We start from the raw sequence: 57,671 nt of genomic DNA, 5'->3' as shown, positions 1-57,671 counted from the left end.
ATCTTTTCCCAGAGCCGCAAGACTTGATTGATGAGCTGACGCAGAGCAATTACCACATTAATTTGTGGGAGCATGCATTTGTTTACCCGGCAGCAAAAATTTATGACAAACTAGTTCCATACAGCGGCGATTATGAGGTGTGGAACGGTCTTGTGCCAGATTTTTCAATGGAAGAGACTTGTGAGATCTTTGGTGACTGGCATGAAAAAGAGCTGATTGACAAGGAAATTACCGGATTTAAGCTCGATGAGTGTGATAATTCAGATTATAATCCGTCCTGTTGGTCCTTCCCAGACAGCACCGAGTTTCCAGGAGGAATGGATGGTGAGCAGATGCACAATGCAATAGGACTTCTTTATCAGCATATGCTTGAAAAAGTATTTCATAAGAAAAATATTCGTACATTCTCGCAGGTTCGTTCCTCTGGTGCACTTGCGGCACCAATGCCATTTGTGCTGTATTCTGATCTATATAGTCACAAGGAATTTATTCGTGGTATGGTAACGTCATCGTTCTCAGGACTTTTGTGGGCGCCGGAAGTGCGTGACTGTGCAAATGGTCATGATCTGCTTCGCCGTGTGCAGACCGTTTGCTTCTCAGATCATGCATTGTTAAATTGTTGGCGAATCCCAAATGCACCGTGGAAGCAGGTAGACATTCAGAAGAATTTAAACAACGAGCTAATGGAGGAAGCCCAATATTATACAGACGAATGTCGAAAGCTGTTTGAGCTTCGTATGTCGCTTGTGCCATATCTGTACAGCGCATTTGAGGAGTATCAAAAAACAGGACTTCCGCCAGTGAGTGCCGTAGTAATGGAATATCCGCAGGATGAGGCAGCGAGAAATCTGGATGATGAATATTTCTTCGGAAAGGATCTTCTTGTATGCCCGCTGACACTTGAGGATGGAACTAGCCGTGAGGTTTATCTTCCAGAAGGTAATTGGTACAATTTCTTCACAGGAGAAAAGATCGAAGGTGGAAGACGTCTTGTGTTGGAAGCTGACTGGAATGAGATGCTTGTTTTTGCGCGTGACGGTGCACTGGTTCCGGTAGCAGAGCCTGTGATATGTGTCACAGAGGATACTGTATTTAATATCACAGTAAAGAGCTTTGGAACAAATAAAACAGGAAGCTGTGTGCTGTATGAGGATGATTTTGTATCATTTAATTATGAATCTTTGGTTGCAAAGAAGCAGATTAACGTCACTGTCGGTGACAATGGTAAATTTATCGTATCTGGTGCGAAAACAAGTACAAAATATCACTTTTTGAACTGTATCGTAAAAGATTGAACTGTAAAGTAAGATATTTATAAACATCTGCGCCTTGTAAAACAGGCGCAGAATTTGTTATGAAATCTAACGGATTGTAAAAGGCGGTAGCTTTTGGGATTTTTTTTCAGCAAAGAGTGCGCTACAATGCAGACAAGAAAACAAAAAGAGAGGTGGAGCTTTATGAAAGCAAAAACAAAAACAAACCCTCGCAGTAAAAAGGGGGATGGTATCATCAAAAATCTTCTGTATGATATCCGCTACAATCCATATCTGTGTCTGTTGGCACTACCGGCAGTCATCTGGTTCTGCGTATTTTCTTACGCACCATTAGTGTATTTGATAGCTTCCTTTAAGAAGTACTCAGCCGTTAAGGGACTGTGGGGAAGTGATTGGGTTGGCTTTAAGAACTTTAAGGCATTCTTTGGTTCCAAGAACTTCTATACGGTAACGTTTAATACCTTATATTTAAATGCACTTTTTATTATCAGTTCCATGCTGGTATCAATTTTGATTGCAATTGCACTTTCTGAGGTATCAAGAAAGTGGTTTAAGAAGATTACACAGTCAGTTGTCATTCTGCCGCACTTTATTTCATGGACAGTCGTTGCACTTCTCTGTGAGGCACTTTTAAAGACAAACAATGGTTTTATTAATAACATCTTAGCAACACTTGGATTTGAGAGAATCAACTTCTATCAGAATGCAGATGTATGGCCGGCACTTCTTACATTCTTAAAAGTATGGCAGGGTGCAGGTTATGGCTCTATTGTGTATCTGGCAACTATCACAGGTCTTGATCAGGAGATGTATGAGGCTGCCAGAGTGGATGGTGCAACAAGAGGTAAATGTATCCGTTACTTGACACTTCCTTTGTTAAAGTCAACTGCAGTCATGCTGTTTATCATGAGCATCGGAAAAATCTTCAATGGTGATTTCGGTATGATATACAACTTGGTATTAAATAATACCATGCTGTACCGTACAACAGATGTAATTGATACATATGTATACCGTATGTTAGTTGAGTCAAGTAACATCGGACAGTCTTCTGCGGTATCCTTGTATCAGTCTATTATGGGTCTTGTGATCGTTCTTGGAACAAATGCATTAACGAAGAAGTTAGACCCAGATTCTGCATTATTCTGATGAGGGAGGGAAAGTAAAATGGCAAAGAAAGAAAAACAAAAGAAGCAATATGATGCGAAAAAGCATATTCAAATGACAGGAAGCGACCGTGTGATGAATGGAGGCTTTTATCTGTTTATCACAGTGTTCTCGATCATTTGTCTGATTCCGTTTTTGTTAGTTTTAGGTTCCTCATTTACTGCAGAGCGTGCATTGACACAGAATGGTTACAATATCTGGCCGTCTGAGTTTTCGCTGGATGCGTACAAGCTTGTATTCGTCAGTGGCGATATCCCGCAGGCATACCTTATAACTGTTGGAACAACGATTGTCGGAACTTTTTTCTCAATGGTATTTACATGTGGTGCGGCATATGCGATGTCTGTAAAGAATTTTAAATCAAGAGGCGTGCTGGCACTGTTTATCTACTTTACTATGCTGTTTAACGGCGGTTTAGTAGCAAATTACCTTCTGACAACAAAGTTTTTACATTTGCAGAATAACATTCTTGTTTTGCTGCTTCCTAGCTTTTGTAATGCATGGAACATTCTTCTGATGAGAAATTTCTTCAGCGGAATTCCAGCTTCTCTTGCAGAGTCTGCAAAGATTGATGGTGCAAACGATATCACAATTTTGATTAAGATTATAATTCCGATTTCCCTTCCGGGAATCGCTACGATTGGTTTATTCTACGCACTGACATACTGGAATGAGTGGTATAAGTGTCTTCTGTATATCGACTCCAGCCACAGCCAGTACTACACCTTACAGTATTTGATTCAGCAGATCTTACGTCAGGTAAACTATGCAGCAAACCAACCGGCAGAGGCAGTAGGTCTTAATTCGCTTACACTTCCGACTTATGCATATCGTATGGCAACCATAATCGTTGCAATTGGACCAATTATCCTGCTGTATCCATTCTTACAGAAGTATTTTGTACAGGGTCTGACAGTTGGTTCCGTAAAGGGCTAAGAGAGAATAATAAGCAGAAATGCAATGTAATTGTAATAAAAAGGATAAGAATTGAAAGCATAAAAAAGAGCATCCGTCAGGGTGCTCTTTTTGCGTGATGGAAAAGCTTCAAGTAATTTAAAATAGTTGAATTACTGCTCATTCTGCTTCTTTTCTTTTCGGTACTCATTTGGCGTGGTGCCCATATGCTTTTTAAAGAATGTGAAGAAATAGTTCTTTGTTGAAAATCCAAGTTGATCGCTGATATCTTGAAGACTTGTGTTTGTGTCTGCAAGAAGATGGCAGATCAGTTCAAGTTTTTTTTGAATGATGTAGTTTGAAAGTGAATCGCCAGTGTTTTCCTTGAAAATGCTTCTAAGATAGTTGACGGATAGATGAACCTCGCCTGCTAAGAAGACAACGGAAAGATTTGGGTTAGACAAATTGGAATCAACTAGCTCTAAAATTGTATGAATAAGCTCTGGCTTTTCGCTGCTGTGACTCTTAATCTCCGCCAACTCTTCAATGTCTTGTTTTCCACGATTTAGAAGATAATTTTGAATCGTGTTGATGTCAAGCTGAGTTAAAATGGCGATCTCCCAGGGGAGCGTCTGAACCATCAGATCATTTGCATTTTCAAAACGTTGCATTGCAACCTCAAACTGAAGAATAGAGCGAATCGTCTGATCAAGATGAAATTGCCTAATTACATTGAACAAGTCAGTCAGTGCATTTGAGAATGCGTCAAAATCTGTATTTTTTAGAGCTGCGATTGCGGCAGAATCCAGTTCATATGGATAATGCTCGGCTGCTGGCGATGGCAGAGAGAGTTCATCAGCAAAGTGGATGGAGCCATCTCCAGTAAGGAAACGTCGATTCAATGCATCCTGCGCGCTGCGATGGGAGAATGACAATTCATCTAGGTCTCTTACACGCTCACTGACACCGATTGACAATGTAATTTGGAAGGTACTCTGCATAAATTCCTGTCCTTCAAGTAAAATGCTTCGCAGTGTCTCATTTGTTGCATCATCGTGATTGACAAAATAGATAACGCTTGGGAAGAACATATCCATATTTATAAAGAGAACCTTAGATTCCATTAGCTCATTAAAAACATTGCTTATGGAGTAGCGAAGAAGACCAATTCCGCCTGAATCCTCCTTTTGGCTGGAGGAAAAGTCGATGCTTATGACAACGATCTGGCTGTATGCGTGGCAGAAATACTGGTTTAGTGCTTCGTATTCCTGCGGATAAATCTGGTTTGCATTGATTCCGTTTGTCATAAGGCGCTTTAAGGTAATGCGATCCTTTTCCTTTAGCCAGTTGTTGCTCATCGCCTGAAGGTGTGCATTTGCTGTAGTAATATTTTGGTAAATGCCTGACAAATACGTAAAGTCATCCATGCCTGCAGTTTGTACAGTTGTTTCAGTAAGTGCAGAGCTGTTTGTGATCGTTTCCTTGAACAGGCGAAAGGGTTTGTAGACGATCACGCTAACACCGAAAGTAACTAGCATGCCGAGTACGATGAAACATACACCATAAAGTAGCACAACCCAGATCAGATGATTTGATGTGTAGAGTGCATTTTGATTGAATACAGAGTAATATGTCAAATCCATGCCGCTGTTATGTAAATAGACAACTCGACTTTTTAGTAGTCCAGAGCCTTCCAAGAAATGATCCGTTTTTGAAACACGCTCGGTGATTTTTTTGTAGGTATCATCATCATTTACATTTGTACCCCACAGCTCTGGGTCAGATGAAATAAGCACATCGCCATCACCACAGACCTCAAGGATGTTGATATAATCGCTTGACTCAAGCTGAATCATTTCCTCATAAGCATCACAGTCAATGTTTACAACAATTGCACCTAGCTTTGAAGTATGGATAATCAGTGAAAATACGCGCTGAGAGGCAAATTTAGGACCGCGGGACACCCATCTAGGCAGACCATAATAGAAGGCGATGTTCGGAGTATGTTCCTGCAAAAAGGTGAAAAGCTCCTGATCGTAGTGCGTTTCAATTGGGCTACGGTTATAGGCATCAAGTACAGTTCCAGTTCGAAAGTTAATGAAGTAAAGTGAATGAATCAGTGAACTTGTCTGCTTCATCTGATCATAAATTTTTCGCCCCTGTAATCCTGTTGTTTGCGTATAATCAGTGGAATACAAAAGCGCTGACATATCGGCATCTTCCATAATTTTAAAGCAGCTGCTGGCGATATCCTGCAGTACAGATTGATTTAGCTGGTAGGCACGGTTGATGCTTCGCTCCTGCATATCAGATAGTGTATGTCTGTAGTCATCATTTACATAGTATGTGATTAACGCAGAAAAGAGCAAAAACAAAGCGGCCGATACTAGTGCGTATGTGTGAAAAAGCTGTTTAAAATAAGAGTGCTTTTTTAGCTCTTGCCGGTATAGCGTGAGAGGGGAGTGATGTTGTTTCATAAAAAACCATACCTTTCCGTTCTATGTGTAGTTTTTTGCCGAACTTAATTATTGTAATTGTATCATTGGTACAAAAGTTTGACAAGCATTTGCATCTTAAAAAATGAACTTCAATTTTCAACACTGGGAAAAATAGTTAAAAAATCAACTCATAGTGCATTTTTATACTTTTTATACGATTTAGCATTCATTCTATATGATAAATGAGGGAGAGCAACAGTAAATAGTATAAATGCTACTGAAAAGCACAGTCTGTTAGTTTGTAGTGTTGAAAATCCAAAATTTTTAGCTAAAATGGAGCCATACCCAAACAGGGAGCCCCAAGAGGGAACAAACCAGAAAGGCGGATTATAAGAATGAAGAAGATGACAGGAAAAATGGCAATGGCGATGGCAGGTCTGATGGCGTTTGGTACAATGGGCACAGGCGTAACTGCAATGGCAGCAGAAGATGGAGACGTGGTAACAATCAAGTTTATGCATAAGGGACCAAAGCCAGACAACTGGGATGCTGTATATGCAAAGTACGAAGAAGAGTACATGGATGAGGTTGGCGTAGCACTGGACATCACATGGGTTGAGCATGCTGATTATAAGGATAAGTTAAACCTTGAGATTACAAGTGGAAATGACTGGGATCTTGTTTTTGACGCATCATGGGTTCAGTTAAAGAATCTGGCACCAGAAGGCTATTATGCAGACCTTTCTTCCTATTTTAACAATCCAGATGAGTATCCAGGACTGGCAAAGGCATTCTCAGAAGAAGTAATGGAAGCAAATATTTGGTTCGATAAGATGTGTTACATTCCACTGTTTGAGACCTATGGAAATGGTATTCCAGTCGTATGGTACAGAAAAGACTGGGCAAAGGATTGGGGTGTAGGAACAGACGGTCAGATCAACAGCTATGATGAGATGGAGCAGTACTGGCAGGCAGCAAAAGATGCAGGTGTTATTCCTTACGGTGCAACTCAGGCAAGAGGTTTCTTCCAGCAGCTTTCTGTTCGAGGTGAAGCACAGGAAGGATCTGCACAGGCTGGACTTCAGTCATTCTCATCTGCAGGCTTGACCATTTGGACTTATGTAAAAGATGGCGAGCTGGTAAGCTATGCAGTAGAAGGCTCCGGCGATGAGAACTTTAAGGATTTCCCAGAGGGATGGAATCATGATTTTGGTGCTGACCGTTATGAAAAGTTTGCCAATTGGCAGGATGCAGGTTATATTGATCCGGATTCCCTGAGTGTAACTGATTGTGGTACACCGTTTGAGGCTGGTCTGAATGCATCTATCGTTGGTACACTGGATGATTACGTAGCAGATATGAAATACGTAGACTCCTGGAAGGCAGCAGGAGATGATGATGCAGAACTGGGTTACTTTGTATACGTAGATTCGATCCGTGATAAGGAAGAGGGAGCGATTCCAACTGACCGTTCAGGTAATAATGGTCTGGCTATTCCAACAACCTCCACAAAGATTGATGCAACGATGAAGTTCCTTGACTGGATGTTTGGCTCTCAGGAAGCACACGATCTGATTCAGTATGGTATTGAAGGAACAGATTTTGCGTATGGCGAGGAAGAAGGAACAGTAGATGTTCTGAGTGATTACAATTCTCAGTTTGGTGGATATGGCATGACTTGGAATCCGACCTATGCGCTTCTTGGAACATACTATGATGATGAGACACTTGCTTACAGACGTTATGAACTGGAAGATTCCACATTTGTAACCATGCCTGTAACTGGTTTCCACTTTGATACCTCTGATGTTGATTTAGCTACCTCTGTTGCACAGTGTAAGGCTGTTACCGATATGGTTGCAACTGTTAAGCTGCATGGTATCCGCGTAGATGGCTATGGTAACTCCTACGATACAATTAAAGAGATGTTGAAGGCAAATGTTGACGAGGCTATGGAGAATGGCGGACAGGAAGTTGTTGATGCACTTGTTGAGCAGCTGACTGCGTATCTGGCAAGCAAGTAAAACAAAATTTAAAATCGAAATAAGTAACGCGAAGGCGGGCGGTGTGTGAAAGAAATACCGCCCGCTTTTTACATAGGGAGGACAGGCAGAATGATCTTGGATGATAATGGCTTTTTTTACCGAGGGCTTTTTCAGTATAATAAAAATACAAAAGATTACTTTCACAATCCAGTACTGGCAGTGTGCCTGACATATGAGACAGAGAAACTGCCGTTATTTGTCACCGTTGAAATGACGCTGGAAAAGCTAATCGGCAATGCAAGTGTACATCGCACTCTTGTTACGGCACAGGTGTGCATGACAAAGAGCAGACAGTGGTTTTATTTAAGAAAAGAAGATTTTTCCTTGCCGCTTTCGCGGTCGCGTGAGTATCGTTTTGTAAGGCAGATTCGAATCTATGCAAAGCAGGATGGGCAGCAAACTATAGCAGAGGAATGCGCAAGTATCTTGTTTGATGAGTCTAAAGCAGCTATAAATATTTCCGACGAGAAGAAATGTAACAATGTGCTTTTTGTCGAGGCGCTTTCCTTCCAGAAATCTGATGGCGTCAGTATCAGCACTCCAGTGTGTTCAAAGTGGACAAAGCCAGGCGAAACAATTGAGTATTCGGTTACGATAGAAAATGAGTGCAGGACACCTGTTATGGTTCATCTGTCAGCAGAGGATGATGGCTGGAAAGAGTTAAAGCCACAGATTTCAGATTCAGACTGTGGTTGGCTGCATCTGGAAGCATCAGAAAGCAAAAATGTGACAGTAACTATTTCTATGACTGATACGTTGGCACCAGGCGGCTGCGAAAAATTTCCGATTCATGCGAAGTGGAAAGTAATTGAAAACACAGACGAAAAAAATGAGGGAGACAGCACAATTACACTTTATGCAATGCGAAAATTGCCGCATCCATGCGTTATTTTCGATGATGATCTATTAAATGAAATTCGGCAGAAAATCAGTCGTGCAGATTGGGCAAAGGCAGCATATGAAAAGGCATATAAGGCATCAGAGGAATGGTCGTATCCATCAATTGATTTTAACAAAGACTATTTGTTTGACACTTCTCATGCGCATCATGCAAGAGACTGTGCAATTATATATCAGATCAGCGGCGAGATTCGTTTTGCACAAAAAACAGCAGCATTTTTAAGAGAGTGGAGTGCACCAGATGGATATCGCAGACTTCCACGTGCCGGTAATCAGGAGCTTGTGCATGATGGAGAGTTTTTTAAAAGTGCAGCTTGTGCATATGATTTGATCTATGACTGGGATGGTTGGACAGAAAAAGATCGAGAGAATATCGAGCAGACAATGCGTTTTTATATGGAATATATTGATGCAGAGATTTGCAGCGGTGAGGCATCAAACTGGCTGCTTGCTGAGATTGCAGGAGCTGTTTACAGTGCAGCTGCATTAGGTGATAAGGAGCGTATGGAGCGTTTCTTATATGGACCGGGAGGTGCTGCCGACGAACTAGCAAAGGGTGTGCTTGATGATGGTTGGTGGTATGAGGCTTCCATCGGCTATAATTTGATGTGTGCAGGACTTATGTCAGAAATATCGGTGGTAGCATTACACTTTGGCATGAATTTTAAGGATATTAAGGTTACACCAGCTTACCGCAGAACAAACTGCGTGGCAGAGGCACGCTTTGATGGTCTGTCCAATGATATCTGGGGTGAAAATACAAAAAACTACAGAAGCATTGAGATGCTGTGGGACAGTCTGATTACTTTCTATGATTATCGAGGAGTTGTTATGGGAATCAATGACTCTGCCGAACAAAAAAGCAATGCGCAGACAAAGGCATTTTATAAGCTTGATTATGAATTGGCTTATCGCTTGTACAAGAAGCCAGAGTATGCTTATATGATTTCAAGACTTGGCGATGATGAGCGAAATGTATTGTTTGGAGAAGAGGTGCGTCCTACATATGAGTTAGACGAGCTTCCATATGAAAAGAGCTGCTATGCGCAGAATGCAGGATCTGTTGTGCTTCGTTCCCATAAAAAGGATCGTCCAATCCGCGAGCAGATTCAAGTCGGACTCAAATATGGCTCTCATGGCGGTGCACATGGTCACTATGACAGAGCAAGCATGAATGGACTTATGCGTTATGGCCGTTCTCTTACAAATCCAGAAAATATCTGGTACAGCTATCATACCTTCATGTATAAATTTTATTGTCAGACGTCAATCACTCACAATATGGTCACGGTCGATCTCAAGCAGCAGGAAGCCGCACAGCCAAAGCAGCTTTTGTTTTATACAGGTGATGCAATGCAGGCATTTGGTGTCGAGAATAACAGCAGATGGAGCTATCCGCCGTATGGCGGCTGGCCGGTAGGCAAGCAAAAGACAATTGAAGAGCGCCAGTGGATGGAGGGTAGGAGCTTTCCAATTCCAGAAAAGCATCCAGAGTATGCAGTGCGAAGCGGCTTCACAGAGCCCGTTATTACAAGACGAGTAACTGTCCTTACAGATGATTATGTTGTTAACTTTGATTATGCAAAGAGTAGTCAGCCAGAGATCAATCATGATTTCCAATGCATTTACCATCTGCAGGGTCTTAAAAAAGTGGATGATGCGCTGTCGATTGAGCGTCATACTGCGCAGTTGTCCGATGATCCGCTTGGAAGTGCACAATTTATCACAGACTGTGATTGGTATGAGACAAAGAATGGGGTAAAAGAAGGCAGTCAAGCAGTCGACGGAATAAAAGATAAAGCTGCTATAAAATTCCAGTTTCATACTGAGTATGCAGAAAAGAAAAATAATTTCTGGCGATACGACTGGAAGTGGCAGAATCGCACAGCATATAACGAGTACGGAACACTTGATACCGATCTGTATTTTGTTTCGATGAAGCAAGATGACAGTATGCAGTTTGCCATTGCCTGCCCACCAGAATTTGCTCTTGTAAATAAGCGTTTGTACTGGAAGGTATGCGCAGTAATGGAGAAAGATAAGGCATCTGGTGAACAGGAAGTTGTTCTCGAAGAGGGAAAATTTGGTGCATGGATTCTTGGAAAAGAGACTGTCGATGTTGCACTTGACGGTGTGAAAAAGCTGTATTTAAAGGTATTTACCGAGGATGGACGCCAGGGCGATTTGTACGAGTATGAATCACTTAAAACCATTTTCTGGGGGAATCCAGTGATTGAGACAACAGACCATCAGAAGCTTGCGATGGCAGACTTAGCTTACCTTTGTGAAAATACCGATGAGGGATGCGGTGTTGGAAAGGATTATGAGGGAGGCCGCGTGACCATACAGGCAGAGGAGTTTGATAAAGCTATTCCAGCAGAGCCGAAAGACAAGAAGAAGTGGGGAGTTATCACACTTGATCTGGAAGGACTGAATGCGGCACGCTTCCATGCAGTAATCGGTGGTGATTATCCAGTTGGTGACGAAAGTGGAAAGAGACGAACTATTTTCCAACAGCAGACAGGAAACAGTGCATGCTTTGCAAGTGTCATTGAGCCGCATGAAGGCGATGCAATGGTACAGTCTGTGCAGTATGCAGGAGCGTGGAGCATCAAAGTAATACTTGCCGATGGCAGAGAGCAGATTATTTCTGTAAAGGGAATTGAAAATACGCAGGAAAGTGACACAACGAAGAATAGTGTCCGAATCTTGTTAGAAGAATATCAGAAAGGAACACTCATAAGAAGTGAGGAGACAGCCAGATGAAAGTAAAGAATCCGATCTTAAGAGGTTTTTATCCAGATCCGTCCATCATTCGGGTGGGGGATGATTATTACATAGCAAATTCAACTTTTGAGTGGTGGCCGGGCGTAAGCCTCCACCATTCAAGAGATCTTGTGCACTGGGAGAAATTGCCGTCACCATTAAATCGCCAGTCACAGCTAGACCTGCGCGGTGTTGGTGCCTCACAGGGCATATGGGCACCATGTCTTACCTATGACAATGGAACATTTTATTTGGTTTATACCGTGGTAAAATCTTTTTATTGCAACATGTACGATACTGCCAATTTTCTTGTGACTGCCACTGACATTCTTGGTCCATGGTCAGAGCCAATTGCACTCAACAATTTTGGATTTGATCCATCGCTGTTTCACGATGACGATGGAAGAAAATATATGGTCAGCATGGTGACTGATCATCGCGTGCCGAAAAAATATGTAGGGCGTCTTGTATTGCAGGAGTATGATGACGAGCAAAAGAAGATGGTAGGACCTGTCAGGGAAATTTTCTGCGCAGATAAAGTCTATCTGGAAGGTCCGCATATTTTCAAGCGAAAGGATTGGTATTATCTGTTTGCAGCAGATACTGGAACCGGAGAATTGCACGGACAGTCGATTCTTCGCTCCAAAAATGTCTGGGGATCATATGAGTGGTATGAGGGAAATTCTATTTTGACAGCAAGAGAGCATCCAGATTTCCTGCTTCAAAAATCTGGACACTGCGATCTTGTTGAGACACAAAACGGTGAGTGGTATGCAGTTCATCTGTGTGGTCGTGCACTTGAGAATAGAAATCCAATGGATGCACCGCGCTTTGCAGGGGCAAGACGTTACACACTAGGAAGAGAAACGTGTATACAGAAAATGAAATGGACAAAGGACGACTGGCTGGTGTTGGCAAATGGAACAACGCTTCCTGATTTGGAGACAGAGGTGCCGGATGAACTAGCTGACAAGGCTCAGGCAGAGCAGAAAAATCAGCAGAAGCAGCACGATCAGCAAGAATTTGGTGATGGCATGTTTGATGATTTTGATGATCCGTCAGGTCTGTCGGTGGTCTATCAGACACTTCGCCAACCGCTAACACCGGGCTATTGGTCACTCACCGAGCGTTCTGGCTATTTACGTCTTCGTGGACAGGAAGGTCTTTCCTCAAAATTTAATCAGAGTCTGATCGCAAGAAGATGGGAAGAGTTTTGCTTCGAGACTGCGACATGCGTGGAGTTTGAGCCAGAGGTGTTTAAGCAGATGGCAGGACTGATTTTGATGTACGATCAGGACAACTATTTTTATCTGCATGTCACATTTGATGAGGATGAGGGAAAATGTATCACACTGTTAACTGCAGAGAATAAAAAATATGAATATCCTGCTGGTTTTGTGCCGATTGAATCAGGAAAACCAGTCTATTTAAAGGCAGCCGTTGACTACGACAAGGCGCAGTTTTTCTATGCGGTAGGTAATCAAAATTATCAGGCGATTGGTCCAGTGCTCGATGCAAGCATTTTGTCAGACGAGGCATGCAACGAAGGATGGTTTACAGGAGCAATGGCAGGAATTTGTTGTCAGGATCTAACTGGATTTGGAAAAGCCGCAGATTTTGATTGGTTCTCATATAAAAATGTGTAATTGATCAGAACTTTACAAAAATGATTTTGCAAATGAAATTCTGAAATCTTACAATACTATTGAACTTGAGGAAAAATAAAATGGCAGTTTATAGAGCAAAGGAATTTGGCGCAAAAGCAGATGGCGTCACAAAAGATACCGCAGCGATTCAGCGTGCGATTGATATCTGTGCGCAAAATGGCGGCGGACGTGTGCTGCTTGAGGATGGCACATTTTTAAGCGGAACCTTATATTTAAAGAGCTATGTCTATCTGGAAATTGCAGAGTCGGCACTGTTAAAGGCAAGCCCAGAGATTTTTGATTATGGGACAGACACGCATCACAATCGCTACCGCAATGAGACCGAATTGGATCGTTGCTTTTTGTTCGCACAAGATGCAGAGGATTTTGGTCTGATTGGATATGGAATGATTGATGGTAACGCGGAAAGCTTTCCAAATGCAGGGGATAAATATCGTCCGATGATGTTACGCCTTCTGAACTGTAAGCAGTTTCATCTGGAGCATCTGCGTTTGATGAATGCCGCAGCGTGGACAACGTGTTTTCTTGACAGCGAGTATATCTGGGTACATGGTGTGGATATCCGAAATGAAAAACGCTACAATGGTGACGGACTTGATTTTGACGGCTGCCGTCATGTGTGGATATCTGATTGTCACATAAAAGGAACTGATGATAATTTATGCCTGCAGTCAAGTGGCCAGACAACAGAGGATATTCATATCACAAACTGCGCATTTACATCCGTGTGCGCAGGCATTCGCATCGGTTTAAAGTCTATTGGTGATATTCAAAATGTCGTGATCAGCAATTGCACGATGCATGGAATTTATCGCGAGGGAATTAAGATTGAGTGTACCGAGGGCGGTGTGATTTGTGATATTTTGATCGAAAATGTTACGATGCGAAATGTGCGAAGACCACTATATTTCTTGCTGAATCAGCGCTTCGAGCCAGATGATCTGGGAAGTTCTGTGGAGCTTACTGCGATGCCCAAGGTGGGAAAGATCGAACGCATTCGCGTCAGTGGAATTACCGCAGTGGACGAGGCATGCATGAGCGAAAAGCAGTATCGCTTTACCGATGACATCATGGGTGAGCCAAAGTTTAATGGCATTCGCGTTGACGCAGCAAAGGATCATGCAATTCGCGATCTGATACTTCGAGATGTGTTTTATCACAGCATTGGCGGCGTGAAGGCATCGGAGATTCCAACTGAGTATCCAGAACAGACTGAGAATTATTGGCCAGACTGGAGCCGGTGTGCATTTGTGTATATCCGAAGAGTGGATGGACTGACGTTGGATCACGTGGTATGCGATTGTGAAAATGAGGATGAGCGTGTGCCATTTCTTATTGAGGAGTGCAGTCATGTGAGCGGAACAATCGAGGTCAGAGACAAGTGAGGAGGCAGATCGAAAGATGATAGAAAATGAGTTGAGGCAGCTGATCAGCAAGGCGAAAGCGTGTCTTACGGACTTGTGTCCTTATACAACGCACGTTGCGCAGCTTGCATTGGAGGATATGATACAGCAGGCAGAGGCAGCAGTAGCTCAAGATGAAAATGACAAAAATGACGAAAGTGGAGTATTACCGTTCACAACGAAACGCGAGTTTGGCAATTGGCATTGGAACAAAGAGGATGCTTGCCAGTTTGCAAAGAAGCGTTATACGATGGCATCCGTCTGGTTTGAGCCGGGAAAGGTTTACAGTACATATGGATTAGAGGATGCGTTGGCATGGTTTCAAACGCAGGATTTGCGAAAGTCGCTTGTTGTTTCTGAGATTGATGAAAACAGTTATGTGAATCAGTCTGGAAAGTTTGAGCTGTCTATGGCAGAGACTTGCGAATATTATGAAAAAATATGCCGTGAATTTCTGTCTAATGTCACCTATGGAGATTCAATCGGCCAGTATAGCAAATCAGCGGGAGAGGCGCTTTTACAGGCATTAAATCAACTGACAAAAATCAGAGAAGAAAACGAGAAAAATATTGCTGATAACAGTGTCAATATGGATGATATAACCGCAAATCCAAATGATACAACCGCAATTGCGAAGGCTCTGGCAGCTTGCCTGAATGCATTGTGGGATCTTCGCACCTCACGCGTGCTTCGCAGCGAAATTGGTTTAGAATCTGGCGGAAACCTTCTTCTTAGTGCAGCTCAGATGGAGGAAATTCGCCATAAAATCGAGTCCGATCCTCTCACGAAGGGTCAGTACGAGCAGATAAAAGCGCTTGCTGACAGCGCGTCTCTTGAACAAAGAAAATCAGCGTACAGCGCACTCTTTGCCACAAGTGATAATTATGAGCAGTTAAACCGCGAATTTGTCATTGAGACAAGCGCAGGCAATCGCCCAAGTTTTGCAGTTCCAAAGGGAACCGTGTCAGCATCGTTTGCACTTCGACTGCCTCGCGAGGACAATGAGCGCGATGGCCTTGGTAACATTCAGGTTTGGAATATTGGCTTAAAGGCTTCAGAGGGAGAGAATATCTATCTTGATATTGAGACAGCAAATAGTTTGGAAGTGAATGAACGTGAGACAGCAGTTTGCAAAGTAACACTGTGCAATAAAACATCCGATCACGAGGCCGTGTGGACATATGACAAAGAGATTTTGCTGCGAGACGACGCGATTTACACGGTAATGTTTGATGCAAAGCAGGATGGAAAGTTAAAAAAGGGTATGCAGATTGAGCTGACATTCTTTGACAAAGAGGGAAATAAGCTTGGCACACGCGAGGAAAACTTTAATCGCAAGTCATGGCTTTATGTGAAAAAATACAATCTGTACACTCAGTGTGATGCAATTTGTTACTGGTATACAAAAGATACGTCATATGCAGAAAAGTCAAAGATTGAGATGCTTCATTTCTTAGATGATTTTTGTCAGGGTGCGCATCACTGGCTGCGTTACAACGAGCGTCCGGAGGGAAGCGATGCTTACGGCGGAGTGCAGGGAGGAAGAATCCTATTTACAATAGCTGTAGCATATTCGATGATTCGTGACAGCGGAGTATGGAATAAGGAAGAAAGGGAGCGCTTTTACGGTCTTGTTTCTTATATGCTGCGTTATCTGGCAGATCTTCGTGACCGTACACTTCTGACAAAGGATCGGGCACAGCGTGGAAGCAGCAACTGGCAAACCGATATGCACATCGGAAGCTCAGCTATTATGATGGCAATTCCTGATTTTCCAAATCGAAAGCTTTGGATGTATAATTCCGAGGCAGTGCTTCGGGCTCAGTTAGACTATAAATTAAATGCAGATGGCTCATGGCCGGAATCACCTCGTTACCATTTTGCTTCGCTGGAGCATTTTTCATTGTATGCAAGACTGTGGGAGCGTGAGTCTGGAGAAAATTGGTTTATCTCAAAGAATGCTAATATGCCGGGACTTATTGATATGTTTCGTTATCCACTGTACACGCAGACACCGCCATATGCATATTTTAATGACTGCATTGCCACACCGCCGTTTGGCGATCATAAGCTTGGAAATGGAACCGAGTTTGCGTTATATGGTTTGTACTGTGATCAGGTGGCACAGTATGATAGTGACACCGCTCAGAAAATGTACGCGACATGGTGTCGTGCAAATAAGCCAGTGAAGGGTTTTTGGGGTGAATCGGTAACATTAGAGAATTTGATGTATTCGTCTACACTGCAGGGTGGGGCAAATGCACAAGCTAGTATTGATCTTAAATCCTGTGCATCATTCCCAAATTCAGGAATCTATGTATTTCGTGATCAATTTGGCACACCGCAGGAGAATTATTTGGCTGTAATGTCCAGCCCGAAAAATATTGGACATGGTCATAAAGATCAAGGTGCTTTCATTTATTATTATCATTGTATTCCTGTTATAATGGACTCTGGAATTGAAGGCTATTTTGAGGCAAGCACGCCATGGCATATCTGCTCGTACTCACATGCTGTCATGCAGTTTGAGGCACCACCGCACGGACCGATACAAAAGACAGCAGGCTTTATAAATCTGAGCGCAGGTACATACAGCCTTGAGCGTGGTTGGAATGACGGCCCGGATTGCAGCAAAGTTACACAGCTTTGCCTTAATGATAAGAATGACAACAGCGAAAGCATCTCTGTGGAAATTAAAAATCCAAAGGGATGCGGTTTGCAGCATCGCACGATCACGATTGACCATCGTGCTGAGACGGTTACAGTACAAGATGTTGTTACTGATTTTTCAGGCAATGTTTTGTTTAATCTTCCGATTCTGGCAAAATCAGCAGTACAAAATGAAAATGAAATTTTGGCAGACGGATATTATGGTGTGAAAATTAAGATTACAATTCACTCAAATGCAGAGTCTGCTGTGATCGAGTCGGGACGCGCAACACCGATGGCACCGGGAGCGAATGATCACACCGATCTTTTGTATCTTCGCATAAAGGCAAAGGCAGAGGATGGAGTTGCCATCACGATTGCGCCATACAAGGAGCGATAAAAGAAAAAACAAGATAGATAAAATCAGAAAGCGAGGAAATTTGAAAAGTGGAACACACAAAGAAATTTGACACATTTACAAAATTTGCTGAGGCTGATGCCGTACAGCTAGAATCACCAGAAAAGGAATGGCTGGATCAGGTTTATGAAAAGATCGAAACAAAAATGCAGTGGGTCAGCGAAAAGTCAAAGGATAAGATTCCATATTTGACCATAAATGGAACACACGATGATCGTGGTGATTTGTCAAAGGAATGGCGAATTGATGATGGTCTAAACTGGTGGACCAATGGTTTCTGGGGCGGCATTTTGTGGATGCTGTATCAGGCATCAGGCAAGGAGCGTTACGCTGAAATTGCACGAATCTCTGAGGAAAAGATGGATGCCTGCTTTGATGGTTATTACGGCTTACATCATGATGTTGGTTTTATGTGGAGACCGACTGCGGCAGCAGATTATGATCTGACACACAACAAAGAGTCCAGAAAGCGTGCACTTCATGCAGCCAATCTTTTAGCGGGACGTTTTAATCCAGTTGGACAGTATATTCGCGCTTGGAATGACATTTCAGGATCCAATGACGATACAAGAGGCTGGGCAATTATTGACTGTATGCTGAATCTGTCTCTTCTTTATTGGGCATCCGAGGAGACTGGAGATCCTCGTTTTCGTCATATTGCAATGCTTCATGCCGATACTGCACAGAAATATTTTGTACGTCCGGATGGATCTGTAAATCACATCATAGAGTTTAATCCAGAGACTGGTGAATTTGTTCGTGCTTACGGCGGTCAGGGCTACACAGAGGGCTCCTCATGGACACGCGGTCAGGGATGGGGTGTATACGGCTTTATGATCAGCTACATTCATACTGGAAAACAGGAATATTTTGACACAGCAAAACGCATTGCGCATTATATCATGGCAAATATTCCGGACAGTGGCATTATTCCAGTTGATTTCAGACAGCCGAAGGAGCCGGCATGGGAGGATTCCTGCGCAGCATGCGTTATTGCAAATGGATTAATTGAGATTGCAAAGCATGTGCCAGAATTAGAAAAAGATATGTATATAAGAGCTGCTGTTAAAATCTTAAAAGCGATTGATAAGACAAGAGCAAACTGGGGAACAGATTGTGATTCCATCGTATTAAATTGTACGGGTGCGTACCATAGTCCAGATCATCATTTCACGATGGTGTATGCAGATTTTTATTTCATCGAGGCTGTATTAAAGCTTAGAGGAAATGATTACTTCATGTGGTAATAAAATAGATATGTAATATATTACAAAAGATCTCTGAGTTCCCCAAAATCAAGATTGAGATAGGAATCCAGAGATCTTTTTTTGTTTGATGACATTTTTTCTAGTGGTGTTTTAAGTTAATTGTCATTTCTCATTTTGTATCATTCATTACAGCTACGCTGCCCGGCGTAAACTCATGGTCAGGAAGATATTGGCGGAAAATTCTGTTAAAAATATAAGACTGTAAAAATGCAATTAACGGAAATCCGAATATAACAAGTGGATAAAACTTTAATACCATCAAAGCGCTGCCGCCAAATAAAAGAATAACAAGGCAGATGCTCCAGTGAATATTTTTGAGTGATATAAAAAGGCTGCAGCGAAGCAGTTCCATGATTCGCATATCGAACTGTGACAATAGCGGAAAGAAATAAATAGAGATCAGCGCAAAGATCACAAACAGGCTTAAAAACAGGTGTGAAGCAATGCGAAGCAGATCATTTGGACTGCCAGAAAGGTTCCACCAGTTAAAACAGATCATGCCAAAGAAGACAAGCACGATCAGCCATACACCAGTCGCCTGTAAGAAGTTTTCTTTAAATGAGTGAAAGAAATCTCTTGCAATATAACCTTCATCATCTCGAGCCATGCGCATAGCAGTGTAGTAGACTGCAGTTGTGGAAGCTCCTATTGTTACGATTGGTAAGCTGCAGAGAAGCCATAAGAAATTGAGCCATGCCAGATACATGATTTTCGTCAGAAAATTTGCAATCTTATTATCTGGATTAAAAATGTTAAACAGGTTTTTCATAGTAAATAATTCCTTTCTATTTGGTATTTGGACTTTGCTTTATTTCTAGTTTTGTTTGGGATTGCCTTCGTTTCTTGTTTTTGGTTCGCATTCCCATTTATAGTTCACTTACTTTGTTTTCTAGTATAAAGAAAGTAGAGAGAAAAACAAGACAAAAAGTTGATGAAAGTATGAATCTGTAAAAAACAAACTGTAAAACTTTCAATATCTGTGATAAAACAAATAAAAACTATAGAAACAGAAAGGCGGCAGACTATGAAACTCGCATTGATTCAAACAAAGCAAAATGAACTTTACAATTTTCCAGGAACACGGACTTTTGATACAGAAGAGGTATTGCGGCTGCGACATGAATACATGGAAGAAGTATTTCGCATGACAGAAGAAGCAGCAAAAGAGGGTGCTGATCTGATTGTGACAACAGAAGTAGTAAATTACAGCGGTCATTTCTCAAAAATAAAAGTGCCATATGCTGATTTGTATCAGGAGATGGGTCAGGCGCAGGAAGAGACATCAACTGAGAAAAATAATAAATTCGATTATGACGTGACAACAAATGAGGAGACTCGATTTGCAGCAATTGCATCCCGGTATGGTGTAATGATTCTTGCCGGACTGGCGCGAAAGGAAAACGGAAAACTCTATAATAGTACTGTTTTCTGGGGCAGAGATGGACGCATAAAAGACGTGTATCATAAGATTCATCTGGCAGGAGATGAATCTGAAATTTTTACACCGGGGCAGACGCTTCACACCATTGATACAGAATTTGGTCATGTTGGAAATGCTGTCTGCTGGGATATGCAGTTTCCTGAGACGGCAAGAAATCTTGCAAAGATGGGCACTGATCTAATTGTGTGTCCGACATGGGGATGGGAGTGGATTTATGGTCCGGCAAGAGCCTATGAAAATGGTATTTTTGTAGCGGCAGCAATGGCAGTTCCGTATTGGATGCCAATTGAAGATCTCAGACGCCCAAGTATGGTGATTTCCCCGGATGGAAAGATTTTGGTAGAAGGTCCGACTGACAAGGCAGCAATTGTGTATTGTGAGATTGATGATATTCACTGCAAACAAAGCAGGGAGTTTCGCCTTAATACACCACTAAATTGATAAAAATAAGGCGGCCATTGGCCGCCTATTTTACTTCGCCCACGGAAAAATAATCGAGAGGCTGTCATCAGAGGAACTGCTTGCAGGGGGAGTAGTGTCTGAGTTTTCCAAAGCAGCAGATTCTGATGTAATATCTGGTATGGATTCAGAAGACTGAGTGCTTTGAGAGTCCTGTGGCTGTGTCTGAGCCAAAGTTTCAGTCTCATCCTGCTGCACTTGTGTTTCAGCTGACGTATTTGTCTCTGGCTGAATCTCAGCAGCCTCTTGTGTCTGCCCAAGCGCTGGATCAAAATAGTTGTAAACCTGACCTGGTACCATGCCGCCTCTTGCAGCCGCCATTTCACTGACTGTAACGAGCTCATAGCCGGCAGCAATCAGTTCTGGGATGATAATTTGGGATGCCTGCGCAGAGGATGCTTCCATATCGTGCATAAGCACAATGGCGCCGTCTTTTACCTTGCTTCTTATCGTATCGCATGTGGTTGCCACATCATGATGCTGCCAGTCAATTGTGTCCACGCACCACATGATAAGCGGATAACCGTCATCAACAGCTGCTACATTGGCACATGAAACATCATCAGTTGCGCCTGTCGGCGGTCTCATGATGCATGGGCGGTTTCCTGTAATCATCTGCACATAGGAGCTTGTACTGCTGATTTCCTGATCTGTTACCTGTGCATCCATATTTGTAATTTTATAATGATTGTAGGTATGATTTCCAATTTCAGAACCTGAATTTTCAATATTTTGGATAATATCCGCGCAGCGTTCTACATTCCGGCCAAGAACAAAGAATGTAGCATAGGCACCATTTGCTGTCAGAGTATCAAGAATGATCTGTGTATTTTGCGTGGAAGGACCATCATCATACGTAAGCGCAACCATCGGCTTTGTGGCGTCAACAGTGTGTCTAAGCTTTCCTTGCGAGGTAAAATCATAGACGAGATCACCAATACGGTGGCAGCCTGTATATACATGTCCATTTTCATCCGTCATACCAGTGGCACCGTCAGGAAAAGTAAAATTCCCTGTCACAGCTTTTCCATCTTCACCGAAATAGTAATAATAGCCATCATCGCATTTTACAGTAGAGCAAAAATATTGACGGCCATCATCAGTAAAACAATATGTATCACCATTTTCATCTATATAGCGGCCTGTCTGCATTATTCCGTCATCAGAAAAAAGATAGCGTGAATCATCAATCATTTGATATCCAGTCAAAAGATAGCCATTCTGGCAGTAGCCCATCGTGCCGTCAGCATTTGTAATCCAGCCCTCAGCAGGCTTGTTGTCATCATCAGTTCGGTAAAGTGCTTCTCTGTCAAAAGTTTCAGATTCTGTTTCATAAAAGCTCTCGGATTCATTGGCAGCCAAGTTCGCTTCATAGTCATCTGTAGATGTAACGATAGTTTGATTAGAAGGTGCGTTTGAAGTACATGCGTTTAAAAAGAACGTGCCAGACAGTCCAAGAGCAAGTACCAGCTTTTTTAGCTTACCTCTTTTTGTAGTATTATGCATTGGATGAAATCCCCCATCAATCGAAATTTAGATTTCCACTAGTATAGCACGCAGTTAAAAAAAAGGGAACATGAGAAAAATCACTTTCAGCAAAAAATGTTATTTTCAATAAAAAAAATCATGGTATAATGAAAAAAAGGAAACTTTTAGACTTGTGCAAGTGCTCTTAGAAGTAAGGATACATGAGAGGAGGCAAGAAGATGATGAGAAAGAAGTGGAAGTATTTTTTGATATCAGCTGCATTGCTTGCAATTATATTTGTTAGTATTGAACGTTACGATAATTATATTGGTCAGAAATTTTATCAGGAAAGTACGCAGGGACTGCTTGCTACATATGAACAGCTTGATAAGACCTTTATGATGTTTGCGCAGCGCAATTGGAACGCACTTGAGGACTGGGGCAATTATCTGAATTATTGTGTAGAAGAACAGGATAAAAAAGAACAAAATGCAGAAGATGGATGGGGTAATTTTGTAAATGACCGTAAAAATTGGCAGTACAGCGATTTTTATGTTTTTAATGAAGACTGCGAGTATTGGACTATTGATGGACGAAGAGGAACGGCAGAGCACGTGAAGGATGCTTTTAAAGCGCTTTATGAAAAAAAGGGTCCTATTGTGTCAAGCTATGTCGCAAGTGATGGAGAAACTAAAATCTTGTTTGCAGTTCCTTCAGATCCCATTGAGTTAAATAACGTGACATATACAGCGTTTGCAGTTTCATATGATAACAGTATTGTGAAAAAGTTGATCGGAGACGGCGTATATAATAATAAAAGTGATTGTTACATAGTCGATTCTGATGGAACAGTGCTTATGTCGCTTGAACCAGAGACGCAGATCACAGATGACTTTGATAATATTTTTGATTTTGTTCAGGATAAAACACAGTCTTATAATGAAGATTATCTGGAGCGCATGAAGAAAACTGTGCCAACAAAGGGCAAAGGAAGTGTTTCATTTAAATATCAAAAATCAGAGTATTATCTTGTCTATCAGCCAGTAGGAATTGACGACTGGTCAATTGTAGGTATTGTGGAAAAGAGTGTTGTTGACTCTGGTATGAGAATGGTTCAGGGAACGACTATCGTTTTGTTGTGTATGATGGCAACATGTATAATGATTGGAGTTGTCATTTTAATGAAGCAGCGTGCAAAGGCTCAGCTCCAAAAAGAAGCAGACGAGCGCATCAAAGTGGAAAAGAAAAAGGAATTTTCCGATCAGCTGTTTTGGGGAATTTCGCAGATTGTTGACTGTTTTGCAATTTGCGATTTAAAAAATAACAGATACGAATGTGAAGACAAGCGAGGCAAATATCTTTATCCGAAAAAAGGATCCTATGACCAACTTATTAAGGAAATTTCTGATCAATATACGATATTGACAGATGGAGAAAATGCAAAGTTTACGAATATGCTTTCTGACGAGCATGTGCGGCAGCTGATAAAGGAACATAAGGATTCTTATTGTCTGGAATACTGTGCCAGAGATAAAAGCAGATTCTTTATTATGAGTGTGATTCCGGTTGAGTGGGAAGGGGATACGCTTACAAAAATCATGATTGTTTCACAGGATATGGGACAGCAGCATGAGCTTGAAAACCTTGCTAATACAGATGCACTGACGGGACTTTTTAATAAACGTTATTTTGAAAAAATGATGGAAATAAGAGATGAAAAGAAAAAACCGTATGCTCTGTTTTATATGGATCTTGATCTTTTTAAGCCTGTGAATGATACATATGGCCATGAGATGGGCGATAAGGTTTTAAAAGAAGTGGCAAAAAGACTGCTTAAATGTATCAGAAGCAATGATTATGCCTTTCGCATTGGCGGTGACGAATTTATGCTTATCTTAAACGGAAATCTGGATGCACAGATTTGTGAAAAGAGAATTGAGCGTATAAAAAATCTGATTGGAGAACCGTATGAGTTTGATGGTCATACGATCAAGATAGGAATTAGCTGTGGAAGTGCTGTCTATCCTGATGATGCCGACTGTGCAGCAGATATTCAAAAGCTTGCAGATAAACGCATGTATGAAGATAAGAAAATTAACCATGCACAGAGGTGAAAAACATCAAGGCAGGTCAGGGGGGTTGACTTCTCTTTGAAAACTGCTATAATAAACGATGACTGAGAAAATGTGTAAGTAGTCTGTACCATTCGGTTTTCCAGAGAGGCCGCATAACCTGCTGAGAGTGCTGCCATCCGCCTACAGATGAATTTCAGCATTGGAGTCTTCCACGAAAATTTTGTTTATGACAAAAGCTAAGTGGATGTAGCTGCTGCATTATGGCAGATCAAGTGCGGATTGTAATAATTTTTTATAATCCGAACATGGGTGGTACCGCGGATTTATTCGTCCCATAAAGGTTTTGAAAAAAGCCTCTATGGGACTTTTTTATTTGGTGATTTTTCAGAGCCTCGCAGAGACATTTTGCGAATAGGGTTTCTGAATAGTTACGATATTTGTTCGTCCCATAGAAAAAGCAACATTTAAGAAAGCAGAGGAAAGGTTATATGCAGGAAACACACAAGCTGTCCGACAATCTTGCTGCTCTGAAGGAGAAGATTGAGACCGGACTGGAAGGATTGTCCAATTCTAAGGAACTGTATGAGTTCAGAAGCTCTTACCTGGAAGGAAAAAAGAGTAAGATCAGCGAGCTGATGAAGGAAATGAGAAATCTTGCACCAGAAGAGCGTGCAGGATACGGAAAGTCAGTAAACGAGTTAAAGGAGTGGGCGATTGATCGTTTCTCCAAGATGGAAGAAAAAATGAAGCAGTTAGAGCTGCAGCGCCGCTATGAGTCTGAAAAAATCGACCTGACACTTCCGGCAGATGAGACTGGCGTTGGAAATCTTCATCCGATTACACTTGTTCGCAACCAGTTAATCGATATCTTTGCAGGCATGGGCTTTGAGATCTATGAGGGCGCAGAGATCGAAAATGATTACTATAACTTTACGGCACTGAACACACCGAAGGATCATCCGGCAAGAGATATGCAGGATACTTTCTATCTGTCACCAGAGTTCTTGCTTCGTACACAGACCTCCGCAGGTCAGATTCATGTTATGGAGAACAAGAAGCCGCCGATCAAGATTTTATCACCAGGAAGAGTATTCCGTTCTGATGATGATGCGACTCATTCTCCAATGTTCCATCAGATGGAAGGTCTTGTTGTTGACAAGGGAATTACTCTGTCTGATTTAAAGGGTATGCTTGATCTGTTTGTAAAGAAAATTTACGGAGAGGGAACTGTAACCCGTCTTCGTCCGTCCTACTTCCCATTTACAGAGCCGTCTGTAGAAGTTGACTGCAGCTGCTTTGAGTGCGGCGGCAAGGGCTGTAATTTGTGTAAGGGAACTGGCTGGATCGAAATTCTTGGTGCCGGCGTAGTAAATAAGAAAGTCCTTGAAAACTGTGGCATCGATTCCGAAGAATACAGCGGTTTTGCATTTGGTATCGGTCTTGAGCGTACTGCAATGCTTAAGTACGGTATCAACAACATCAAGATGCTGTTTGGATCGGATCTGCGTGTCCTGAAACAGATTAACGAGAAATAAGAAAGGACGGAAACGAATATGTTAGTACCATTAAGTTGGCTTAAAGAATATGTAGATATTGATGTAACACCGCAGGAGCTTGAAAAAAAGCTGTTTGACGGCGGATTTGAGGTAGAGGAGCTGTATCAGGTTGGTCATGACATCGATAAGATTGTAGTTGGTCTTGTTGAGACTTGTGAGCCGATTCCGGAGACACATCTTCATGTGTGTCAGGTTAATGCAGGTGAGTATGGCACTATGCAGATTTGCTGCGGCGCTGACAATGTACAGGCAGGCGGCAAGTATCCGGTAGCACTTGTTGGTGCAACTGTTTATGCAACAGCGAAGGATCATAAGACAATCGAAGGCGTGATGACAATTAAAAAGGGTAAGCTTCGCGGTTTTGAGTCATATGGTATGCTTTGCTCTGGAACAGAGCTTGGCCTAACAGAGGATCTGTATCCGGGTGCAGGCTACAATGGTTTGTTAGAGATGCCGGCTGATGCACAGCCTGGTGCAGATGTAAAGGCTATCACAGGTCTTGATGACTGGATGTTTGACATCTCATTAACTGCAAACAGACCGGACTGCCAGAGCATCTTAGGAATTGCAAGAGAGGTTTCTGCAATGCTTGAGAAGCCATTAAAGATGCCGTCAACCGATTATACAGAGACTGATGTAAAGAAGGATGGCTTTAAGGTAAGTGTTGAGGCACCAGATCTTTGCCCGCGCTACAGTGCACACTATGTATATGATGTAAAGATGGGTGAGTCTCCATCATGGATGAAGCGCCGTCTTGCACTTGTTGGTATTGGATCAATCAGTAATATCGTAGATATCACAAACTATGTATTAAAAGAGATCGGACAGCCAATGCATGCATTTGACTGTTCTTACCTTGAGGGCAACGAGATTTGCGTAAGAAGAGCACATGAGGGTGAGAAGATTGTTACACTTGATGAGCAGGAGTACACAATGTCACCAGCTAATCTTGTTATCTGTGACGGCGTAAAGCCAGTTGCTTTAGCAGGTGTTATGGGCGGTTTAAATTCCGAGATTCGTGACACAACAGAAAGTGTTATGTTTGAGGCTGCTAAGTTTGCAAGAGATAATGTCAGAAAGACTGCAAGAGCACTTGGAAAGTCCTCTGATTCAAGTTCAAGATTTGAGAAGGGCGTGGATGAATACTCAACTGTTCTTGGTATGAAGCGTGCACTTCATTTAATCGAGGAGCTTGGCTGCGGAAAGGTTTCTTCTACTCATGTAGATGTTAATGTTGGAAACAGCATTGAACCTCAGCCGATGCAGGTAAGCATCCATAAGGTAAACAGCGTTCTTGGAATTGAGGTTCCGGCAGAGGAGATTGTACGTCTGATGAAGAATTTAAACTTCAATCCGACAGTTGACGGTGATGTACTGACTCTTCAGGTACCAGCTTACCGTGAGGATATGCTGCCAGAGGGTGAGAATGATGTAGAGCGTTATCCAGATGTGGCAGAGGAAGTAATCCGTATGTATGGTTATGACCATATTAATTCAACATTTATGCCATCTGCACAGGTAACAGCAGGCGGATATAACAAAGAGCAGAAGGGCGAGCTTGCATTAAAGCGTACTCTTTGTACTATGGGTGCATATGAGTGTATGCATTACTCATTCTTCTCACCGTCTGATTTGGATCTTTTGAAGTTCCCGGCTGATGCGAAGGAGCGTTTCGCAATTCAGATCATGAATCCAATCAATATCGATCTGTCATTAATGCGTACTACACTTGCTGCATCAATGCTCAATGCTATTTCAAGAAATGAAAAGCAGGGTATTCTCGACGGAAGACTTTTTGAGGTTGCAAATATCTTTATTCCGAAAAATCTGCCGCTTACCGAGTATCCGGATGAGAGAAAAACACTTTGTGTTGGTACCTTCGGTGCAAAGGAATCCTTCTACACAATGAAGGGCATTGCAAACGGAATCGCAGACAGCTTAGATGTTGCATTTACTTATGAGCCAATTCAGAAATCCTTCCTGCATCCGTATCAGGCAGTAAAGGTATTATGTGAGGGTGAAGAAATTGGTTACTTCGGTAAGGTTGCATACGATATTCAGGACAAGTTAAGCATGCGTGCAAGCGCATATGTTATGGAGCTTGATCTGGAGATTTTGTCTAAGTGGTATGATAAGAAGAGAACATTCATTCCGCTGCCAAAGTTTGCAGAAGAGAAGCGTGATCTTGCATTCGTAATGGATAAGGCAATCACATGTGGAGAGATCGAGGACTGCATCCGTAAGGAAAATAAGTATGTAAAGGAAATCAAGCTGTTCGATATCTACGAGGGCGGCCAGATTCCGGAAGGAAAGAAGAGTATGGCATTCTCCATCACATTCGTTCCAAAGGATGAGGCATTTGACGATGCACGCGTTCAGAAGTTTGTTGACAAGATCTGTGCAAAGTTAAATGAGGAGTATGGCGTAGAGCTGAGAGCGTAAGGTGTTCGCTGTATTTCGGTGAATCGCATTCATGTATAAAATTTATATTGAAATTGCAAATATATAAAAACAAAAGAATTCGGTAGGATTAAATAAAATCTCCCGCGTAGTTCGTATGAATTGCGAGGGAGATTTTTCGTTAAGGTGCAGGTGGGATACGTTTTTCCTTTGGTTTATTATTGATTTTCTTTCGAATTTTTTGTAAGATAATAAAAAAAATCTTGTCTATATAAATGAAAACGTCTTTAAAGGAAAGAAAATATGTAGAAATGCATATTAGCATTCTAGAGTCTGGTGATGGTGGAACGATAAAGGAAAACATAGCGAGAGGAGGGATTTTTATGCGTGATCAGGAAATCACAGAACTATTCTGGGAGCGAAAAGAGCAAGCAGTAACAGAGTCCAACATTCGATACGGCGCGTATTGCCGGCGAATTTCCTATAATATACTGGCAAACAAGGAAGATGTTGAAGAGTGTATGAATGATACCTGGTATCAGGCGTGGAACGCAATTCCTCCGCAGCGCCCATTGTGTTTAAAAGCATTTTTCGGGAAAATTATTCGCAATCTTTCTCTCAACCGTTGGAAGTGGGATCGGGCAGGAAAACGGATTCGACCAGAAGCAATGCTTGTGCTAGATGAATTAGGCGAATGCGTGTCGGGGCGTGAACAGCCAGAGGATGCGGTACTCGCAGAGGAACTCAAAAAAGAAATTAACCGATTTTTGCATGGACTTTCCGCTCGTGAACAAGGCATGTTTGTTCAACGATATTTTTATCTGGAGTCAATTAAAAGCATTGCGCGATATCATGGCATTACCGAAAATGCAGCTTCGGTGAATTTAAACCGTGTGCGCAAGCAGTTAAAGCAGTATCTCTCAGAAAGGGGGTACCACTTATGAAGAAAGAAGATTTTTTAAAACTTATGGATGGCATCGATGATCGCTTAGTCGAAAAATATGCAATTTCAGACGAGGCAGAGGCAAAACAAAAACAAATTAGGAGACAGAGACGACAGCGATGGCTCAATCGAGTAACAGGGTGTGCAGTTGCAGCGATAATTCTTGGCGTGATTGGTGTTGCAATGCTGTGCGCTTCCTTTGGCATTGTAAGAATGGACAGACAAAGCCAAAAAACTCCAGTATCTCTTGGTGATGGAAGTGATTCTCAAAATAATGAGAATAATGGAGATGAGGAAAAAGAGCTTTTGTTACAGGCATACCTTTCTTATATTGGAGTGGAGGAGCAGGACATTCAGGAAATCCAAAAGATGAACCAACAGATAGAAACGATTATTCTTACAAAAGGGGACAGTGAGCAGCAGTCAGTATCTATTGAAACAGCGGTATATTTTGTGTATACCACAAATCAAGATAAGGTATTGGCAGTGCTTGCAGTTGATCTGCCCGATAAGGCAGTTCAATATGGATGCAGTGAAATCGAGATTGTGGATAACTGGAAGCAATATGAGGTCTCACAGGCGAATGCAGTACTTTATTCAGAGGAGACGCAGGAGTTTCAGTCACTCAGATGTGATACGACGAATGAGTACCAGCTTGTAATTTCAGGTATAAGTAGTGCGAAGGGGAATACTCAAAGCACGTCTCGAATGGTAGTCAGCTTTACGGTTGACAGGACAAGGCGCAGCCTAAATTTAGAGGGGTATCGGGTTCTATTCCACCTGAAAAGTACATTTTGGTGGGTGCTGGCAGCGTGGACCTTGGCCGCAGCTATAGTGATTGCTGCAGCATTGTGGTTCTTAAATCGCTCAGTAAAATTAAAAGAAGGCACAAAAGCAGGTCGTTTCCTGTTTGGCAAAGAAATAGAATATGGAGCAGTCGTAGAAAAGATAGAGAATATTGATCTTTTTAACCCATCTCAATATATAACGAAAAACGGAGTTGTTAGTCCAGGCTCATCCGGGCGCTACCATGTAGAGTTTCGCTTGCAGGATGATACAAATATTGAACTGAGTGTATCGGCTAAGCAGGCAGGAAAATTTGAACCGGGTATGCGCGGAACGCTTGTCCATCGAAGAAATATTTTGATGTCCTTTGTGCCAGAGAGTGTGGAAAAATCGGAGTATCATGAAACCAAAAGATAATTAAAATTTCGTCAGCTATACTGCCACTTGTTATTGATCATTCGGTCACATTGGACGATGAATTCAATGACAAGTGGCAGAATGCATGGTATAATGATTTTATTGAGTAAAAATGAGTATTTTAAGGAATAACACATGATATTGAGAGGGAAGGAGTGTCAGCAGAATGGGATATTATGTTAATCCATCAGCAGAAAGTTTTGCGGCGATTGCAAGGAGCAAGAGTGGATTTTATCAATATTGTAAATCGAATATAAAGCAAAAAAAAATCCAAGAAGTATCAATAAAGACTGCTTTTACTTTTCTAGCCGAAGGAAAACATATTGTTTCGTTTGTTGGAGCAGGAGGAAAAAGTTCTCTTATTGACGCAATTGCAAAGTGGAGCAGCAGTCAGGGAAAAAAAGTGCTTGTGACGACTACAACTCATATTTTCAGACCGCAGGATGAATTTTTAGCAATGAACAAAAAACAGTTACAGGAAATCTGGGCAGCAGGACATTGGGCGGTGATCGGAGCAACTGAGAAAAAAGATCCGCAAAAGTTAAAGATGCCAGAGCTTGACTGGATGAGACAGGCAATGGAGCTTTCTGACCTTGTACTCATTGAGGCTGATGGCTCAAAGCGTTTGCCATGTAAAGTGCCAGCTGATCATGAGCCTGTACTTTTGCCAGAGTCAGATATAGTGGTGGCTGTTTTGGGGCTTTCAGCCTTAGGGCGTTCACTTAAAGAGTGTTGTTTTCGACTGGAAAAAGCAAAAAAGCTATTGTCAGCGGATGAAAATCATTTATTGACAGAAAAAGATATGGCAGCGATTTTGTTATCTGATCAGGGCCTGCGAAAAGATGTAGGAGATAGAAGATACATTGCCGTTTTAAATCAGTGTGATGACAGCACCGTGCGAAAAAGTGCAGAACAGGTTGGGGAAATGTTAATCAATTCAACTGGACAGAATAGTGAAACTATAGAAAAAATAGTATTTGCAAAACTGCAGTGAATATGGCAAACTAGTCAATAGACTATAAACCATTTTTTGGGGAGATATAAACGATGAGTGGATTTACACATTTTGATCAAAAAGGAAATGCCGTGATGGTGGATGTGCATGAAAAGGCAGATACATATCGGGTAGCTGTTGCTGCGGGAACAATCACCGTGAATGAGGAAGTTTTTCAGGCTATTACTAATCATACGGCAAAAAAAGGTGATGTGCTTGGAATAGCCAGAATTGCAGGCATTATGGGTGCGAAAAAAAATTCAGAGCTGATTCCGTTGTGCCACATTATTGCATTGACAGACTGTGAGATTTCTTTTGAGTTAGATGAAAAGCATCGTCAAATTAAGGCAACATGCAAAACCTCCTGTATCGGAAAAACAGGAGTGGAGATGGAAGCTATGACGGGCGTTAGTGTTGCGCTGCTGACAATTTATGATATGTGCAAAGCTATGGATCGTGGCATGGAAATATCAGGGATTCATTTAGTGGAAAAATCTGGCGGCAAAAGCGGTCATTATAAAGCTGAAAAATAAGCAACGATAAAAAAGCAAATTAGAAAGGCACTGCAATGGAACAAAAAAAACATAATCAAAAATATAGAGTAGGAATTGTAACTCTTAGTGATAAAGGTTTTAAAGGCGAGCGAGAGGATTTAAGCGGTCCAAAGATCAAGTCACTTCTTCCTACAGAAAAGTATGAAGTGGTATCATATTGCATTTTACCGGATGACCAAAAAACAATAGAAAAAGAGCTTTGTCGATTAGCAGATGAAGAACAATGTGCCCTTATACTTACGACAGGCGGTACTGGTTTTTCTAAAAGAGATGTGACACCAGAGGCAACGCTTGCTGTGGCTGATCGCAATGCACCGGGAATTGCAGAGGCAATACGCGCCTATAGCTTGACTATCACACCGCGTGCCATGCTAAGCCGTGGAGCTAGTGTTATTCGTAAGCAGACGCTTATTGTGAATCTGCCGGGAAGCCCAAAGGCAGTTGAGGAGAGCCTTACTTATATATTGGATTCACTGTCTCATGGACTTGATATCCTTTTAGGAACAGCATTTGAATGTGCCAGAAAATAAAGAAAGTGTGCCAATATGAGTGAAAAAGAAATTATATTTTGCAAAAGCGGCGGCTGTACGGCAAAGCTTGGAGCTGGTGTGCTGGAGCATATTTTGGAGCGCCTTCCAAAAGGACAAAAAGACGAAAATCTGCTTGTAGGCTATGACAGCAGTGATGACGCGGCAGTTTATAAGCTTAATGACCATCAGGCATTTGTGCAGACACTAGATTTTTTTCCGCCTATGGTGGAAGATCCTTATCTGTTTGGACAAATAGCAGCAACAAATGCCTTAAGTGATATATATGCGATGGGCGGTGATGTAAAAACTGCACTTAATATTGTCTGCTTTCCTGAATCAATGGATTTAAATATACTTGGAAAGATTCTTCAGGGCGGTGCAGAGAAGGTGCAGGAGGCAGGCGGAAGTCTAGCCGGCGGCCATTCAATTGCTGACAGTGACGTCAAATATGGATTGTCAGTTACAGGCGTAGTTGATCCGGAAAAAATCTGGAAAAATAATGGTGCAAAATCTGGAGACAAACTGATCTTAACAAAAAGGCTGGGTGTAGGAATTATATGTGCAGCAAACCGGGTAAAACAAGCACCTGAGGGAGCCATGGAGCAGGTGATTGCTTCCATGACAACACTTAACCGCACAGCATCTGAGATTGGAAGAAATTTTTGCATACATGCCTGTACAGATGTGACAGGCTTTGGATTTTTAGGTCATCTTCATGAGATGATGGACGGAAGGCTTTCGAGTGTAATCTATGCCGATCAGGTTCCAGTATTTGATGGTGCAATGGAATGTGCTGAAGAATTTTTATTGACTGCAGCAGGTCAAAAAAATAGAAACCATCTTGAAGGATATGTGCAGTTTGAGGATGTATCATTTGGCATGGAAGAAGTGCTGTATGATCCACAGACGTCGGGCGGATTATTGTTTGCTGTATCAAAAGAGCAGGCAGATAACTTGTGTGAAAAGCTGCAAAAAGCAGGTCTTCCAGCTGCTATCGTAGGAGAAGTGACAGAGCAAAAAAAATCAGAAATTTTTGTAATTAATCATAAGAAAAAATAGTGAAAAACAGGAGAAAAACATTATGAAAAAAGAAGTAAATGCAATTGGCGATATCTGTCCAATTCCATTAGTGAAGGCAAAAGAAGCAATCAAAGAATTAAATGGAGCAGGTGTGGTAGAGGTATTAGTTGATAATGAAATTGCTGTACAGAATTTAACGAAAATGGCGCAGCAAAAAGGATATGGCTGTGCATCTAAAAAGGTAAAAGATCAGGAATATCGTGTAACGCTGACAGTTGGAGAGACAGATGAACAAACAACAGAAAAACCTGATAGTGAAACTGCAAAGAATATAGAAGAATGTATTCCATGTGCACAGGCAAAGAAGACTAGTCTTGTTGTTATTTCTTCTAAAACTATGGGAGGTCCAAATGAGCAGTTGGGCGCAACGTTATTAAAGGGCTTTATTTATGCGCTGACACAGCAGGATGAGCTGCCGGATCAGATACTTTTTTATAATGGCGGTGCATTTTTAACGTGTGAGGGCTCAGAATCATTAGAAGATCTTAAAAGCCTAGAAGCACAGGGCGTAGAGATTCGCACATGCGGTACATGCCTGAATTTTTATGGATTGACAGAAAAGCTCCAGGTTGGAGACGTTACAAATATGTATGATATAGCAGAGCGAATGAGCAAAGCAGATAGGATTATAAAACCATGATTTATCTGGATAATGCAGCAACTTCTCTGCAAAAGCCAAAAGAAGTAGAAGAAGAAATGATTAGAGCCCTACATACGATGGGCAATCCTGGGCGTGGTGCGCATGATGCTACGCTGCAGGCAGGAAGATGCGTTTATCAGGTTAGAGAGCAGTTAGCACAGCTTTTTAACGCAGAGAGTGCTGATGGCATTGCATTTACATCAAATGCCACCGAAGCCTTAAATACAGCGATTTTAGGGTTGTTTCAAAAAGGCGATCATGTGATTACAACAGTGTGTGAACATAATTCGGTGCTGCGTCCACTTTATCGCCTGCAAAAGCAGGGAGTAGAAGTAAGCTTTTTATCTGCAGATGAACAGGGAATATTAGACTACGACAAGCTTCCGGCACTGATAAAAGAAAATACAAAAGCAGTCATTGTAACACATGCATCGAATCTTACAGGAAATATCACGGATCTGGAATGCATAAAAAAAGAAATATCACATAAAGATATCCTTCTTATTGTAGATGCTTCTCAGACAGCAGGAATTTTGACGATTGATGTGCAGAAAATGGGAATCGATGTCCTTTGCTTTACAGGACATAAGGGGCTGATGGGACCACAGGGAACAGGCGGACTTTATGTGCGTCAAGGAGTAAAAATAAATCCTTTAAAGGTCGGAGGAAGTGGTATTCACAGCTTTGATCATGATCATCCAAAGGCAATGCCAGAGCACCTTGAAGCCGGCACATTGAATGTACATGGAATTGCTGGCCTTGGCGGTGCGTTGAACTATTTGAGTGAGATTGGCACAGAAGCGATTATAAAAAAAGAAAGATCGCTTATAAAACGATTAGAGGATCAGATTCGTGATCTGCCGAACATCCACCTGTATGGAAATCCTGACAGCAACCAGAGAGTGGGGATTCTTTCATTTAACATGGGAGATGAAGATTCTGCTTATGTTGCAGACTGGCTTTTTGAAGAGGAAGAAATTGCTGTCCGTTCAGGTGCTCATTGTGCGCCGCTCATGCACGAGACATTGGGCACAAAAATGCAGGGAGCTGTTAGAATATCTGTGTCTCATAAAAATACAGAGGAAGAAATTGACAGAACAGCAAATGCGATAAAAAAGCTGTCACAGCTGCTTGAATAATGGGAGAGTCAATCTGATATGAGAATAAAAAAGAAAACCTGGATTTTAACATTTGAAAGTACTACGCAGGCAATGGCAGCTGATAAATTTGGCATAGAGCAAAAATTGCCGGGGCGACTGATTCCGATTCCGCGGGAAATCACCGCAGGATGTGGTCTTTGCTGGAAAGCTGACCCAAAAGAAAGGGAAAAAGTGTTAGAAGCATTACAGGCAGATGGGCATCACTGGGAGGCAGAGTATATTTTAGAATTGTAATGTGAAAGGAAACTTCCGATGAAAAAAAGTGATCTGATTATAGTACGCGGTGCTGGTGATCTGGCAACGGGAACGATTAATAGATTAAAAAAGAGTGGATTTCGTTTACTAGTGCTAGAAACTGATCATCCGGCTGCCATTCGAAGACAGGTGGCTTTAAGCGAGGCAGTTTATAGCAAAAGTGCCTGTGTGGAAGGTGTAGAGGCAGTCCGTGTAAAAGATGAAAAACAAATGCTTGATGCATGGAAAAACGACAAAGTACCAGTAATGGTTGATCCAATGGGAGAAAGCATTGCTTCAATGCAGCCAAAAGTTGTAGTCGATGCGATTCTTGCAAAGCATAATCTCGGAACTAATAAAAATATGGCACCACTTACTATTGCACTTGGTCCTGGTTTTACTGCAGGTGTCGATGTGGATGTTGTAATTGAGACAAAGCGCGGTCACAATTTGGGCCGGGTGATTCGCGAAGGAAGTGCATATCCAAATACTGGAATACCAGGCATAATCGGCGGTTACGGAGCAGAGCGCGTAATTCATGCACCGGCAGAGGGCATATTAAAAAATAAGAGTAAAATTGGCGATATCGTAGAAAAAGGTCAGGTGATAGCTGTAATTGAAGCATCAGACAAAGAAAACGAAAAAGCTGCAGATATAAAAAAAACAGAGGTGACAGCAACTATTGACGGTCTTCTTCGTGGACTTATTCGAGACAATTATCCAGTCACAAAAGGCTTTAAGATTGCAGATATTGATCCAAGAAAAGAAGAAGTGGCAAATTGCTTTACAATTTCAGATAAGGCAAGATGCATTGCAGGAAGCGTTTTAGAAGTTATCTGCGAAACATTAGAGTAAACAAAGAAAGTAAGGAAAATATTATGAAACTAATGAAAACAGAAGAAGCTGTGGGTCAGGTATTGTGCCATGATATCACACAGATTATTCCTGGTGTGACAAAAGATGCGGTATTTCGAAAGGGTCACATAATCACAAAGGAGGATATTCCTGTCCTTTTAAGTGTTGGAAAGGAACACATATATATTTGGGAAAAGGATGAGCATATGCTGCACGAAAATGAGGCAGCGCAAATTCTTTATGAGATGTGCAGAAACGATCATATGCATCCATCTGCTGTAAAGGAAGGAAAAATAGAGCTTATTGCGGATTGTGACGGTCTTTTTAAGGTGGATCGCGAGAAGCTAAGGAAAGTCAATAGTTTGGGAGAAATGATGATTGCGACACGTCATGGCAACACCTTTGTAAAGAAAGGTGATAAGTTAGCTGGGACGAGAATCATTCCGCTTGTGATTGAAAAAGAAAAAATGGAGCGCGCAAAAGAGATTTGTAATGACGGGTCTATTTTGGAAATAAAGCCGCTGCAGCCAAAAAAAGCTGCGATTTTAACAACAGGAAGTGAAGTTTATCACGGACGCATTCAGGATAAATTTACGCCAGTTCTAGTAGAAAAATTAAAGGAATATGGCAGCGAGGTGATCTTCCACGAGATTTATGATGATGACCATGAGGCAATTACTAAGGGCTGTCTTAGTGCTATAGAACAGGGCGCAGAGCTTGTTTTATGCACAGGCGGCATGAGCGTAGATCCAGATGACAAAACACCGCTTGCCATCAAAAATACAGGGGCAAGAATTGTTTCTTACGGTGCACCAGTTCTTCCGGGAGCAATGTTTTTAGTATCTTATTATGAATATAAGGATAAAACGATTCCAATTGTGGGACTGCCAGGCTGTGTTATGTATGCAAAAAGAACAATTTTTGATCTGGCACTGCCGCGCTTGTTAGCGGATGATTTTATCACGGCAGAGGAACTGGCATTACTGGGAGAAGGCGGACTATGTTTAAACTGTCCAGTCTGTACTTATCCTAACTGCGGTTTTGGAAAAGGCTGGTAAGCAGCATGCTGGATCAATATGGAAGAAATATTACTTACTTGCGTATTTCGATTACAGATCGATGTAACCTGCGCTGTAAGTATTGCATGCCAGATGAAGTTACAGATGTAGGAATGAAAAATATTCTTACGTTTGAGGAAATCTGGGAGATTGTAAGGGCTGGCGTCAGCCTTGGCATTACGCATGTTAGAATTACAGGCGGTGAGCCGTTAGTGCGAAAAGGCTGTGTAGATCTCATTCGAGGGATTAGGGCAATTCCGGGTGTAGAAACGATCACAATGACCACGAATGGAGTTTTACTTAGAACTTATGCTGCTTCATTAAAGGAAGCGGGATTGGACGGATTAAATGTGAGTCTGGATACCCTTGATTTTGAAGAATTTGCATCACTTGCAGGAAGGCAAAATTTAAAAGAAGTACTTGATGGGATACAGGCGGCAAAAGAAATGGGGCTGCCTGTGAAAATCAATGCAGTCAATCGAAAAGAGCTAAATCCTATTTCTCTTGTTTTGTATGCACAGCAGGAAAAAATACCGCTTCGTTTTATTGAGATGATGCCGGTTGGCTATGGAAAACAGTATGTAGGAAGAAGTAATGATGAATTGAGAGCATGTCTTGAAGATGAGTTTGGAAAGTCAGAAATGATCACGTATCAAGCAAATCAAAAAAAACAGATATCAGAACAGATATCACACATGGTTCAGACATTACATACAAAAGAAGTCCCAATAGGAAGTGGCCCGGCAGTGTATTATAGGTTTTCCGAATTAACAATTCCAGTTGGTTTTATAAGTGCAATTCATGGAAAGTTTTGTGAAAGCTGCAACAGAGTTAGATTGACGGCACAGGGGTATTTAAAGCTGTGTCTTTGCTATGATAAAGGAATTGATCTGCGTCAGATTCTGCGAGGAGAAGAAACTGGGCAAAACGAAAAAAATATACAAAAAGCGCTAAATGAGAAACTAACAACTGCAATGAGAGCAGCCATTTACAAAAAGCCGGCAGCTCATTGCTTTGAGCATCCAGAGGAGATGACTGAAATCAACGAGATGGTCAAAATTGGTGGGTAGAAGCCGATAAAGTTAAAGACCAGCAGCGCGACAGGAAAGGAACAACAAAAGTGGGAGTCATTAAAGGAATCTGTATCAGCGAAAAGCGCGGTACGGCAAAACATGAAATTGAAGAAGCAGTTTTTGTGAAGGACTGGGGAATTGAGAAAGATGCACATGCAGGTCACTGGCACAGACAGGTGAGCCTGCTGTCATATGAAAAAATAGAGGAATTTAGAAAAAAAGGAGCGCAGATTGGACTTGGAGCTTTTGGAGAAAACCTGATCGTAGAAGGCTATGATTTTCGAAATCTTCCAGTGGGAACACGATTTCAATGCGGCGATGTTATTTTAGAGATGACTCAGATTGGAAAAGAATGTCACAGCCACTGTGAAATTTATAAGAGAATGGGCGAGTGCATTATGCCGCGAGAGGGCGTATTTGCCGTTGTAATTCAGGGTGGAAAAATCAAAAAAGGCGATATTCTTGAAAAGATGTAAGAAACAGACGTACATACAAATATCGTATTTCTGATCTTTTGATCCAGGTAATATAAAATTGGAGGAAACGTTATTTATGAAAACACTTTATCAATTGTTATTAGATCGCTGGAATCAAAATTGTGATACCGTTCTGGTCACTATTGTGGAAGGAAATGGTTCAATTCCGCGCACGACTGGAGCCTATATGGCGGCAGATCAGACAGGCAGAATTTATGGAACAATCGGCGGCGGAAATCTGGAATATCAGGCCGTAAAAAAAGCAATTACGATTGCTGGAAAGGATGCTCATTTTGTCGAGGATTTTGACTTGGGAACAGGAGAAAATGGCGACCTTGGAATGGTCTGTGGAGGTAAAGTAAAGGTTTTATTTTACAGCGTGAAAAGCAAGGATACAAAGATTGCATCTTTTTTAAAGGAAGCATTAAAGAGGGAAGAAGAGAAAAAGCCATATTGGCTGCTACTTCCATTTTCAAAAGGATATCCTAAAATAGAGTCTCATCTTGAGGAAGGACGAGGTCATTGCCGAATACTTGAAGAATACGAGAAGGATAGAACTGACGGAAATAATGAAGTTCAGAAAATCTATGCCGAGGAGTTTAACTTTGATGGAAAGGTTTATATTTTCGGAGGCGGCCATCTTGCGCAGGAGCTTGTCCCAGTACTCAGTCATTTGGGCTTTTGGTGCATGGTAATGGATGACAGAGAGGAGTACACAGCCCCTAATTTATTCCCAGGCGTACAGGAGACAAAAACTGTTGATTTTACTTTGCTTTCTGATATTTTGGAAGTAAAAAAGGAAGATTATCTTGTAGTTGTTACAAGAGGACATAGCTGTGATGCAGATGTTGAGCGGTTTGCGCTGCGCACACCTGCTTCTTATATAGGCGTAGTGGGAAGCAAACGAAAGACTCAGTACGTTAGAGAAAAACTACTGGCGGAGGGCTTCACCAATGAAGAACTTGACCGTGTACATGCACCAATCGGAATAGACATTGCAAGTGAGACACCGGCAGAGATAGCTATCAGTATTGCGGCACAGCTTATACAAATTAGAGCAGAAAAAGCAGGATTACGGAGAAAAAAATGAGAAAGAAACATGCAGGAATTATACTGACAACTATTTTAGCGGCATCCATATTTGCAGGATGTGGTTCTAAGGCATCAGACAAAAAAGAAGAAGTTACAATCACTGTATTTGCAGCGAAGAGTCTGAATCAGGTAATGGAGGAACTGATCGCAGAGTTTCAGAAAACACACGAAAATGTAAATGTACAGGGAAGCTATGACAGCTCAGGAACTTTGATGGTTCAGATTGAAGAAGGCGCAGACTGTGACGTATTTTTCTCAGCAGCAGTTAAGCAGATGAATCAGCTTGATGAGACAGATGGTCTTGTCGTAGAGGGAACACGTCACAACGTTGTAAACAACCAGGTTTGTGTAGTAACATATAAGGGAAGCAACACCAAGGTAACAGGTCTTATGGATATTAAAAATGCTGGCAGCATTGCACTTGCAGATGGTTCTGTGCCTGTAGGAAAATACACACGTCAGGCAATGGTAAATGCAGGAATGTTAGAAAAGGCAGATGATGTATCAAAGATTTCAACAACAGACATTTCAGAAGCACTTGGTGGTGTGGAAATCAATGAATGTGCAAATGTAGGTGTTGTTACGTCAGCAGTGGCAGAGGGATCAAATGAGGTAGGAACTGTTTATTATTCCGATACATATGGATTAGAAGATCGTCTTGAAATTTTAGAGAAGATTCCTTATGATCTGACAGGAGATGTTATTTATCCGGTAGCACAAATTCAAAATTCAGAGGCAGATGAGCTTGAGGCATCCACAGCAAAGGAATTTGTCGATTTCTTAATTACAGATGATGCAAAAGAAATTTTCCAGAAGTATTATTTCGATACTGATGTAGAAGATTAAAAGTAAGTTTCCTCGTCCATTTGGTGCATTGCTTCTGTGGACGTGATACTCTTACTAAATTGATGGAAATAATGGTGGCACAATGGAAGAATTGATGGAATTTATAAGAGGGCTTGATTGGAGTCCTTTGCTGATCTCATTAAAGACTGGAGTGGTGGCAACCATTCTTTCTTTTTTTGGTGGGATCTTTGCAGCAAGACAGATAATAAAAGCAGGACCTAAAACAAAAGCAGTATTGGATGGTATTCTTACACTGCCAATGGTACTGCCGCCAACGGTAGCCGGTTTTTTTCTTTTACTGATTTTTAGTCTGCGCCGTCCATTTGGCGCTGCGCTTTATGAAGGCTGTGGAATTAAGGTCGTACAGACTTGGCTTGGCTGCGTGCTTGCAGCAACTGTGATTGCTTTTCCTCTTATGTATAGAAATGCCAGAGCAGCATTTGAGCAGGTAGATGCAAATTTAATCTATGCAGCCAGAACACTTGGCATGTCGGAAATAAAAATTTTCTGGAAGGTTGTGATTCCATCGGCGCGTCCAGGAATACTTTCTGGAACGATTTTGACATTTGCAAGAGCCATGGGAGAGTATGGAGCTACATCTATGCTTGCAGGAAACATTCCGAAAAAGACAGGAACGATTTCCCAGAAAATTGCGATGGTAATTCAAAATGGAGATTACAAGACAGCTGGCTTTTGGGTAATGGTGATCATGGTGATTGCATTTGTCGTTGTGCTGTTAATGAATCTTTTAGGATCAGGAAAAAACAAACAGAAAAAACAATGGTAATGATAGGGGCAAAAGACAGATATGTTGCAGGTAACGATAAAAAAGAAACTTGGAAATTTTTTGCTGGATGTGGACTTTTGCATGGATGGCGGAGTATTTGCAATTCTGGGTGCATCTGGATGCGGAAAAAGTATGACATTAAAATGCATTGCAGGTATTGAGCGTCCTGACGAAGGAAGAATTGTTTTAAATGACAGAGTGCTGTTTGATTCGAAAAAAAAGATAAATTTGCCGCCGCAAAAAAGAAAAGTCGGATATATGTTTCAGGACTATGCATTATTTCCTAACATGAATGTGGTACAGAATATACAGGCTGGAATGGGCAGAAAGCCAGATCAAAAAAAGGTGCAGGAATACATAACAGGTTTTCATCTGACAGGTCTTGAAACACACATGCCAGATCAGCTATCAGGAGGTCAAAAGCAGCGCGTCGCGATGGCGCGTATGTTAGCGGCAGAACCAGAGCTTCTTCTTTTAGATGAACCATTTGCCGCATTAGACAGCTATCTTAAGTGGAAGATGGAGCAGCAGATGATGGATTTGTTAAAAGATATTCAAAAGCCAGCCTTGTTTGTATCGCACAGCAGAGATGAAGTGTATCGCCTTTGCGATACTGTAAGCTGTATCAATCAGGGAAAGATGGAAGTGATTGAGCCGGTAAAAGAATTTTTTAAGAATCCAAAGACAAAAACAGCAGCTCTCTTGTCAGGCTGTAAAAATATTTGCAGCGTGGAACTGGTAAAGGATTTAGAGCCGACAGAAACACAGATGAAGGACACATCGTCTGGCAAACTTTGGGCAGCAGAATGGGGTGTGGCGTTTGATGTATCAAAGGAAGCATTTGCGGCGCGTACTGTTGGAATCAGGGCTCATTATATGATGCAAAAAAAGCCAAAAGCAGGTCATATAACTGAATTGACAGTTGGCGAATACAGGATATTAGAGGATCCGTTTGAGTGGAATATTTCATTTCGAAAAGATGAGAACTGTGAGTGGCTGCAGTGGAAGATCAGTAAAAGTGACTGGAATCCTTCTATGGGTGTTCCAAAAGTACTTTACGTGAGAGAGGAAGATCTGCTATTATTAGATAAAGAATAAATAGCAGCAAGCAGAGGTATGTATATGAGAAATAAAAAAAATATAATCAAGGCTTCATCAGCACAGCTTCCAGAATTAGAATGGTATGTCGGAAATAAAGAAGTGCATCTTCTTCGTTATTATGAGCCAGAGCCGGGCATTTTTATTGCGGAAAGCAAAAATGTTATTGATATTGCTCTTCGCAAAGGCTACGAGCCGCTAAGCGTTGTCTGTACTGAAAAAATGGAAAAAGATGAGATTTTAGATCGTGTGGGAGAGGCACCTATTTACATAGTAGATCCAGAGGATGCCAAAAGAGAATTTGGCTATGTATTGACAGGTGGAATTTCATGCGCGATGCGAAGAAAAGAAAATTTTGATTATAAAAAAGTGCTTGAAAATGCAAAGCGTATTGTTGTGCTTGAGGATGTAGAAAATCCAACAAACATCGGTGCAATCTTTAGAAGTGCAGCAGCATTTGGCATAGATGCTGTATTATTGTCACCAGCCTGTGTAGATCCGTTTTATCGCCGTGCAATGCGTGTAAGTGTAGGAAATGCACTTCTTGTTCCATGGGCTTATATTGGAAGCAGCGAGGCAAGATGGAAGGAAGAGGGCATTGGATGGCTGAAGGAGGAAGGCTTTCAGACAGTTGCAATGGCACTTCGTTCAGATAATATTCGAATTGATGATCCAGTTTTAAAACAAAAAGATCGACTCGCGATCATCATGGGAAACGAAGGACAGGGACTTGCAGAGTCCACAATCAATGCAGCTGATTATGTAGCTAAAATTCCAATGATGAACGGAGTCGATTCTCTTAATGTAGCAGTCGCCGCCGGACTAGCAATGTGGGAACTCACCCAACACCGAAATCAGTGATATCGTATAATACTTCAACAGAAGGATCGTCAAGCAGCCAGTTATATTCCTTCATAAACCAGCGAACAAGCTCTTCATCACGTTTGATTGGTGTAGTATTATTGTTGTATACATTTACTGTTCCAAGCTTAAAATAGCGTTTTAGGCAGTCAATGTCGTGCGCGATCATTTCCTTTGTCTGCCCCTTTATGCCGACCATCAGACATGGAGAGTCAAAATATTCTGCTACCTCTTCAGGTGACTGAAAGTCGGCATGCTTATTAAGAACATGCTCACGAAAATCGCTGTCAAATGTCTCTACGCCAATCTTAAAAATGATCGGCACCGGCATGCGGCTTCGCATTGCAGCGAGGTGTTTTCTATACATCCAGTGCGATTCAAAAAAGAGCTTATGGATGTTTTTGGTTTTTATTACATTTTCAATATCATCAAGTGTCTGCTTTGGAAGTTCAAAGCAGCTTCCTGAATTGATGACCTCTAAAACACCAAATTCGCCGGTGACTTGATCTAAAATGCTTTTATTTAATGAAATCATCGCTGCTTCATCATGTCCATTGTCTTCGATGTAATCACAAAATGTGCATTTTCCCCAAGCGCATGGAAAAGCACGCAGCAGACAAATTTCACGGTTATTTTTATCAGTAATTTTACTGTAACGTTCAACAGGGATTCCCATAAATTACTCCTTATATTATGATGTTAATTCGCTGCAAGGCGCTGCTTAATGGAAACAGGAAGCACGCGAACCATTGCCATGACAAGCGCAAGGCTTACTGCGCGGTCACAAAAATCAGTTAAAAACTGAACAAGAACGATGCTTGCTGTCAGCCCAAGCGGTGTCTTTGCAGCCAGAAATTGAACAAGAATTGCAGAGCCAGATGAGGTTACTCCTCCAAAAAGAACTGTGCAGATAAAAGCGCTGACAACTGTTCCTGGAAGAGAGATCACAAAGGCACGTCCTATCATGATTGCGGCATCCTTAACGGTACTTATATGACCGAGTGACAAAATGCGCTGAAGCTTAGCACCGCCGCGAAGACCAGAAAAACCTGTGTGAGCAAGACCACTCATAAAACCAACGATCATGCCGACAGGTGCGAAATACAGTGAGTAAATATCACCAGTAAAAGCCATGATCAGACCACCAAGCAGACCAGGAATTAAGCCGCACCATGGTCCAAGCATGGCACCGATCATGATGGTTCCGATGCTGTCTAAATAAATTGGAAGACGAAGAGCAAGCGCAATCTGTCCGCCTATGACATTCATAACAATTGCCAGTGCAATTAAACAAATCTGATAAGTTCCAAGTTTTCTTCTATTATTATTTTCCATTTCAAATACCTCTTTTTTATATAAGTTTTTGTATTACAGTTTTGATTATATTAGTTTGATAAAATCATATAAGCTACGAATTGACGCGTACCTGCTTTGGACTTCGCACCATATCGGATAGAAGATCAAGCTCATCAGGAGTCTTATTAAGCAGGTGCGAGAAAAAGAAGGTAAAGAAACGGACAGGATCAGTCTGTGTCAACACCACGCTATTAGATTCCTTTTTATAGAAATTCATAGAGTCAACAACTGTTTGACCGATGCTTATGCCTCCTGTTTCAACAGCTGTGTAAGCATCAAAACCACTGCAAAGTGAATGATCAGCAAAATAGGCAACAGCAAGAGGATCATTGATGACGCATCCAATCATATGCTCCCATTCCCAATGAAAATCAAGGTAGAATTTCGTGATAGCCTCAACAAATGAGCCAGTTTTGCTGTCGAGACGCTTTAAATAAGAGATAAGATCTGGCGTAAGAACGATTTGTCTTGTTACATCGAGGCCAACCATATGGATAAGACGCTTTTGTCTGGATGCTGTCTCATAGACAAGCGCAGCAGCATCAGGATCTGCCCAGTAGTTATACTCAGCAACAGGAGAACAATTGCCATGACTCTTAAAAGCACCGCCCATCGATACCAGTTCATCAATTGCAGCAAATGCTGCAGGATTTTTCTGGATGAGACGTGCAAGATTTGTCATCGGACCAAGTGCGATGACGCTGCAGTGCGTGTTAAGAATTGTTTCCTCAAGAAATGAGACGGCATCAGTGTGGAAAGAAAAGTTTTCCACTGGCTCAAGAAAGCTTTCACCTAAGCCATCAGCGCCGTGTGTGTCAAGCGCGTTTACATAGTCGCGCTTTAGTGGTGTGCGTTCACCAGTAAAAATTGGAATGTCAAGGCGATTCATTTGACGAAGCACCTTTGCAGCATTGCCTGCCCCCATTTCAGTCGGGGAATTTCCACAGACAATTGTGATTCCAAGCACCTCAATCTGATCGCAGGAGAGGGCAAGCATGATCGCAAGGCTGTCGTCGATGCCCGGATCACAGTCGATAATTACTTTTTTTCGCATAATAAGCTGTTCCTTTCTTTTGTGCAAAAGGCAGCAAAAAAAGCGCTGCCTTCGCACGAATTTGAACACCTCAAAAACTATAGCGAAAACAGCGCTCTTAAAAAAGAACGCTTCATCAGCCTAGTTTTTTATACTGGGAGGGTTTCGAACCAGTAGGCAAATCGCCTGTGCCCTATTATACTGACAAAGTTCGGATTTGTCCAGTTTTTTTGCAGCGATATTCACACGGAGTCATTTTTGTATAGCGGCGAAAGACTTTAGCGAAATAGTTGCCATTTGCAAAACCGTTTTTGACAGCAATGACTTCTATAGTGTCAGTGCTTCCAAGAAGATCATTCATGGCAGACTGAATACGCATTCTATTTAAATATTGAACAGGAGCAATGCCCCATTCGTTGTGAAAAGAGCGGGACAGATGCTCAGAAGAAATATGGAGACGTTTTGCCACCTCATCAATACCGCCAATGGTTGCAAATTCCTTTTCCATTAAAAGAGCTGCCTGGCTGGCAGTGCTTTCAGTGTGAAAAGCAGCTGGATGGAGAACATGACGAAGCAGTCCACAGAGAAAGCCGTATAAAAATTCTCCGCCCTCATATGGCTGCAAATGACCGCCGCTAATCATGCGTGTATGAAGAGCAAGCGCCTTTTGAATGCAGCTTGTCTGCGCGTCAATTGAAATAATACCGCCGCAGTGCTGCGTAAGCTTTTCAAAAAAAGGAAAAACAGCGCTTCCATCAAAATGAAGATAGAGAAATTCCCATGGTTCATCAGTTTTCTCAGGCAGATAATAGCAGCTTTTTTCGGGGATCGCGGCAAAAAAGGCTGTGCCGGGAGTAAGAAAAATAGTTTTGCCATTAGATTCATAAGCACCGCACCCAGACAGTGTATATTGAAAAAGATAACCGTGATAATTGGAGCGACAGCTGTTATCAAAAAAGTAGCCTTCCTTATAGCGGCTTTCAATTCCGCCGTCAAGAAGAACCATTGGTTCATCTGGCAAGCTTTCAAGATTTAATACACCAAATACGCCTTTTGTATAGTACATCAAAAAATTACCCTTTCATGTCAAGATTGTATTCTTTTATTTTTATATAAAGTGATTATAATAAAAAGTAAGAAAATACACAATAGTAAGGAGGATATCATGAACAAGAATGATTATGCACCGATTGCACCTATGGGCTGGAACAGCTATGACTATTATGACACAACAGTAAATGAAGAGCAGGTAAGAGCAAATGCTGCTTACTTGGCAGAGCACTTAAAGGATGCCGGCTACGAGTATGTAGTAGTTGATATTGAGTGGTACGCAAAGAAGGCAGGCTCACAGAGAAATACTTATCAGTATATTCCATATTCTGAATTGGCAATTGACGAATATTCACGCTTACAGCCAGATCCAAAGCGTTTCCCATCATCAGCAGATGGCACGGGCTTTAAGGCACTTGCAGATTATGTACATAGCCTTGGCTTGAAGTTTGGTATTCACATCATGCGTGGTATTCCAAGAATTGCTGCACATACACATATGGCAGTAAAGAAAACAGACTGGACTGCAAACCAAATTGCTGATCCAAGCTCTATCTGTGGCTGGAATCCAGATATGTACGGAGTGAGAAATTGCGAGGCAGGACAGGCATATTATGATTCTTTGCTTGAAATGTATGCTGAGTGGGGAGTTGATTTCATCAAATGTGATGATATTTGCAACACAAATATTTACCCGCACAATCCATATTCTGCATCTCATGAGGTTGAAATGCTTGCAAAGGCAATCAAGAAGTGTGGAAGAAGCGTTGTATTGTCTCTGTCACCGGGACCAGCACTTATTGAGAAGGCATGGCATTATGAGAACAATGCTAACATGTGGAGAATCACAGATGATTTCTGGGATGACTGGAAGCTTTTGAAAAACATGTTTGAGCGCTGTGAGTTGTGGCAGAATCAGGTATCAAGAGGCAATTATCCAGATTGTGATATGCTTCCTATTGGAAAGCTGGGCAAAGGCTTTGGCGAAGAACGTGACACACGTTTTACAAAGGACGAGCAGCGCACAATGATGACACTTTGGTGTCTGTTTGGTTCACCGCTTATGATCGGTGCAGAGCTGACAAAGCTTGACGAGTGGACCCTTGGTCTTTTAACAAACAAAAAGGTGCTTTCAATGCTGACACCAGACTGCAAGCCGCACCAGATCGCAAGAGACGACAATCAGGCAGCATGGTCTGCACATAACGAAAAGACAGGCCAAACCTATGTTGCATTGTTTAACCTGTCTGAAGAAGTACAAATTGTAAATGCCGACATTGAATGTATCATTGGGGCAGACGGCAGATGTCTATTCGAGCCAGACGCAGGACTTTCCTTAGAAGAACTATGGACAGGCAAGGTAGACAGCGCAGAAACAGCAGTAAGTGCAGAGCTAGCACCGCATAGCTGTGTAGTATATGAAGTGAAATAATTAAAATAGTGGTAATTAGAGAGAGGCGATATCCTCAGCAAGCTCTTGTAGCGGCTTAGCATCCCAATCTTCCTTTACCATGAAAAGTGCATGATACAGGCGAGGAATGGTTCCTTCGGGAACCTCCTCGCTTTTTGCCTGCATTAATTTTTCGGCGAGTGCTTGGGCATTTTTCAAGATGGAAAGCTTTGCTTCGCGTATCTCATCAGGTGCATTCCACAAAAGTGACATATCATAATTATCAGTGTTGCCGCAGCGTGCCGTGCAGGTCGCACAGCCTGGAGAGATGATCGCTTTTTCTTCATTTACGCGGCGAATCATGGCAGCGAGTGTTTGTTCATTTGCGCTTTTGTTTGCAGACACGCGAAGAGCTGTAAAAATAAGGCGGTCAGTGTCATCAGTCTTTGGATTGTTGGCACATGTACGGGCGAGGCCGATCACTGCGCCAAGCAGTTCATTATGCAGTGGTGTATTTGTACAAGACATAATTTAATTAGATCCTTTCTGTGCGAATTATTTCACCCTGTGGGGAAATAGTGGTAATCGTGCATGGAATTTGTTTGCCAGAGGCAGCGATTGCGTTTGCTACAGCTTTAGACAGTCCGCCGCAGCACGGAACCATCATGCGCACCAGATGAATGCTTTTAATTTTATTTGATGTAAAAATTTCAGTCAGCTTTTCACTATAGTCACCGTCATCAAGTTTTGGACATCCAATTAAAGTGATTCGTCCTTTAATGAAATCCTCATGGAAACGGCTGTAAGAATAAGCTGTACAGTCAGCAGCAATTAAAAGATCGGCATCATTAAAATAAGGAGCATTTACAGGAACAAGCTTAATCTGAATAGGCCACTGGGACAGGGCAGATGAACCGACAGCATCCAGATCGCGTGAAGCAGAGCTCGGGCAGGCATGAGCCGGAGCCTGTTGTGTAAAAGATTGAGCGCGAGAACCAGGACAGCCGGTGTGAACTGGCGCATCAGTTAATTTCAGCCCAGAGATAATGGAGGAAGTGGCAGCAGCTGGTGTTTTCGCAGCTTTTTCTAGCTTAGCAGCTTCCACAGCAGCCGCATCATATGCTGGCGCCTCGCGTGTCACAAACGAAATCGCGTCCGCAGGACATGCTGGAAGACAGTCACCAAGACCATCACAGTAATCCTCCCTCATCAGCTTTGCTTTTCCATTAACCATCGCAATCGCACCCTCGTGGCAGGAATCTGCACAAAGGCCACAGCCAATGCATTTTTCTTCATCAATATGTATAATCTGTCTAATCATAAAAATTCTCCAATCCTAGGTTTTTTACACACTTACAGTTCACGGATAAAACAATATTTACGGCATAGCCCTAAGGTGAATGGATTTCACGAGCCGGACACTTGGAGCAGGTCTTTCAAAGTAATGTATGATAAGAAAGAACATAAAAGGAACCTGCGGAGTTTGGTCCGGCGACGAAACCATTGCACCGAAGGGCTTTCGTAACATAGTTTCGCGAACAGTAACACTACACATTTATAGTACCCAGAAAAAGGACTTTTTGCAATGGTATTTTTTGCACTTCTATGCTACAATGATCTAAGCAAAAACAGAAAGGTGGATGCGAAAATGGATTATCAGAAATGGGCGCAGGAGGTTGCGCAGAAAATCAAGATAAAGGAGCTTGAGGTTGCAAAACGAAACCGTGGAAAAATTCCATACACGGCAGAAAATGGTGCGTGGAATGATTGCTCTGGTGAAAAAATCGGCTGGTGGACAAATGGCTTCTGGGGCGGTATGATGTGGCAGCTCTACAAGGCAACTGGGGAGAAAATTTACCGTGAAAATGCAGAGGAGACTGAGGAAAAGCTGGATGCGGCGCTGAATAATTACTGGGTTATGGATCATGACAGCGGATTTCGCTGGCTGCCGACATCTGTTGCCAAGTATCGTCTGACTGGTGACAAAAAGTCCGAAAACAGAGCTCTGATGGCTGCGTCTAACCTGGCAGGACGCTTTAATCCAGCAGGAAACTTTATTGTTGCATGGAATGGAAATGTTGATCCGAGAAGAAATGGATGGGCAATAATCGACTGTACAATGAATCTTCCGCTTTTATATTGGGCGTATGATCAGACAGGAGATCCGAGATATTACCACATCGCAACAAAGCATGCAGATACTGCAATTAAGGCATTTATCCGCGAGGATGGCTCTGCGAGACATATTGTTGAGTTTGACCCGGTAACAGGTGACATTAACCGCTCCTACGGTGGTCAGGGCTATGCGAAGGGTTCTTCCTGGACAAGAGGTCAGAGCTGGGCGTTGTATGGCTTTACTTTAAGTTTTCTTCATACAAAGAAGGAGCGCTATCTGGATACTGCAGAGAAGGTAGCAGATTACTTTATTTCCTGCATTCCAGAGAGCGGCTTGATTCCGGTTGATTTTCGTCAGCCGTCTGACTGCAGCTGGGAGGATGATATCGCAGCAAGCGTGGCAGCGTGTGGTCTGATTGAGCTGTCTAAGGTGGCAAAAGAGTGGAAAAAGAAAACTTATCTGGATGCAGCAGTTCGCATGTTAAAGGCGCTTGACGAAAAGAGCTGCAGCTATGATATAAAGACAGACTATTTGCTGGAGCGCTGCACTGCAGCTTACGGTGATGAGAAACATAACTTCCCGATTGTATACGGTGATTATTATTATATAGAAGCAATTTGGAAGCTGACAGGAGAAGAATTGTTCATCTGGTAAAAATGGGAGGAAAATAATCATGGCATTTGTACCAAAAACATTGGATTACACAGTAAGCCCATATACGGGACTGACACGTCAGTCTTGGATTGAGGCAGGAACGTATCTATTAGAGGGCGTATTTCAAAACATTGCTCACTTTGAGGATCCAGTTGTTATGCCTCGAAAAGAGACAAAGGTAACTTACCCACACAGCGCTGACGCTGTATGGGAGTTTAAGGCAGAGTATTTTGAGGGACTTGCACGTTCCTTCTTTATCGCAGCACCGCTGATTCACGACAATCCAGACCTGAATCTGTGCGGTTATTCCATTCGCGATTATTACAAGTCACATGTACTTCGTGCATGTACAAAGGGCGATCCAGTCTCAGTAGGTCGCTATGAGGAGCTTCAGGAGATGGCTGGCGATTACAACAGAGCTTTTCAGCAGACAGTAGAGACATGTGCACTTGTCATTTGTCTGTGGGTTTGCAAGGAGGAGATCTGGGATACATACACAAAGGAAGAAAAGGATGTAATCGCTGAATTTTTAAGAGGTTATGCAGATGGAAATACAGTTCCGCAGAACTGGCGTCTGTTTAACATGCTCGATATGGCTTTTCTTGACATGGAAGGCTATGAGATTGATGAAGAAATCATGCTTGATCATGCACAGAGCATTCTTGCCTACTATGCAGGCGATGGATGGTACAGAGATGGTCATTCGTTTGACTACTATTCCTGTTGGGCATTTAATGTTTATGCACCAATATGGAATTTGTGGTATGGCTATGAGAAGCAGCCGTATATCGCAGCAAAGTTTGAGGAGCACTCCAATAAATTGATGGAAACATATGCGGATTTCTTTGACCGTGATGGCTTCACAAATATGTGGGGCAGAAGCAATATTTACCGTAACGCAGCAACAAGCGCTTTTGACGGCAACTTAATGCTTCATAACAGCACAGCCGATCCAGGTCTGGCAAGACGTATTTCTTCTGGCTCTTTGCTTCAGTTTATGACAAGAGATGACTTCTTATTTAAGGGTGTTCCAACGCTTGGATTTTATGGTCAGTTTACACCTCTTGTTCAGGGCTACTCATGTGCAGAATCTCCATTCTGGCTTGGCAAGGCATTTCTTTGTCTGCATTTGCCGGCAGATCATCCATTCTGGACAGCAACAGAAAATAATGGTACTTGGGAGACACTTGGAAGCAAGGGCACCAAGGTTACATCATTAAATGGACCGGCACTTTGCTTCTCAAATCATCAGGCAAATGGTGAGACTATTCTTCGTACTGGAAAAGTCGTAAAGAATAAAAAAGATGAGCATGGCATGTGGAATTATTCAAAGCTTTGCTTTAATACAAAGTATCCGTGGGAGGCAGCTGTTGCACCAGATATCGAAGCACAGCAGTATGTTCTTTATGATGGTGTTTCAGATGAAATTAAAAAGGGCAATGTAACATATTGGCATGGTCTTAAAAATGATGTGTTATATCGCCGTCAGTTCTTTAACTATGATTTAGAAAATGAGTGTCACTGGATTCAGGCAATGAATCTGGCAGATTTTACAGTGCCTTATGGTGTTATTCGTGCAGATAAGCTTCGTCTGTTTAGCTGTCCGATTCGCCTGACACTTGGCTCTTATGGCTTCCCGGACAATGGAACACAGATCATCGAAAAGACTGCAGATGGCGCAAAGGCAATAATCTTAAAGGGACATGATCACACCGGAAGAGAAAAGCAGATGGCAATGACAATTTATGATGGATGGGATGAGTTAGAGATTGTTAAGAGCACAGGAACAAATCCGGATTCAGAAAACTCTATCGTGATTTACGCAAAAACTGCAAGAGAAAAGAAATATGGCTATCAGCCGTATGTACTTATTTCACAGGTTATCACAAAGGAAAGTCTTGAGGATTTCACAGACAATGAGATTTTCCCAATTGAAAAAGTACATTATACAGATACTAAGAAGTGCGGAGGCTACGGCCCTGTAACCATTACACTAAAGGATGGAACAACACGCACTATTGATTTTGATGGAATTGAAGGACAGCTGATGAGGTAAATCACATTCGCCTCAACGCCATTTATGTAATGAGAGTCAGGCGGAGCATACTGACTGGCTCTCTAAAAGAGATAAGTGTATATAGAAAGAAGGCATAAAAATGCGTTTTTATACAGGAAAATTAGAAGGAAAACAGCAGCTTTTTGTAGGCTTTGAGAAAGATCCTTCTTTATATAATATAGAAGAATATGGTATGAAGTTTGCAGATATGACAGAGCTTGTTTGCACGATTACGGATGAGCAGAAGGCACAGCTGGAAAATGAAAGAGCAGGGAAACATGCGTATGCGTTCGATGAGATTAAAATTTTAGCGCCGATCGTGCGCCCGAGACAGGACGTTGTGTGCCTTGGAATTAACTATTCCGAGCATGCAAAGGAAGCAAGTGCATTTTCAAAAGAAGCATTCACAAAGGACAAGCCATACACTATTTATTTTTCAAAGCGTGTAAGTGAGGCAGCAGGAGATAAGGAGACGATTCCAAGCTATAAAGGCTTAGTGGACAGTTTGGACTACGAGGCAGAGCTTGGCGTTGTGCTTGGCAGGGATGCAAAGGGCGTAAGGGCAGAGGATGCAGAGAAATTCATCTTTGGCTATACGATCATTAATGATTTCAGTGCGCGCAATTTGCAGACACGTCATAAGCAGTGGTATCTTGGAAAGAGCCTTGACAAGCTGACTTCCATTGGCCCATGTATCGTTACAAAGGATGAGATCGGCAATGTTGCAGATCTTGGAATCAGAAGCTATGTAAACGGTGAGCTTCGCCAAAACAGTAACACAGGATTCATGATTCAGACAATCGGTGGTGCAGTTGAAGAATTGAGCGAGGGAATGACGCTTCTTGCAGGAACATTGATTGCGACAGGAACACCTGCTGGTGTGGGAATGGGCTTTAATCCACCGAAATTTTTAAAGACAGGAGATAAAGTGATCTGCGAGATAGACAAGATCGGACGTCTTGAAAATACAATTGGAGAATGAATTATTGACAGAAAAAGAAGACATAATTAGAAAGAAGATCTTATGAAAAACAACAAAAAATATGAAATAGATATGACAAATGGCACGATCATGGACAAGCTCATTACATTTTCGCTGCCACTTATGCTGTCAGGCATTTTACAGCTGATGTTTAATGCTGTGGATATTATCGTGGTGGGACAATTCAGCGGCAGCCGACCGTTAGCAGCAGTCGGCTCAACGAGTGCGCTGATAAATTTGTTTACTAACTTTTTTATCGGTATTTCACTTGGAACTAATGTGCTGGCTGCACGTTTTTTTGCTTCTGGCAAGATAAAGGAAATGTCTGATACAGTCCATACTTCAATTCTTTTTGCTGCAATAAGCGGTGTTGTGATGATGATTGTAGGACTTTTATTTTCGCGTTTTGCACTTGAACTGATGGAAACACCTGATGAGGTCATTGATATGGCTGCACTTTATTTGAAAATTTATTTTGTCGGTGTGCCATTTTTTATGCTTTATAATTACGGTGCAGCTGTGCTTCGAGCCGTCGGAGATACAAGACGTCCACTAGTCTTTTTAGTGATATCAGGTGCAGTCAATGCCATTTTAAATATGGTATTAGTTATTTTATTTCATCTTGACGTAGAGGGAGTTGCAATTGCAACAGTGATTTCCCAGATGATTTCCTGCGTTCTTGTACTTCGCTGCCTTTGCAAAACAGATGCGTGCTATCAGCTTCATTTTTCAAAGCTGTCAATAAATGGAAAATATTTACGGCAGATTTTTCAAGTTGGAGTGCCAGCAGGAATACAGAGTACTGTAATTAATTTCTCTAATGTACTGCTGCAGTCATCCGTCAACTCATTTGGCTCAATTGCGATGGCAGGCTATACGGCAGCCAACAATTTGCTTGGATTTTTATATACCTCAATCAATGCTGTTACACAGGCGTGCATGAGCTTTACCAGCCAGAATTATGGAGTTAAAAAGACAAAGCGAATGGACCGTGTCCTAGTTGACTGCATCATTTTGTCAATTCTCATAGCAACAGTCATGGGCGGTGCATTTTACGTTTTTGGACCGCAGATATTAAGTGTCTACAATAAAGAGCCGGATGTAATTAAAAGTGGAATGGAAATCCTTTCATTTACAACGCTGACATATTTTTTATGCGGAATAATGGATCTTTTTCCAGGCGCGATGCGTGGAATGGGGCGCTCAGGCGTGCCAATGATCCTATCAATCATCGGAACAGTCGGCACCAGAATCTTCTGGATTTATGTTGTATTTCCAAGAAACCGAGCACTTGACGTATTGTTTATTTCATATCCGGTATCATGGGGACTCACAATAGCAATGCAGGTATGCTGCTTTATAATCGTCAGAAGAAAAGTCCACAGAGAGATACAGTAACATTTGAAGTTACAGTTCATGGATAAGCCAATATTGCGGCAAAGCCCGAAGCATGAACTGTAAACATTTGACGCGGACTTTACACTATTTTTGCAATTCACGGGTTGAAAAACAGAAAGTGAGAGATTATAATAAGGAGTTGTGAAAGCAAACTAATTTTGCTTGTAAATTAGAAATAACGGAGGTGAAGTTTTATGGATGGTTGCGATAGTATAGGGCGAAGTAGAAACTGTAGTGTGAATGATTGCGATACAGCGAAAAGCCGCAGTATGCTGCAATTATCCAAAAACTGATCGTTTTGTATTGCTGTTTGCACTGCAGACACTTTGTCCTTTTTTATCACAATAAATTAATTGGATAAATAAGGAGGCAAAACAATGAAAACATTTAATGACAGCAAAAGCCAGCATCTTGAAGAGCTGGAAGCGCTCATCTCCAGTTCATTAAGTGAGAAAGAGCTGGAAGATCGCCTGTCAGATTATCATGACAATGATATTGCTGAGATTTTGGAAAAGCTGATGCCTCAGGAGAGACTGCGTTTGTATCGCATCCTTGGTGTAGACCGTACTGCTGAGATTTTTGCATATCTTGATGATGCAGGTCCGTACATGGAAGAGCTTTCACTAGAGAAGGCTGCAAATGTCGTATCTCACATGGACTCTGATGATGCCGTTGACGTTCTCGAGGATATGGACGAGTCGAGAAAGGCTGAGATCGTTAAACGTTTGGACCATGAGACATCAGAGGATGTCAAGCTGCTGTGGTCATATGACGATGATGAGATCGGAAGCTGCATGACCACAAATTATATCTGTATTCATAATGACTTAACTATTCGTCAGGCAATGAGAGAGCTGATTCGTCAGGCTGGCGAAAACGATAATATTTCTACCATTTATGTTGAGGATGAACAGGATAAATATTATGGTGCAATTGACCTTAAGGATTTGATTGTTGCAAGAGATACGGATACGCTTGAAAGCATTATCAGTCGTTCCTATCCGTATTTGCTAGATAACGAAAAGACAGATGACTGTGTCGATCGTATTAAGGAATATGCAGAAGATTCTCTGCCTGTTTTGACACAGGAAGGAAAAATCGCCGGTATCATCACATCTTCTGACGTAGTAGAGATGGTCGATGATGCAATGGGCGATGATTATGCAAAGCTCGGTGGTTTGACTGCAGAGGAAGATTTAAACGAAACAACAGTTGAGAGTATGAAAAAAAGACTTCCATGGCTTGTTGCATTATTATTTTTGGGAATGTTAGTTTCTTCTGTAGTCGGCATGTTTGAAGCAGTTGTAGCAGTTTTGCCAGTTGTCATTTGTTTCCAGTCAATGGTACTTGATATGGCAGGTAACGTCGGAACACAGTCACTTGCTGTTACTATCCGTGTACTTATGGATGAGAATTTAAAGGCAAAGCAAAAGCTTGGTCTAATCTTAAAGGAAGCAAGAATTGGTCTTGCAAATGGTTTTGTGCTTGGTGTGATGACACTTGCTGTACTTGGCATATACATTCATTTCTTTAAGGGGTATGATTGGGGACATGCATTTTTGATAGCGGCCTGCGTTGGCGGTGCGCTCATTACAGCCATGGTAATTTCCAGTATCGTAGGAACAGTTATTCCGATGTTCTTTCATAAAATTCACGTTGATCCGGCCGTTGCGTCAGGACCACTTATCACCACTGTCAATGACCTTGTTGCAGTTATAACGTATTATGGATTGTCACTTATCATTTTAATTGACATGTTTCATATTGCGGGGTAGAGCCACTAGGGACAGATATTGAGCCACCGTACCTGTGATATGCTACCCTCATATAGGACAATGAAATATAAAAGTCCTATATGGGGGTAT

General features: G+C 41.9%; 46 protein-coding genes and 1 riboswitch (1 of these 47 running past the window's edge). Of the genes, 37 read left to right on the top strand and 9 right to left on the bottom strand.

Annotation, left to right across the window (positions count from 1 at the left end):
• The 3 genes from WJP93_RS04725 to WJP93_RS04715 form a co-directional block, all read left to right on the top strand.
• On the top strand, positions 1 to 1,295 hold the 3' portion of the coding sequence (locus WJP93_RS04725) for a TIM-barrel domain-containing protein (RefSeq protein ID WP_066563834.1). It extends 841 nt beyond the left edge of the window; only the last 1,295 of its 2,136 coding nucleotides appear in the window; the start codon falls outside the window, past its left edge; the stop codon is at positions 1,293 to 1,295.
• A 162-nt stretch (positions 1,296 to 1,457) separates the two neighbouring features.
• Positions 1,458 to 2,423: an ABC transporter permease subunit gene (locus tag WJP93_RS04720; RefSeq protein WP_337547160.1), complete on the top strand. Its 966-nt coding sequence runs from the start codon at positions 1,458 to 1,460 to the stop codon at positions 2,421 to 2,423.
• Between the two features lie 18 nt (positions 2,424 to 2,441).
• Positions 2,442 to 3,377, top strand: coding sequence for a carbohydrate ABC transporter permease (locus tag WJP93_RS04715; protein WP_066563839.1), 936 nt, complete (start codon positions 2,442 to 2,444; stop codon positions 3,375 to 3,377).
• 131 nt (positions 3,378 to 3,508) lie between these two features.
• On the opposite strand, the gene WJP93_RS04710 is transcribed toward WJP93_RS04715, so the two are convergent.
• Positions 3,509 to 5,812 (bottom strand): AraC family transcriptional regulator, encoded by a 2,304-nt coding sequence (locus tag WJP93_RS04710; RefSeq protein WP_066563842.1) that lies wholly within the window; start codon positions 5,810 to 5,812, stop codon positions 3,509 to 3,511.
• A gap of 356 nt (positions 5,813 to 6,168) precedes the next feature.
• Between WJP93_RS04710 and WJP93_RS04705 the strand changes: the two genes are divergently transcribed.
• From WJP93_RS04705 to WJP93_RS04680, 6 genes are all read left to right on the top strand, one after another.
• Entirely contained in the window at positions 6,169 to 7,797 is a 1,629-nt protein-coding gene (locus WJP93_RS04705) for an extracellular solute-binding protein (RefSeq protein ID WP_066563845.1), read from the top strand.
• A 90-nt stretch (positions 7,798 to 7,887) separates the two neighbouring features.
• A complete protein-coding gene (locus WJP93_RS04700; RefSeq protein ID WP_337547159.1) occupies positions 7,888 to 11,484 on the top strand; it encodes a hypothetical protein in 3,597 nt (1,198 codons plus the stop codon).
• Positions 11,481 to 13,130, top strand: a complete 1,650-nt coding sequence (locus tag WJP93_RS04695; RefSeq protein WP_337547158.1) for a glycoside hydrolase family 43 protein — start codon at positions 11,481 to 11,483, stop codon at positions 13,128 to 13,130. Before WJP93_RS04700 ends, WJP93_RS04695 begins: the two co-directional genes overlap by 4 nt.
• An 80-nt stretch (positions 13,131 to 13,210) precedes the next feature.
• Positions 13,211 to 14,536 carry a glycosyl hydrolase family 28 protein gene (locus tag WJP93_RS04690; protein WP_066563860.1) on the top strand — a complete coding sequence of 442 codons (1,326 nt, stop codon included), beginning with the start codon at positions 13,211 to 13,213 and terminating at the stop codon, positions 14,534 to 14,536.
• Positions 14,537 to 14,552: 16 nt separating this feature from the next.
• Positions 14,553 to 17,603, top strand: a complete 3,051-nt coding sequence (locus WJP93_RS04685) for a heparinase II/III family protein (protein ID WP_066563863.1) — start codon at positions 14,553 to 14,555, stop codon at positions 17,601 to 17,603.
• A gap of 47 nt (positions 17,604 to 17,650) precedes the next feature.
• Positions 17,651 to 18,868 carry a glycoside hydrolase family 88 protein gene (locus WJP93_RS04680; RefSeq protein WP_331486556.1) on the top strand — a complete coding sequence of 406 codons (1,218 nt, stop codon included), beginning with the start codon at positions 17,651 to 17,653 and terminating at the stop codon, positions 18,866 to 18,868.
• 130 nt (positions 18,869 to 18,998) lie between these two features.
• On the opposite strand, the gene WJP93_RS04675 is transcribed toward WJP93_RS04680, so the two are convergent.
• Positions 18,999 to 19,658 (bottom strand): DUF624 domain-containing protein, encoded by a 660-nt coding sequence (locus tag WJP93_RS04675; RefSeq protein WP_066563867.1) that lies wholly within the window; start codon positions 19,656 to 19,658, stop codon positions 18,999 to 19,001.
• Positions 19,659 to 19,913: 255 nt separating this feature from the next.
• Between WJP93_RS04675 and WJP93_RS04670 the strand changes: the two genes are divergently transcribed.
• On the top strand, positions 19,914 to 20,771 hold the full coding sequence (locus WJP93_RS04670; RefSeq protein ID WP_066563869.1) for a carbon-nitrogen hydrolase family protein: 858 nt from the start codon (positions 19,914 to 19,916) through the stop codon (positions 20,769 to 20,771).
• Between the two features lie 30 nt (positions 20,772 to 20,801).
• On the opposite strand, the gene WJP93_RS04665 is transcribed toward WJP93_RS04670, so the two are convergent.
• Entirely contained in the window at positions 20,802 to 22,295 is a 1,494-nt protein-coding gene (locus WJP93_RS04665) for a polysaccharide deacetylase family protein (protein WP_337547157.1), read from the bottom strand.
• A 200-nt stretch (positions 22,296 to 22,495) separates the two neighbouring features.
• Here WJP93_RS04665 and WJP93_RS04660 point away from each other — a divergent pair, with 200 nt between their 5' ends.
• The 21 genes from WJP93_RS04660 to WJP93_RS04560 all read left to right on the top strand — a co-directional run bounded on the left by WJP93_RS04660 (position 22,496) and on the right by WJP93_RS04560 (position 43,771).
• Positions 22,496 to 24,370, top strand: coding sequence for a diguanylate cyclase (locus tag WJP93_RS04660; protein WP_337547156.1), 1,875 nt, complete (start codon positions 22,496 to 22,498; stop codon positions 24,368 to 24,370).
• A gap of 449 nt (positions 24,371 to 24,819) precedes the next feature.
• Entirely contained in the window at positions 24,820 to 25,866 is a 1,047-nt protein-coding gene (gene pheS / locus WJP93_RS04655) for a phenylalanine--tRNA ligase subunit alpha (protein WP_337547155.1), read from the top strand.
• Between the two features lie 18 nt (positions 25,867 to 25,884).
• The gene (gene pheT / locus WJP93_RS04650) at positions 25,885 to 28,329 is read left to right on the top strand and encodes a phenylalanine--tRNA ligase subunit beta (RefSeq protein ID WP_337547154.1); all 2,445 of its coding nucleotides are present in this window, start codon (positions 25,885 to 25,887) and stop codon (positions 28,327 to 28,329) included.
• Between the two features lie 341 nt (positions 28,330 to 28,670).
• A complete protein-coding gene (locus WJP93_RS04645) occupies positions 28,671 to 29,231 on the top strand; it encodes a sigma-70 family RNA polymerase sigma factor (RefSeq protein ID WP_337547153.1) in 561 nt (186 codons plus the stop codon).
• On the top strand, positions 29,228 to 30,433 hold the full coding sequence (locus tag WJP93_RS04640; RefSeq protein ID WP_337547152.1) for a hypothetical protein: 1,206 nt from the start codon (positions 29,228 to 29,230) through the stop codon (positions 30,431 to 30,433). Before WJP93_RS04645 ends, WJP93_RS04640 begins: the two co-directional genes overlap by 4 nt.
• Before the next feature lie 166 nt (positions 30,434 to 30,599).
• Positions 30,600 to 31,427, top strand: coding sequence for a selenium cofactor biosynthesis protein YqeC (yqeC, locus tag WJP93_RS04635; protein ID WP_337547151.1), 828 nt, complete (start codon positions 30,600 to 30,602; stop codon positions 31,425 to 31,427).
• A 53-nt stretch (positions 31,428 to 31,480) separates the two neighbouring features.
• A complete protein-coding gene (moaC, locus tag WJP93_RS04630) occupies positions 31,481 to 31,960 on the top strand; it encodes a cyclic pyranopterin monophosphate synthase MoaC (protein ID WP_227101672.1) in 480 nt (159 codons plus the stop codon).
• A gap of 35 nt (positions 31,961 to 31,995) precedes the next feature.
• Complete coding sequence (mog, locus tag WJP93_RS04625; protein ID WP_227101671.1) at positions 31,996 to 32,511, top strand: molybdopterin adenylyltransferase; 516 nt, start codon at positions 31,996 to 31,998, stop codon at positions 32,509 to 32,511.
• Between the two features lie 15 nt (positions 32,512 to 32,526).
• The gene (selD, locus tag WJP93_RS04620; protein ID WP_337547150.1) at positions 32,527 to 33,570 is read left to right on the top strand and encodes a selenide, water dikinase SelD; all 1,044 of its coding nucleotides are present in this window, start codon (positions 32,527 to 32,529) and stop codon (positions 33,568 to 33,570) included.
• 22 nt (positions 33,571 to 33,592) lie between these two features.
• Positions 33,593 to 34,231 carry a sulfurtransferase-like selenium metabolism protein YedF gene (gene yedF, locus WJP93_RS04615; RefSeq protein ID WP_337547149.1) on the top strand — a complete coding sequence of 213 codons (639 nt, stop codon included), beginning with the start codon at positions 33,593 to 33,595 and terminating at the stop codon, positions 34,229 to 34,231.
• A complete protein-coding gene (locus WJP93_RS04610) occupies positions 34,228 to 35,370 on the top strand; it encodes an aminotransferase class V-fold PLP-dependent enzyme (protein ID WP_337547148.1) in 1,143 nt (380 codons plus the stop codon). Before yedF ends, WJP93_RS04610 begins: the two co-directional genes overlap by 4 nt.
• 18 nt (positions 35,371 to 35,388) lie before the next feature.
• Positions 35,389 to 35,625 carry a DUF3343 domain-containing protein gene (locus WJP93_RS04605; protein ID WP_227101667.1) on the top strand — a complete coding sequence of 79 codons (237 nt, stop codon included), beginning with the start codon at positions 35,389 to 35,391 and terminating at the stop codon, positions 35,623 to 35,625.
• Positions 35,626 to 35,643: 18 nt separating this feature from the next.
• The gene (gene yqeB / locus WJP93_RS04600) at positions 35,644 to 36,480 is read left to right on the top strand and encodes a selenium-dependent molybdenum cofactor biosynthesis protein YqeB (protein ID WP_337547147.1); all 837 of its coding nucleotides are present in this window, start codon (positions 35,644 to 35,646) and stop codon (positions 36,478 to 36,480) included.
• A 23-nt stretch (positions 36,481 to 36,503) separates the two neighbouring features.
• Positions 36,504 to 37,538, top strand: coding sequence for a molybdopterin-binding protein (locus WJP93_RS04595; protein WP_066560191.1), 1,035 nt, complete (start codon positions 36,504 to 36,506; stop codon positions 37,536 to 37,538).
• 5 nt (positions 37,539 to 37,543) lie between these two features.
• On the top strand, positions 37,544 to 38,608 hold the full coding sequence (locus WJP93_RS04590; protein ID WP_337547146.1) for a radical SAM protein: 1,065 nt from the start codon (positions 37,544 to 37,546) through the stop codon (positions 38,606 to 38,608).
• A 50-nt stretch (positions 38,609 to 38,658) separates the two neighbouring features.
• Positions 38,659 to 39,087, top strand: a complete 429-nt coding sequence (locus WJP93_RS04585) for an MOSC domain-containing protein (protein ID WP_066560180.1) — start codon at positions 38,659 to 38,661, stop codon at positions 39,085 to 39,087.
• 76 nt (positions 39,088 to 39,163) lie between these two features.
• The gene (locus WJP93_RS04580) at positions 39,164 to 40,177 is read left to right on the top strand and encodes an XdhC family protein (protein WP_337547145.1); all 1,014 of its coding nucleotides are present in this window, start codon (positions 39,164 to 39,166) and stop codon (positions 40,175 to 40,177) included.
• Positions 40,174 to 41,025, top strand: a complete 852-nt coding sequence (gene modA, locus WJP93_RS04575) for a molybdate ABC transporter substrate-binding protein (RefSeq protein WP_337547144.1) — start codon at positions 40,174 to 40,176, stop codon at positions 41,023 to 41,025. The genes WJP93_RS04580 and modA overlap by 4 nt, the downstream gene beginning before the upstream one ends.
• 82 nt (positions 41,026 to 41,107) lie before the next feature.
• On the top strand, positions 41,108 to 41,812 hold the full coding sequence (modB, locus tag WJP93_RS04570) for a molybdate ABC transporter permease subunit (RefSeq protein WP_337547143.1): 705 nt from the start codon (positions 41,108 to 41,110) through the stop codon (positions 41,810 to 41,812).
• A 21-nt stretch (positions 41,813 to 41,833) separates the two neighbouring features.
• Complete coding sequence (locus WJP93_RS04565) at positions 41,834 to 42,910, top strand: ATP-binding cassette domain-containing protein (RefSeq protein ID WP_337547142.1); 1,077 nt, start codon at positions 41,834 to 41,836, stop codon at positions 42,908 to 42,910.
• A 24-nt stretch (positions 42,911 to 42,934) separates the two neighbouring features.
• The gene (locus WJP93_RS04560; protein ID WP_066560173.1) at positions 42,935 to 43,771 is read left to right on the top strand and encodes an RNA methyltransferase; all 837 of its coding nucleotides are present in this window, start codon (positions 42,935 to 42,937) and stop codon (positions 43,769 to 43,771) included.
• Here the strand turns inward: WJP93_RS04560 and WJP93_RS04555 are convergent.
• The 4 genes from WJP93_RS04555 to WJP93_RS04540 all read right to left on the bottom strand — a co-directional run bounded on the left by WJP93_RS04555 (position 43,749) and on the right by WJP93_RS04540 (position 47,226).
• Positions 43,749 to 44,447, bottom strand: a complete 699-nt coding sequence (locus WJP93_RS04555; protein ID WP_227101659.1) for a radical SAM protein — start codon at positions 44,445 to 44,447, stop codon at positions 43,749 to 43,751. The two genes, WJP93_RS04560 and WJP93_RS04555, sit on opposite strands and share 23 nt — an antisense overlap.
• A gap of 23 nt (positions 44,448 to 44,470) precedes the next feature.
• A complete protein-coding gene (locus WJP93_RS04550) occupies positions 44,471 to 45,106 on the bottom strand; it encodes an ECF transporter S component (RefSeq protein WP_262536361.1) in 636 nt (211 codons plus the stop codon).
• 73 nt (positions 45,107 to 45,179) lie between these two features.
• Positions 45,180 to 46,181 (bottom strand): nucleoside hydrolase, encoded by a 1,002-nt coding sequence (locus tag WJP93_RS04545; protein ID WP_337547141.1) that lies wholly within the window; start codon positions 46,179 to 46,181, stop codon positions 45,180 to 45,182.
• Between the two features lie 114 nt (positions 46,182 to 46,295).
• Positions 46,296 to 46,340, bottom strand: a riboswitch (PreQ1 riboswitch).
• Positions 46,341 to 46,356: 16 nt separating this feature from the next.
• A complete protein-coding gene (locus WJP93_RS04540; RefSeq protein WP_337547140.1) occupies positions 46,357 to 47,226 on the bottom strand; it encodes an AraC family transcriptional regulator in 870 nt (289 codons plus the stop codon).
• Between the two features lie 99 nt (positions 47,227 to 47,325).
• On the opposite strand from WJP93_RS04540, the gene WJP93_RS04535 reads away from it, so the two are divergent.
• Positions 47,326 to 48,642 (top strand): glycoside hydrolase family 27 protein, encoded by a 1,317-nt coding sequence (locus tag WJP93_RS04535; RefSeq protein WP_337547139.1) that lies wholly within the window; start codon positions 47,326 to 47,328, stop codon positions 48,640 to 48,642.
• A 15-nt stretch (positions 48,643 to 48,657) separates the two neighbouring features.
• On the opposite strand, the gene WJP93_RS04530 is transcribed toward WJP93_RS04535, so the two are convergent.
• Positions 48,658 to 49,128 carry a hypothetical protein gene (locus WJP93_RS04530; protein ID WP_337547138.1) on the bottom strand — a complete coding sequence of 157 codons (471 nt, stop codon included), beginning with the start codon at positions 49,126 to 49,128 and terminating at the stop codon, positions 48,658 to 48,660.
• 7 nt (positions 49,129 to 49,135) lie between these two features.
• Entirely contained in the window at positions 49,136 to 49,921 is a 786-nt protein-coding gene (locus WJP93_RS04525) for a 4Fe-4S binding protein (RefSeq protein ID WP_337547137.1), read from the bottom strand.
• Between the two features lie 327 nt (positions 49,922 to 50,248).
• Between WJP93_RS04525 and WJP93_RS04520 the strand changes: the two genes are divergently transcribed.
• The 5 genes from WJP93_RS04520 (at position 50,249) to mgtE (ending at position 57,581) form a co-directional block, all read left to right on the top strand.
• On the top strand, positions 50,249 to 51,370 hold the full coding sequence (locus WJP93_RS04520) for a glycoside hydrolase family 88 protein (RefSeq protein WP_337547136.1): 1,122 nt from the start codon (positions 50,249 to 50,251) through the stop codon (positions 51,368 to 51,370).
• A gap of 19 nt (positions 51,371 to 51,389) precedes the next feature.
• Positions 51,390 to 53,426, top strand: a complete 2,037-nt coding sequence (locus tag WJP93_RS04515; protein WP_337547135.1) for a DUF2264 domain-containing protein — start codon at positions 51,390 to 51,392, stop codon at positions 53,424 to 53,426.
• Positions 53,427 to 53,526: 100 nt separating this feature from the next.
• Positions 53,527 to 54,408 carry a fumarylacetoacetate hydrolase family protein gene (locus WJP93_RS04510; RefSeq protein WP_337547134.1) on the top strand — a complete coding sequence of 294 codons (882 nt, stop codon included), beginning with the start codon at positions 53,527 to 53,529 and terminating at the stop codon, positions 54,406 to 54,408.
• A gap of 42 nt (positions 54,409 to 54,450) precedes the next feature.
• Positions 54,451 to 55,806 (top strand): MATE family efflux transporter, encoded by a 1,356-nt coding sequence (locus WJP93_RS04505; protein ID WP_262539127.1) that lies wholly within the window; start codon positions 54,451 to 54,453, stop codon positions 55,804 to 55,806.
• 377 nt (positions 55,807 to 56,183) lie between these two features.
• Complete coding sequence (mgtE, locus tag WJP93_RS04500) at positions 56,184 to 57,581, top strand: magnesium transporter (RefSeq protein WP_337547133.1); 1,398 nt, start codon at positions 56,184 to 56,186, stop codon at positions 57,579 to 57,581.
• The last annotated feature ends 90 nt before the right edge of the window (positions 57,582 to 57,671 follow it).

Origin of the sequence: Anthropogastromicrobium sp. (genome assembly GCF_037349415.1) — a bacterium.
Taxonomy (GTDB): domain Bacteria; phylum Bacillota; class Clostridia; order Lachnospirales; family Lachnospiraceae; genus Anthropogastromicrobium; species Anthropogastromicrobium aceti.
Note: the sequence above shows the minus strand (reverse complement) of the source record. Positions and strands in the feature narration are given on the sequence as shown.

Bases quoted from the DNA above. Each gene is read 5' to 3' on its own strand.
- WJP93_RS04720 (WP_337547160.1), top strand. From the start codon at position 1,458: ATGAAAGCAAAAACAAAAACAAACCCTCGCAGTAAAAAGGGGGATGGT.
- WJP93_RS04715 (WP_066563839.1), top strand. From the start codon at position 2,442: ATGGCAAAGAAAGAAAAACAAAAGAAGCAATATGATGCGAAAAAGCAT.
- WJP93_RS04710 (WP_066563842.1), bottom strand. From the start codon at position 5,812: ATGAAACAACATCACTCCCCTCTCACGCTATACCGGCAAGAGCTAAAA.
- WJP93_RS04705 (WP_066563845.1), top strand. From the start codon at position 6,169: ATGAAGAAGATGACAGGAAAAATGGCAATGGCGATGGCAGGTCTGATG.
- WJP93_RS04700 (WP_337547159.1), top strand. From the start codon at position 7,888: ATGATCTTGGATGATAATGGCTTTTTTTACCGAGGGCTTTTTCAGTAT.
- WJP93_RS04695 (WP_337547158.1), top strand. From the start codon at position 11,481: ATGAAAGTAAAGAATCCGATCTTAAGAGGTTTTTATCCAGATCCGTCC.
- WJP93_RS04690 (WP_066563860.1), top strand. From the start codon at position 13,211: ATGGCAGTTTATAGAGCAAAGGAATTTGGCGCAAAAGCAGATGGCGTC.
- WJP93_RS04685 (WP_066563863.1), top strand. From the start codon at position 14,553: ATGATAGAAAATGAGTTGAGGCAGCTGATCAGCAAGGCGAAAGCGTGT.
- WJP93_RS04675 (WP_066563867.1), bottom strand. From the start codon at position 19,658: ATGAAAAACCTGTTTAACATTTTTAATCCAGATAATAAGATTGCAAAT.
- WJP93_RS04670 (WP_066563869.1), top strand. From the start codon at position 19,914: ATGAAACTCGCATTGATTCAAACAAAGCAAAATGAACTTTACAATTTT.
- WJP93_RS04665 (WP_337547157.1), bottom strand. From the start codon at position 22,295: ATGCATAATACTACAAAAAGAGGTAAGCTAAAAAAGCTGGTACTTGCT.
- WJP93_RS04660 (WP_337547156.1), top strand. From the start codon at position 22,496: ATGATGAGAAAGAAGTGGAAGTATTTTTTGATATCAGCTGCATTGCTT.
- pheS (WP_337547155.1), top strand. From the start codon at position 24,820: ATGCAGGAAACACACAAGCTGTCCGACAATCTTGCTGCTCTGAAGGAG.
- pheT (WP_337547154.1), top strand. From the start codon at position 25,885: ATGTTAGTACCATTAAGTTGGCTTAAAGAATATGTAGATATTGATGTA.
- WJP93_RS04645 (WP_337547153.1), top strand. From the start codon at position 28,671: ATGCGTGATCAGGAAATCACAGAACTATTCTGGGAGCGAAAAGAGCAA.
- WJP93_RS04640 (WP_337547152.1), top strand. From the start codon at position 29,228: ATGAAGAAAGAAGATTTTTTAAAACTTATGGATGGCATCGATGATCGC.
- yqeC (WP_337547151.1), top strand. From the start codon at position 30,600: ATGGGATATTATGTTAATCCATCAGCAGAAAGTTTTGCGGCGATTGCA.
- moaC (WP_227101672.1), top strand. From the start codon at position 31,481: ATGAGTGGATTTACACATTTTGATCAAAAAGGAAATGCCGTGATGGTG.
- mog (WP_227101671.1), top strand. From the start codon at position 31,996: ATGGAACAAAAAAAACATAATCAAAAATATAGAGTAGGAATTGTAACT.
- selD (WP_337547150.1), top strand. From the start codon at position 32,527: ATGAGTGAAAAAGAAATTATATTTTGCAAAAGCGGCGGCTGTACGGCA.
- yedF (WP_337547149.1), top strand. From the start codon at position 33,593: ATGAAAAAAGAAGTAAATGCAATTGGCGATATCTGTCCAATTCCATTA.
- WJP93_RS04610 (WP_337547148.1), top strand. From the start codon at position 34,228: ATGATTTATCTGGATAATGCAGCAACTTCTCTGCAAAAGCCAAAAGAA.
- WJP93_RS04605 (WP_227101667.1), top strand. From the start codon at position 35,389: ATGAGAATAAAAAAGAAAACCTGGATTTTAACATTTGAAAGTACTACG.
- yqeB (WP_337547147.1), top strand. From the start codon at position 35,644: ATGAAAAAAAGTGATCTGATTATAGTACGCGGTGCTGGTGATCTGGCA.
- WJP93_RS04595 (WP_066560191.1), top strand. From the start codon at position 36,504: ATGAAACTAATGAAAACAGAAGAAGCTGTGGGTCAGGTATTGTGCCAT.
- WJP93_RS04590 (WP_337547146.1), top strand. From the start codon at position 37,544: ATGCTGGATCAATATGGAAGAAATATTACTTACTTGCGTATTTCGATT.
- WJP93_RS04580 (WP_337547145.1), top strand. From the start codon at position 39,164: ATGAAAACACTTTATCAATTGTTATTAGATCGCTGGAATCAAAATTGT.
- modA (WP_337547144.1), top strand. From the start codon at position 40,174: ATGAGAAAGAAACATGCAGGAATTATACTGACAACTATTTTAGCGGCA.
- modB (WP_337547143.1), top strand. From the start codon at position 41,108: ATGGAAGAATTGATGGAATTTATAAGAGGGCTTGATTGGAGTCCTTTG.
- WJP93_RS04565 (WP_337547142.1), top strand. From the start codon at position 41,834: ATGTTGCAGGTAACGATAAAAAAGAAACTTGGAAATTTTTTGCTGGAT.
- WJP93_RS04560 (WP_066560173.1), top strand. From the start codon at position 42,935: ATGAGAAATAAAAAAAATATAATCAAGGCTTCATCAGCACAGCTTCCA.
- WJP93_RS04555 (WP_227101659.1), bottom strand. From the start codon at position 44,447: ATGGGAATCCCTGTTGAACGTTACAGTAAAATTACTGATAAAAATAAC.
- WJP93_RS04550 (WP_262536361.1), bottom strand. From the start codon at position 45,106: ATGGAAAATAATAATAGAAGAAAACTTGGAACTTATCAGATTTGTTTA.
- WJP93_RS04545 (WP_337547141.1), bottom strand. From the start codon at position 46,181: ATGCGAAAAAAAGTAATTATCGACTGTGATCCGGGCATCGACGACAGC.
- WJP93_RS04540 (WP_337547140.1), bottom strand. From the start codon at position 47,226: ATGTACTATACAAAAGGCGTATTTGGTGTATTAAATCTTGAAAGCTTG.
- WJP93_RS04535 (WP_337547139.1), top strand. From the start codon at position 47,326: ATGAACAAGAATGATTATGCACCGATTGCACCTATGGGCTGGAACAGC.
- WJP93_RS04530 (WP_337547138.1), bottom strand. From the start codon at position 49,128: ATGTCTTGTACAAATACACCACTGCATAATGAACTGCTTGGCGCAGTG.
- WJP93_RS04525 (WP_337547137.1), bottom strand. From the start codon at position 49,921: ATGATTAGACAGATTATACATATTGATGAAGAAAAATGCATTGGCTGT.
- WJP93_RS04520 (WP_337547136.1), top strand. From the start codon at position 50,249: ATGGATTATCAGAAATGGGCGCAGGAGGTTGCGCAGAAAATCAAGATA.
- WJP93_RS04515 (WP_337547135.1), top strand. From the start codon at position 51,390: ATGGCATTTGTACCAAAAACATTGGATTACACAGTAAGCCCATATACG.
- WJP93_RS04510 (WP_337547134.1), top strand. From the start codon at position 53,527: ATGCGTTTTTATACAGGAAAATTAGAAGGAAAACAGCAGCTTTTTGTA.
- WJP93_RS04505 (WP_262539127.1), top strand. From the start codon at position 54,451: ATGAAAAACAACAAAAAATATGAAATAGATATGACAAATGGCACGATC.
- mgtE (WP_337547133.1), top strand. From the start codon at position 56,184: ATGAAAACATTTAATGACAGCAAAAGCCAGCATCTTGAAGAGCTGGAA.